This is a genomic window from Haloactinopolyspora alba, from assembly GCF_003014555.1.
GTDB classification, from domain to species: domain Bacteria; phylum Actinomycetota; class Actinomycetes; order Jiangellales; family Jiangellaceae; genus Haloactinopolyspora; species Haloactinopolyspora alba.
The window spans coordinates 1-56,570 of sequence record NZ_PYGE01000014.1; the positions used below are offsets into that span (position 1 = coordinate 1).

A 56,570-nucleotide genomic window follows, 5' to 3' on the forward strand; every position below is an offset into this window, starting at 1 on the left:
TGCTGGTCGTGAGGATGCTGGCCGCGGTGGTGGCCGCGACATGCGCACGTCCGCGCAACGACGCGCCGACGCGCTCGTCGAGCTCGCCCGGCGCCAGCTCGACAGCGGTGAGCTGCCCACCGCCGGTGGCGAGGCGCCACACCTGAACGTCACGTGTGACCTCGACACCCTGCAGGCACGGACCGGCGGACACGGCGAACTCCCTGATGGAACGATCCTCCGCGGCGAGGCCGTGCGCCGGCTGGCCTGCGACGCGGACATCACCCGCATCATCACCGGACCCGACTCACAGCCCCTCGACGTCGGCCGCACCCGCCGCACCGCCACCCCGGCACAACGCAAAGCGCTACGCATCCGCGACCGCGGCTGCCGCTTCCCCGGCTGCGACCGCCCCGCCGCATGGACCCAAGCACACCACGTGACCTTCTGGTCGAACGGTGGCTCGACCGACATCGACGAAATGGTGCTGCTGTGCAGGCACCACCACACCACCGTCCACGAAGGCGGCTGGCACATCCACACCATCGGACCCGGCAGATTCGTGTTCACCAACCCAGCCGGACAGCCCGTCTTCGCTGCCCGGGCCGAATCGACACGGCACCTCGTCACCCGACTCGTCCACCTCACCACCCAACCCCGCGCCGGCCCGAACCATCGCGCGGCATGATCACCACGACGGGTGCCGCCTGATCACCGCACCCATGAGCACCACGACAACGGATCAGCGGAATCGGCACGAGCTCTGACGTGAGCTCGGTGGAACGAGAGGTCGTGGACGTTGAGTCAGTCAGGTCGACTCGATGAAGCGCTCACCCAGCTGGCGTAGGTGGTCACGCAGCTCCGGCGGCTCGACGATGGAGAAGTCGGCGCCGACCGTCCCCAGCACGAAGGCCGGCCAGTCGAGGGCGTCCACGTTCATGGTCAGCCGACTCGAGCTCTCGTCCAGCGCTTCGACGGTTCCCCAGTCCCACACGGCGCGCTGCACGGTGGCCGCCGGCGCCTGGACGTCGACCACGACCCGGTACCGCGTCGGTATCGAGGTCAGCCGGTCGCGGACATAGGTCGCGGCGTCGTCGGCCGGCAGCTCGCGGGGACGGAACCGGGCGCCGGTAGTGGTCGCGCCCGCGAGCCGGTCCACCCGGAAGGTTCGCCAGTCGTGGCGTTCGACGTCCCAGGCCACGAGGTACCACCGGCGCCCGAGCGAGACGAGACGGTGCGGCTCGACCTGACGGGTCGCCTGTTCGCCGTCCCGCGTCCGGTAGTCGAAGCGCAACCGCTCGTCGTCACGGCACGCCTGCGCGATGACGGTGAGGTCCTGCGCCTCGACGGTCGGGCCGCCACCGAACACGGCCGGCACGGTGTAGGTCTGCAAGGCGTCCACGCGCCGGCGCAGCCGTGGCGGCAGCACCTGCGTCACCTTCGTGAGCGCCCGCACGGACGTCTCGCCGATACCCGCGACGGCGCCACCGGCGGCATTGCGCAACCCCACGGCGATGGCCACGGCCTCCTCGTCGTCCAGCAGCAGCGGCGGCAACGCGGCACCGGCCCGAAGCTGGTAACCGCCCGCGACCCCTCGGGTGGCGTCCACGGGGTAGCCCAGCTCGCGTAGCCGGTCGACGTCGCGGCGCAACGTCCGTGCGCTGACCGCCAGCTGCTCGGAGAGTTCCGTCCCCGGCCAGTACCGATGCGTCTGCAGTAACGACAACAGCCGCAGCATCCGTGCGCTCGTGTTCGCCATGAGACTCATCCTCGCGGTCATTGAGGTCAGAAAGTGGCCTGAATGAACTCTACCGTGGTCGACATGGACACAGCGATGATCCGAACCCACGGACTGACCAGGCATTTCACGGTGAAGAAAGAGACGGTCGAAGCCGTACGCGGACTCGACCTGCAGGTCGACGAAGGCGAACTCGTCGCCGTGCTCGGCCCGAACGGCGCCGGCAAGTCGACCACGTTGCGCATGCTCACGACGCTCATCCCGCCGACGTCGGGGACGGCGCGGGTCGCGGGGCACGACGTCGTCGGCGAGCAGCGCGAGGTACGGCGACGTATCGGCTACATCGGCCAGGGCAACGGCGCCGCGCACAGCCAGCGCGGCCGCGACGAGCTGATCAGCCAGGGCCGCGCCTACGGCATGTCACGCACGGCGGCGCGGCAGCGCGCGGACGAGCTCGTCGAGTCGCTGGACCTGTCGGGCGTCGCCGACCGGACCGTCTCCTCACTCTCCGGCGGACAGCGCCGGCGCCTGGACATCGCCATGGGTCTCATCCACGCACCCGAACTGCTGTTCCTCGACGAGCCGTCCACTGGCCTGGACCCGCAGAACCGGGCGCGGCTGCAGGAGCACATCGTCCACCTGCGCGCCGCGTACGGCACCACGATCGTGCTGACCACGCACTACCTCGACGAGGCGGACTCGATGGCCGAGCGGATCGTCGTCGTCGACCACGGCCGGGTGATCGCCGACGACACCCCCGCCCGGCTGAAGGCGAACCACTCCGGCGACCACGTCACGTTGGGCTTCGGCGCCGAGATCGACGCTCGCGCCGCATCCGACGTCGCCCGGCGGATCCCCGGCGCGAATGTCGAGACCCTCGGCGCCACGGTGCACGTCCGGGTCGTCGGCGGCCCGCAGGTCGTCCCCGGGCTGCTGCGGGGCATCGGGGAGCAGGGCGTGGCCGTCTCATCGGTGGAAGTCGCCCGGCCCACACTCGATGACGTCTTCCTCAACCTGACCGGCCGCAGCCTGCGCGAGGGCGGCGCCGAACCCGCGGGCACGCACGAGTCCGCCACCACAGAGCAGGAGATCGCAGCATGAGTACGACCATCGCGCCCGTGAGCGCCACCACCATCGTGTCCGACACGGCCACCGTTCTCAGCCGCGAGTTGCGACCGGTCCTGCGGGACCCGTTCTCGGTGATCTTCAGCATGATCCAGCCGCTGATCTTCCTCGGCCTGTTCGCGCCACTACTGCCGGACCTCGGCAGCCAGGGCTCCGCCCTGCAGTGGTTCGTGCCCGGCATCGTGGTCATGTCATGCCTGTTCAGCACCTCGTTCACCGGATCCAACCTGCTGTTCGAGATCCAGACCGGCTCGCACGAGCGGATGCTGGTGACACCGTTGCGGCGGCCGGCGCTGATCATCGGCCGCGCGCTGAAGGAGACCGTGCCGCTGATCGTTCAGACAGCGATCATCGTCGGCGCCTGCCTGCCGTTCGGCTTCGACCTGCATCTGGGTGGCGCGGTCCTGGGGTTGCTGATCCTGGCGATCACGGCGGTGGGGCTGGGCGCCCTGTCGTACACGCTGGCGCTCGCCTCGAAGAACCAGGAGTGGCTGTTCTGGACCGTCCAGCAGACCGTGCTGTTCCCGTTGCTGTTGCTGGCCGGGATCCTGCTGCCGGTGGACGGCGGCCCGGGCTGGCTGCGCACCATGGCGGAGTTCAACCCGTTGAGCTACGTGGTCGACGCGGAACGCGCGCTGTTCAACGGCGACTTCGCCCTGGACACCCTGGGTGCCGGCGCACTTGCCGCGGTGGGGGTCGCCGCACTCGGCCTCGCGGTCGGCACGCGGGCGATGCGCCGCTCGTCCTGAGCCGGCACCCGAAGACGACGCAACTCCTCGTGACCGTCGACCTTCCGCGCCGCGGTGCGGAAGGTCGACGGTCACGAGGACGGCACGGCGAGCAGGCGACCGCCGGCGTACATCGCCCCGGCCGCCGACGCCGCGGCGGCCGCAGCCAGCACCCAGGCCGCCGAGTACGAGACGGACTGGGCGAGCGCTCCGAACACGATCGGTCCGAGCGCGTTCCCGATCGCCAGCCCGGACAGCCCGATCCCGGCCACGGCTCCCGGCCGCAGCGGGTCGGCACGGACGAGCGTCAGGAAGAACAGCGCCGTCCACCCCCAGCCACCGGCGATCGCTCCGACCGCCCCGACCTCGAGAAGAACCGCCGTCCCGGTCGCGCCGAGCAGCATCGTCACCGAGCCGGCGACGAGCATCCACGGCATCAGCGCCGTGGCCGCTTCGGGGCGGCGATCGGCGAGCATCCCCGATGCGATCCGGACGACCACGCCGACCACGCTGGCGACCCCGAGCAGGAACCCCCCGTACGACTGGCTCAGCCCCGCCGAGACGGCGCTGTCGGTCAGGAACACGCTGATCCCGGTCGCCGCCATCGACGCGAGAGCGGCCCCCAGCGCCAGCGCGAGCGTGGCGGTGCGTCCGGGACTGTGCTGCGGCCCCGACCCCACAGCGGCAGCGGGAGCCGCGTCACGCGGCGACGGCCCGGCGGTGGCGAGCAGGAGCATGACGGCGGCGAACGGCACCAGCCCGACGGCGAAGACCCAGCGCCAGCCGACCGTCACCGCGATGGTCGGCACCGCGAACCCGGCGACCATCGTGGCGAGCGGGATCGACGCCTCCTTGATGCCGAAGACCATCCCTCGGCGGCCCGCGGGGACCGACCCGGCGACGAGACGGGTCAGGCCGGGGTCGACGAGAGCGATCCCGACACCGGCGCACGCCATCAGAATCATCAGTCCGCCCCACCGCTCGGCGAACAGCGCGATGCCGGTCATGGCTCCGGCACTCACCATCGACCCCAGTGCGATGCTCGTGCGGGCGCCGCGGCGGTCGGCCAGGATCCCGGTGAACGGCGCGGCCGCGGCTCCGGCGATGTACAGCACGGCGACGGCGGCCCCGAGCACCACCTCCGACACGCCCAGGTCGTCGCGGACCTGCGCGGCGGTCGCGCCGATCAGGAAGGCGGGCAGGGACGGCACGACCAGCCCGATGCCGACGGTGAGGACGACGCGTACGGACAGCGATCGCGCCTGGGCTGTGTCGGTCACGCTCGTCTCGTTCGCTCTCGGCGGCAGTGCCTGTTGATGATACGCAATATATTGCACTCTTCATATTGTTCGGAAGCTCTGCTATGTTCACCGCGTGTCCGGAGTGAAGCTGAACCGACTACGGCGGGTGTCCCTGCGCGAACGGGTGCTCACCGAGCTACAGGGCCACATCGTGTCGGGCACGTTCGCCCCCGGCCAGCGGCTGAACGACTCGGAGCTGGCCGAACAGCTCGGCGTCAGCCGCACGCCCGTGCGCGAGGCCCTGCAGCAACTTCAGGCCATGGGCCTGGTCGAGGCGATCCCGGGCGCGTCCACCAGAGTCACCGAGGTCGACGCGGCCGATGCGGCGGCCGTGTTCCCGGTCGTGGCCCAGCTGCACGCGCTGGCCACCAGGCTCGCCGTCGACGCGCTGACCGCCGCTGACGTCGAACGTCTGCACCGGCACAACGCCGACCTGCTCGAGGCGACCAAGTCCGGCGACCGCGACCGCATGATGGACGCCGACACCGCCTTCCACGACGTCTTCATCGAGCTGTCCGGCAACCCCGTCCTCGCCGAGCTGCTCGACCAGCTGACGCCGCGGGTGCGCAGATTCGAGTACGCGCTCTTCGACGATGCCGCCGGCCACGCCTCGGCGCACGACCACGAACAGATCATCGCCGCGTGCGAGGCATCCGACGTCGGCCGGATCGGCGAGCTCGTCGAACGCAACTGGCTCAGCCTCGGCGACGACGTGGTCCGCCAGCTCAAGATCCAGGAGACGCCGTCGTGACCCGGGAGACCACTCAGGGCACCTCGAGGGCTCCGGCGCACACCGGCGTCGTCGGCAGGTCCCTCCCGGCCGACGACGCGGCGGCGATCGTGGCGGGCGATCTCGAGTACGTCACCGACCGTCGGGTCGACGGCATGCTGCACGGAGCGGTCCATCGCTCGGCACACCCCCACGCCCGGATCGTCTCCGTCGACACCGCCCGGGCGGCCTCCGAGCCCGGCGTGGTGGCCGTGCTCACCGCCGGCGACGTGCCGTGCAATCAGCTCGGCACCGACTCGGAGAACGGCGCCGTGCTGGCCGGCGACGTCGTCCGCCAGGTCGGCGAGGCGATCGCCCTCGTCGCCGCGGCCGATCCCGAAACGGCGCGCCGGGCGGCCGACCTGATCGAGGTCGGCTACGAGCCGCTGCCGGTCGTCGACGGACCGGACTCGCCCGCGCCCGTCACCGTGCACCCGCGGGGCAACGTCGCCGGCACCCTCACGTTCGAGTCGGGAGACGTCGCCACCGCTCTGTCGTCGTCGGACCTCGTCGTGGACGTCGACACGACCACGTCGGCGCAGGAGCACGTCGCCATCGAGACGCCGGGCGGGATGGCCGAGTGGGATCTCGGCAAGATCACCGTCTGGTGCGGATCACAGAACCCGGGCCTGCACCGCAAGCTGGTGGCGCACGCGCTGCGCCTGAATCTCGACGACGTGCGGCTGGTCAGCAACCCCGTCGGCGGCGCGTTCGGGTCACGCAACGACGACCCCGCACCGGTGTACCTGGCGTTGCTCGCGTGGCACACCACCCGCCCCGTACACCTGCACCTGTCGCGGCGGGAGACGATCGTCGCCGGGCCGAAGCGGCACCCCTACCGCACGCGCGTCCGGCTCGGGTTCGACCGGGCGGGGACGCTGCGCGCGATCGACAGCCGGGCCGTCGCCGACACCGGGCCGTACGTGACCGCGGGCCGCAACGTCCTGAAGACCTCCGCCGAGCTGTCCAGCGGGCCGTACGCGGCGCCGAACGCGCGCTTCGACGGCACCGTCGCGTACTCGAACAACGCCAACGCCGGCGCGTTCCGTGGCTTCGGCGCGCCGCAGGTGGCGTTCGCGCTCGAGACCGCCGTCTCCGAAGCGGCGGTCGAGCTCGGCCTCGACCCGGTGCAGATCCGCCGCGCCAACCTGACCCGGCCGGGGGACGCACACAGCCTCTACGGGCACACCGTCAGCCGCAGCCTGCGCGCCAGCCAGACGCTCGACGCGGCGGCCGCGCATCCGTGGTGGCGCGACCGCGACGCATGGGCCGCCGGTTCGGCCGGTCCCTGGCGCCGTGGCACCGGCATCGCGATGGCGATCAAGGGTGTCGGCATGGGCAGCGGGAAGGGCGACACGGCACGGGCCCGGCTCATCGTCTCCGCCACCGGGACGGTCAACATCTGGGCCGGCCCCAACCACACCGGGCAGGCCATCGGCACGGCCTACCGGCAGATCGCGGCGGACACGCTCGGCATCGACCACGACCGGATCCGGGTGCACGTCGGCGACTCCGAGCTCGTGCCGGAGTCGGGCGCCACCGCGGCCTCGCGCAGCATGTACGCCGGAGGCTCGGCGGTGCACCAGGTCTGCGGCCGGCTGCGTGCCGTGCTCGACGAGCCCGGTGTCGACACCGGGGCCTCGTTCGACGACGTCGCCGCGCATCTGGTGGCGTCCGGCCGCGCCGAGTACGAGGCCGAGTTCGTTCTCCCCGACGTCGACGACATCGGCCGGATCCCTCCCGAGGCGCTGGCCGACTACGCGCCGCACGCGGTCTACGGGTGCAGTGCGCAGGTGGTCCGGCTGGAGGTGAACACGCTGACCGGTGAGATCAGGCTTCACGGCGTGGTGTGCGCGGTCGACGCCGGCGTCGCGGTGAACCCCGGCGCCACGGTCGGGCAGGCCGAGGGCGGCGTCGCCCAGGGCGTCGGCTTCGCGCTGTTCGAGGAGTACCGGCTGGACGCCGGCGTCCCGGTCACCACGAGCCTGGAGAACTATCTGATCCCCACGGCCATGGACGTTCCGCCCATCGAGACCGTTCTGGTCACCGGGCACGAGAACACCGGCCCGTTCGGCGCCAAGGGGATGTCCGAGGTGGTCGTCGTGCCGACCGCGCCGGCGATCGCGGCCGCCGTGGGATCCGCCACCGGCTTCTGGCCGCGGCACCTGCCGATGACGCCGGAGCGGGTGCGGGCCGGCCTGTCGGCGATGAGCGGCGAGGGGACGAGCGAGCGGAGTGGCCGGCGGAGCGCAGCGGAGCGAGCGAGGACCCGAGCGCGACCAGAGAACATGAGCGCCGAGCCCGCGGAGGGTGCGTCATGAGCGGCGACAGCATGAGGGTGAACGGGACCCCGGCGCGCGGGCACGACCCCGGCGCGCGGCTGCTCGACGTGCTCCGTGACGACCTCGGCCTGCGCGGTGTCAAGGAGGGCTGCGGTATCGGCGAGTGCGGTAGCTGCACCGTCCTGCTCGACGGCGAGCCGGTCTGTTCCTGCCTCGTGTTCGCCGGGCAGGCCGAGGGGCGCGACGTCGTCACCGCGGAGGGCCTCGCCCCGGCGGGCGAGCTCGGCCGCCTTCAGCAGGAGTTCGTCGACCACCAGGCGTTGCAGTGCGGCTACTGCATTCCCGGCGTCGTCGTGTCCGCGGCGGCCCACCTGGCCGGGGCGGACCACGTCGACGAGAGCAGCGTCCGCGAGGCCCTGTCCGGGAACCTGTGCCGTTGCACCGGGTACTCGAAGCTGGTGGCCGCCGTGCTCGCCACGGCCGACGACGGGGACCAAGCATGACCGGCCGCGCCCTGGCCCGTGCCGACACGCCCGCGGCGGCGGATGCGCTCTGCGCCCGCGGCCGTCCGCTCGCCGGGGCCACCGACCTGCTGGTACACGGCCTGGACGGCGTGCGCGGCGAGCTGGTGGATCTCACCGCGATCCACGACCCGCGGCCACCGGTCGAGCGATTGGCGGACGGCCGCGTCCGGGTGTCGGCGACCGCACCGATCAGCGCGATCGCCCGCTCGCCGGAGCCGGTCCCGGTAGCGCTGACCGACGCCATCGCCCAGTTCGCCTCTCCGCAGATCCGCAACCGCGCCACCCTCGGCGGCAACATCGCCAACGGCTCACCCGCCGCGGACCTGGTGCCGCCGCTGGTCGTGACCGACGCCGTCCTCGGCGTGCGCGGCGCGGACGGACGCCGGTCGGTGCCCGTCGGCGAGATGCTGGCCGGCCCCGGGCGCACGACGCTGCGGCCGGGTGAGTGGATCGAGTACGCCGACCTCGCGCCGGTGCCGCACTCGGGTTTCCGCAAGCTCGGCTACCGCCGGGCACTGGCCGTCGCCGTCGTGAGTCTGGCGTGGTCGTGGTCGCCGGGTTCTCCCCGCTCCGGCACGGAGCCGGGCGGCGCCGTCGCGCTGCACGACGTCCGCCTCGCCGCGGGCGCGGTCGCACCGACCGTCGTGCGCTGCCCGCGCGCCGAAGCCGCCCTGAACACGCTCGACGCGACGTGCGTCGACACCGCGGCCACCGCCGTCCACGACGACATCGCGCCCATCGACGACCTGCGCGCAAGCGCCTGGTACCGCGCCGACGCACTGGCCGGACTGGTGCGAGAGCTTGCACCGGCCGCGACGCGGCAGCTACGAGAAGGGGACACCGCCCAGCCATGAGATACGGCATCACCATCCCGCTCGATCGACCGATCGGCCACGTCGGTGCCCTGGCGGCGCACGCCGAGAAGCTCGGTTTCGACGAGCTGTGGCTCGCCGACCACTACTACAACCGCGACGTCGCGGTGGCCCTGACGCTGATGGCCGAGCACACCGAGACGCCGACCCTCGGCACCGCGGTGGCCAGCCCGTTCCTGCGTCACCCCACGCTGCTGGCGAGCCTCGCCGGGACCATCGGCGAGCTGGCCGGCGAGCGTTTCGTGCTCGGCCTCGGCAGCGGCGGCTACGAGTTCGGGCAGGAGATGGAGATCTCCATCAAGCGGCCGCTGGCCGCCATCGCGGAGTCCACCCGGATCGTCCGGGAGCTCCTGGCCGGCCGCGCCGACGTCGCCGGTGACGTCTTCAGCGCCCGTGGTTCCGCGCTGCGCTGGCCCGCCGCGCGCACCCCGGTCCACCTGGCCGCTCGCGGCCCGAAGATGCTGGCCCTGGCCGGTGAGATCGCCGACGGCGTCATCACCCACGGCATCTCGGACACGCACATCGACTACGTCCGCGACAAGACCGGCGGCGGCACCGACGTGTGCCTGATGCTCGACGTCGAGGTCGGCGACGACCAGCGCGGAGCCTACGAACGGCTGCGCCCCCGCTGCCTGATGATGGCCGGCGGCTCCTACGCGGACGAGCTGATCGACGTGTACGGGCTACCCCGCGACCAGGTCGCCGCACTGCGCGAGGCCGTGCGCACGGACGGGCGCGAACGCGCCGCCGAGCTGGTCACCGACGACATCGCCGCCGCGTTCGGCATCGCCGGGCCGGTCTCGCACGTCCGCGAACAGCTCGGCCGGCTCGACGCGCGCGGGGTCGACTCGGTCATCCTCTCCGTGGGTGGCGGCACGGCCGACGAGGTCGCCGACCACATGACCCGTCTCGCCGAGGCGGTGCACGGATGAGCGCGCTGCCCTCGACCGCCACCGTCCTCGGCTCCGGAGCCGGCGCGCTCGCCTGCACCGTCGAGCTGTCGCACCACGGCGTGGACGTGACGCTGGCCGACCTGCCGGCGTTCGCGTCCGGCCTCGACACGATCGCCGCCGCCGGGCAGGTCGTGCTGAAGACGCCGTGGCACGGCGCGGTGCCGGCACCCGTCGCAGCCACCAGCACCGACCCCGCCGCGGCCGTCGGCGGCGCCGAACTGATCGTCGTCTGCGTCCCGGCGTTCGGTCACACCACGTTCGCCGAGCTGCTCGCCGCGGCCGTCGTGGACGGTCAGCGGGTGCTGTGGGTCGGAGAAGGCGGCGGGAGTCTCGTGTTCGCCGACGCGCTGCGCCGCGCGGGCAGGCGCCCGGACGTCGAGATCGGCGAGACCAACAGCCTCCCGTACGGCGCGCGCGTCCGCGGGCCCGGCATCGTCAGCGCCTCCCGCAAGGCCGGCGGCACGCTGGTGTCGGTGCTCGGACCGGACCGCGGCCTGGTGGACACCGCCCGCGCGGTGTGGCCCTGGATGTCGGCCGCCGACAACGTGTGGGAGACGGTCCTGCTGAACTTCAACGCCATCGACCACGTCCCCCCGATCATCTGCAACCTCGGCGTGGTCGAGGGCCGCAACGGCAAGATGCTCCTCTGGGGCGAGGGTGCGTCACCGAGTGTCGCGCGGATCATCGAGACCCTCGACGGCGAGCTGTTCGAGCTGCGGAAAGCCCTGGGTGTGCGTAACACGAAGCGCTACGCCGACTACCTCGTCGAGCAGGGGTTCGCCCCGGCCGGCACCTCGTCGTTCTTCGAGCTGCTGCAGGCCAGCACGTTCTCGGACAGCACCTTCCGGTGCGGGCCCGACGCGCTGTCCAGCCGGTACGTCACCGAGGACGTCCCCTACGCGCTGGTGCTGTTCTCCTCCATCGGCCGCGCCGTCGGCGTGCCCACCCCGACCGTCGACAGCCTGACCCACCTCGCGTCGATCGCGCTGGGCCGCGATCTGTTCGCCGAGGGCCGCACACTCGCCCGCGTCGGCCTGGACGGGCACGACCGGGACGGTCTCGTCGCCGCCGCCGAGGAGGGCTGGTGGTGACCGGCGTCCGCCTCACCGGCGGCACGGTGCTGGCGGCGGACGGTGACACCGGAACCACGGACGTCACGGTGCGCACCGGCCCGTCCGCCGGTGCCGCGGAGGCGGCCGGCGACGTCGTCGACGTGACCGGGCAACTGGTCCTGCCCGGTCTCGCCAACGCCCACGATCACCTGCGCTCGCTCCTCCCGGCCACCCGCGAGGCGGAGACGATGCCGCTGCCGGCCATCATCGAGCGGGCCGGGGCGGCCGGCGCCGCCGCCACCGCCGAGCACTACCGCGACCTGACCGCCCAGGGCGCGGCCCGGATGGTCCTGTCCGGGGTGACCTCGGCGATCGACCACATCTACCCGGTTCACGTCCCGGGCATGATCGAAGCGGCCGCCGCCGGCCACGATCGTGTCGGGCTGCGCGCGTCGCTGGCCGTCGGGCTCATGGACTCCGGTCATCCGGCCGTGCTGCAGGACCCCTCGGTGACCATCGACGACGTCGCCCGCATCGCCGACGACGCCGTACCCGCCGACCGGTTGTTCCTGGCTCCCGTCTCGCTGCGGCAGTCGTCGCCGGACGTCTACCGGGCGGCGGTGTCCGCCGCCGACCGGCTCGGGATGCGGCTGTACACCCATGTCGCCGAGTCGGCCGCGGAGGTCGACGCCTGCCTCGCCGAGCACGGCATGCGCCCGGTCGAACTGCTGCACTCGCTCGGGTTCCTGCGTCCGGGCACGGTGCTGGTCCACTGCGTGCACCTGGACGAGCGGGAGCGGCAGCTGGTTGCCGACACCGGCACGGCCGTGGCCTACTGCCCCTCGAACCATCTGCGCTTCGCGAAGGGATTCGCGCCGATACGAGACCTGATCGATCGTGGCGTCACCGTCGGGCTCGGCATCGACGGCATGGTGGACGGCTTCACCGAGATCCGGCAGGCCGTCTACGCCCAGGCGCAGGCCGCAGGAGCCACGGGTGTGCTGACCTCCGCCGAGGCGTTCCGGATGGCGACCACGGCCGCGGCGTCCCTCGCCAGCGGCGACCGTGCCGACCCCGCGGCCGACCCCACACCCGGCGCCTGGCCCGACGCCGTCGTCGCGTCCCCGAACCGTCTCGAACTACAGCCGGTCGCCGACCCGCTGTGGACCCTGATCCACCGCATGACCGGCACCGACGTCACCGACGTCTACATCGGCGGCAAGGCCGTCGTCCGTGACGGACAGTTGACCCGAGTCAGCCATGACGAGGTAGCAGAGCGCGCCGCGGCGGCCACGGCCGCCATCGCCTCCGCAGCAGGCGTCGACCTCCGTCCCGGCGGTGAACACGCCGCCACCCCGCCCGGCCCGGCTGGGCAACGTGCGAGTTCTCGATGACACGAGGAGGCACCACATGACACGCAAGAGCAGCGTCGCCCTTGGACAGCACCGTGCCGGCAATCCGTTCGCCCTGGACAGGCGGCGGTTCCTCGGCCTCGGCGCCGGAGCGCTGGCCGGGGCCGCCCTGGCCGGCTGCGGCGGATCGTCGAGCACCGTGGGCTCCGGAAACGGAGGCAACGGCGGCAACGGTGGTGGTGGTGACAGTCTCACCGTGTGGGGCAGCAACGCCTGGTCCGAAGGCGACGCCCCGTTCGTGAAGGCTCTCGAGAACTACTCCGACGCCGACGTCACGTTCGAACCGTTCCCCGCGAACGACCTCGTCAACAAGATCACCACCGCGATCAACGGCGGTGGCGGCCCGGACGTCATGCTCCTCGACGTCAGCCAGGTGACCCAGTTCGGCGCCTCCGGCCTGTTCGCCGACATCACCGACCGGTTCGCCCCGATGGCCGGTGACTTCTTCGAGGCCAACGTGCTGTCCGCGCAGTACGAGGGACGCCAGTACGCCGTCCCGTACGACACGAACAACGTCGGGCTGTTCTGGAACAAGCGGATGTTCTCCGAGGCCGGGATCGACGCCCCGCCGACGAGCTGGGAAGGCCTCCTCGACGCCGCGCTCGAGCTCACCCACGACGAGCAGTACGGCTTCATGATGGGCGCGCTGGGCTACGGCGCGTACCTGTGGTGGCCCTGGCTGTGGCAGAACGGCGGGCGGATCCTCACCGACGACCTCACCAAGGCCGCGTTCAACGACGACGCGGGCCGTGAGGCGTGGCAGTTCTACGCCGACCTCAACCTGGTCCACGGCGTCGTGCCGCCGACCTTCCTCACCGTCACCCAGTCGTGGGACGCCTACACCGACCCGTTCGTGACCGAGAAGGTCGCGATGATGACCACAGGCGGCTGGGGGATCGCCTCGATCGACGCGATCAACCCCGAGCTCGAGTACGCCGTCGCTCCACTGCCCAGCAGGGACCGCAGCGCGACCGTCGTCGGTGGCAACGCGCTGGCCGTGTCCGCCGAGTCGGCCAACGCGGACGCGGCCTGGAAGCTGATCGAGTACCTGGTCAGCTCCGAGCAGCGCTCGGTCCTCGAGGGTGTGTCCCGGATGTCCGCCCGGCGCGACGTGCTCGAGACCGACTACGTGCAGGGCGACCCGACCCGGCAGACGTTCGCCGAGCAGGCCGAGGTCGCCGTCGCGCGTCCGTCCATCCCGAACTGGGGCGAGATCGAGTGGGGCGTCATGGCCGAGACGTGGGACAGCGTCATCCACGAGAAGGCCGCACCGCTCGATGCGCTCGCGCAGGCACAGACCCGGGTCGACAAGGTGCTGGCCGGCTAGAACCGGAGGTCCTCCGATACGGGGGTTCGACATATGACCGTGACCACGCCTGTCCGCGACTCCGCTTCGCGGCCGCCGCCGGCGCAGCAGCGCCCGATCCCGCTGCGCCGGCGGCTCACCCCGTTCGCGTTCGTCGCACCGGCCGTCGTGATGCTCGTGATCATGCTCGCGTACCCGGTCGGGAACGCGATCTGGACGAGCTTCAACCACGAGGTCGCCACCGAGCCCGGCCAGGGCGAGTTCGTCGGGCTCGACAACTTCCGGGCCGTGTTCGGCGACCCCGACTTCGCCGGCACCGCGGTCAGGAGCGTGCTGTGGGTGTTCGGCAACCTGGTCCTCCAGGTGCTCGTCGGACTCGTCATCGCCTCGGTGCTGAACCAGCGGATGCGCGCCCGCGCGGTGGTGCGCAGCGTCGTCATCATCCCGTGGGTCGTGCCGACCGTCGTCGTCGCGCTCATGTGGCGGTTCATGCTGGACCCTTCCAGCGGCCCGCTGAACGAACTGCTGCTGTCCACGGGCGTGGTCAGCGAGCCACCGCTGTGGCTGGCCGACACCGAGCTGGCGTTTCCCGTGCTGATCCTGATCAGTGTCTGGAAGTGGACCCCGTTCGTCGCGGTCATCCTGCTGGCGGGTCTGCAGTCGGTGCCGGACGAGGTGCGTGAGGCGGCCCTGATCGACGGCGCGACGATGTTCCAGCGGTTCCGTTACGTCATCATGCCGCACATCAGCACCAGCATCGCGATGGCCAGCGTCCTCACCATCGCGTACTCGATCAACAACTTCGCCGGCATCTGGCTGTTCACCCGCGGCGGCCCGGCGGGGAGCACCGAGACGCTGACCACCCTGGCCTACAGGTACGCGTTCCAGGCGTTCGACTTCGGCAGAGCCTCCGCCGTGGCGGTCGTCCTGTTCGTCTTCGTGTTCCTGGTCAGCTGCGTGTACTTCTACATCGTCGAGGGGAGGCGGAGATGAACGCACACGCATCCCACCCCCGCCTGCGCCGGACCGGGCTGTACGCGCTGGTCGCCGTGGTCCTCGCGACCGTGCTCGTCCCGTTCGGGTGGATGGTGCTCTCGAGCTTCAAGACGCCGGCCGAGATCCGCGGCCTCACGGACAGCTGGCTGCCCGGCGGGCTGTACCTGGGCAACTACCAGGGACTGCAGGACACGTCGTTCGTCACCTACTTCGTCAACAGCATGGTCATCGCCGTCGGCACCACGTCGATCGCGATCCTGATCGCCGTGCTGGCCGGCTACGGCCTGGCCCGGTTCAACTTCGTCGGCAACCGGATGCTGCTGATCGCCATCGTGACGATGCAGATGTTCCCCGCCGTGCTGCTGGCGGTGCCGCTGTACAAGATGCTCAGCACGGCCCAGCTGCTGGACACACGGGTCGGGCTGGTCGTCGTCTACACCACGTTCGCGATGCCGTTCTGCATCTGGATGCTGCGCAACTACTTCCTCACCGTGCCCGTCGAGGTGGAGGAGTCCGCGATGATCGACGGCTGCAACCGCCTCACCGCGCTGTGGCGGGTCGTGCTGCCACCGACGATGCCGGCGGTCGCGGCGGCCGCCGCGTTCTGCGTGATCCAGGTGTGGGAGGAGTTCCTGTACGCGAACACGTTCATCGACTCCGACGAACTGCGGCCGCTCTCGGTCGGGCTGAACTCACTGATCGGGCAGTACTCCACCGAGTGGGGACGGCTGATGGCTGCCGGAGTGCTGATGGTGATCCCGGTGGTGCTGATCTTCGCGTTCCTGCAACGGTTCCTCACCCAACTCGCCGGGGGCTCGGTCAAGGGATGAGAATCACCGACGTCCGATGCGTGCGCTACACCGGCGAGCTGCACCATCCCGAGCCGTTCTGGCCCGAGCGGCTGCGGCGCCCCACCGACGCGTACCCGGAGTTCGCCGCGACCGGCCCCGTCGACCTGCCGCGCACCGGGCCGGGCCGCTACCGGGTCGAGAGCATCTTCCTGCACATCGACACCGACGAGGGCGTCACCGGGTCGACGGCGCACATCTCCGCCGACCAGGCGCACATCATCAACGCCACGCTGCGCCGGCTTCTCCTCGGGGCCGACCCGCTGGCGACGGAACGGATCTGGGACATCGGGCGCCGCTCGTCCATCCATGCGCGGCGCGGCGCCGGAATGCTCGCCCTGTCCGCCGTGGACTGCGCGCTGTGGGACATCCGCGGCCGGCGTTTCGGGGTTCCGTGCCACGTCCTGCTCGGCGGGCCGACCAGGCAGCGTGTCCCGGTCTACGTGTCGACGCTCGGGACGCCGCTCGATCACGACACCGTCCGGCGCGTCACCCGCGAGGTCGTCGACTCCGGGGCGAAGGGCGTCAAGTGGTTCCCCCGATGGGGACCGCCGGACGGGCAGGCAGGGGTGCGTGCCGTCGCCGAGCTGGTCGAGACCGTGCGGGCCGAGGCCGGCGACGACCTCGAGATCATGCTGGACGCGTGGAGCTCGTGGGACGTCGAGTTCACCGTGAACGTGGCCCGGGCCTGCCGCGACCTGCGGCTGCGCTGGATCGAGGAGCCGCTCGACACCGACGACATCGGGGGCTACCGTCGGGTACGCGATCTGCTCGGCCGCACCGGCAGCACGGTCGCCGTCGCCGGCGGCGAGCACGAGTACGGCCGATGGGGGTTCGCCGGGCTGGTCGCTGACGGCGTCTTCGACGTCTGTCAGCCGGACCCGCACTGGGCCGGTGGGATCAGCGAAGTGACCAAGATCGGCGCGATCCTCGGCGCGGCGGGCGTGCCGATGGTTCCGCACGGGCAGTCCCTGCAGTGCAACGCCGCGCTGGCGTTCGCCACGTCGCCGCATCTCACCCCGGAGATGGAGTACCTCGCCAAGCTGGGCCCGCTCTACCAGCACTTCCTCGCGGAGCCGATCGCGCCCTCCGGCGGCATGATCGACGTGCCCTCGCAGCCCGGCCTGGGCATGGAGCTGGACCAGGACCGAATCGTCGACGCGGAGCCCTTGCCATGACCGGCGCGATACCCAGCACACCGGTGGTGGCGTCGCTGTGGCGCTACGACGCCGACACGGTCGGCGCGATGGCCGCACCACACGGCGTCAGCGTGCTCGAACCGTCGCCGGGGGTCGCCACCACGGATCTCGTGCGCAACGCCGACATCGTGCTGGCCGACCCGTCCGGCGAGCGGGCCCTCACCGGTGACGTCATCGCGGCGATGCGCAACTGCCGGCTGATCCAGCAGCCGTCGGTGGGCCTCGACACCATCGACCTCGCCGCCGCGGCGGCGCACGGCGTGCCGGTGGCGAACACGGCCGGCAGTAACAGCCGGTCGGTGGCCGAGTGGGTACTGATGGCCACGATGACGCTGTTGCGCGACGCCCACCGCTCCCACGCGGCGATGGCCGACGGCGACTGGCCGCGCCCGGACCCCGGTCGCGAGCTCGGCGCACTGACCGTCGGGCTGGTCGGCATGGGCGGCACCGCCCGCGCGGTGGCGCACCTGCTGGCCGGGGTCGGTTCTCCGGTGCTCTTCCACCACCGCAGGTCCTGCGCGGACCCTCCGGACGGTGCGCGCCAGGTGCCGCTCGACGAGCTGCTGCGCGACAGTGACGTCGTCAGCCTGCACGTGCCGCTCGGACCGGCCACCACCGGACTGCTCGGCGCCGACCGGCTCTCGCTCATGAAGACCGACGCGGTCCTGGTCAACACCAGCCGCGGACCGGTGGTCGACGAAGCGGCCCTGGTCGACTGGCTCGCCGCCGCCCCGGACCGGAGGGCGGCCCTCGACGTGTTCGACGTGGAGCCGCTGCCGCCGCGTTCTCCGTTGCGGTCCACCGCGCAGGTGCTGCTCAGCCCGCATGCGGCGGCGCGGACCGTCGACGCCCGCCGTCGCCTCGACGACGTGGTGGCGCAGAACCTGCGACGCGCGCTGTCCGGGCGCGAGATCCTGCACCTGGTCGACACTGCCGGAGGCCCGTCATGAGCAGTCTGCGTCTGCACTCCATCGACCTGCTGGCGACCATGACCGGCGCGGAGATCGGCGACGGCGCCCTGCTGGTCCGCGACGGCTGGATCGAGAAGATCGGCACGACCAGCGAGATCACGGACGCGGCCGACGAGTCCGTCGACCTGTCCGGGCACGTGGTGCTGCCCGGCCTGGTGAACACCCATCAGCACCTCTGGCAGAGCCTGGCCAGAGCCGTGCCGGCCGCGCAGGACGCGGCGCTCGTCGACTGGCTCATGGCGCTGTTCCCGCTGTGGGAGAAGCTGACACCCGACGGCGTCCGGACGGCCGGGCGGCTGGGCGCCGCCGGGCTGGCGCTGTCCGGGTGTACGACCGTCGCCGACCACCACTACGTGTGGCCGAACGGCATCCGGATGGACGACCTCGTCGACGGCGTCGCGCCGGTCGGTGTCCGCGCCCATCTCACCCGCGGCGGCATGAGCGTCGGCGCGTCGCAGGGCGGCCTGGCCGCCGACGTGCTGACCGAGCGCGAGGACGCCATCGTCGACGCGACCGAACGGGCCGTCAGCGCGTTCCACGACCCCGAGGCCGGCGCCATGATGCGCATCGCCGCCGGCCCGCCGTCCGTCCTGTCCACGTCGGCGGAGCTGATGCGCGAACTGGGCGCGCTGGCGCGCGAGCACGGCATCGGACTGCACACGCACCTCGCCGAGACCGCCGGCGAGTCCGAGCGGTGCGTGGCGGCCGTGGGCGCGCCCGCCCTGCCCTACCTCGAGTCGCTCGGCTGGAGCGGAGAGCACGTGTGGTTCGCGCACGCGGTGCACCTCGCCCCGGACGAGATCCGGTCGCTGGCGGGGTCCGGAACCGGGGTCGCGCACTGCCCGACCTCGAACATGCGCCTGGGGTCCGGGATCGCCCCGCTCGGCGAGTTCCTCCGAGAGGGCGTCCGGGTCGGCCTGGGCGTCGACGGCGCGGCGTCCAACGACTCGACCGACATGTTCGCCGAGGTGCGGCAGGCGATGCTGCTCGCCCGGGTCATGGCAGGAATGAAGGGAATGGGGGGAATACGGCATGGTTCCGCCGGGCACCGCCTGCTGACCGCCCGCCAGATGCTGCGCCTGGCCACCGCGGGCGGCGCCGAGGTGCTGAGCCGTGACGACATCGGCACGCTCGCGCCGGGCAAGGCCGCCGACATCGTCGCCGTCGACCTCGACCGGCTGCGCTTCGCCGGTCAACACGACCCGCTGGCCGCACTGGTCCTCTGCGGCACCGCACACGTCGACCAGTCGTGGGTGCACGGGCGCCGGGTGGTCGAGGACGGGCGACTGCGCACCGTCGACGTCGACGAGCTGACCGCCGAGCATCGGGCCCGGTCGGCGGAGCTGACGGCATGACCGCCGCCACGTCCGGCATCCGCGAGCTGCTGGCCTTCGTCTACGACGGACGGACCGCCGACGACCTCGCCGACCGGCTCGAGAAGCGCTACCCGGTCGCCGTGAACGACCGGCGGGTCCGGTTCGACAGCGCGGACGCCGTTCTCATCAGCTACGCCGACACCGTCCGGAACGGGCCGGTTCCGCCGCTGCGGACGCTGCGGCGGGTCGTCGGCGAGCACGCGCCGGAGTACACCCACCTGCACGTGCTGCCGTTCTTCCCGTCCTCCGGCGACGGCGGCTTCTCGGTCACCGACTTCACCGCCGTCGACCCGGCCCACGGCACGTGGGACGACGTGACCGCCCTGGCCGGCGACCGGCGGCTCATGGTCGACCTGGTGCTCAACCACGTGTCCGCGGAGTCGGCGTGGTTCCGCCGGTTCCTGGCCGGCGACGCCGAACACGCCGGCTGGTTCCACGTCGTCGACCCGGCCGCCGACCTGAGCGCGGTCTTCCGGCCACGCACGCACCCGCTGCTCACCCGTTTCGAGACCGCCGACGGCCCGGCGCACGTGTGGACCACGTTCTCCGCCGACCAGGTCGACCTCGACTTCTCCAACCCCGCGGTCCTGGAGGCGGTCCTGGACGTGCTGGCCGGATACGTCGCGAACGGCGCCCGGATGCTGCGCCTGGACGCGGTCGGGTTCGTCTGGAAGGAGCTCGGCACACCGTGCCTGCACCACCCGAAGACGCACGCCATCGTCAAGCTCGTCCGCGCCTTCCTGGACCGGATCGCCCCGGGTGTCCAGGTGGTCACCGAGACCAACGTGCCGCACGCGGACAACGTCGCCTACTTCGGCGACGGCCACGACGAAGCACAGATGGTGTACAACTTCTCGCTGCCGCCGCTGGTGCTCGACGCGTTCACCCGCGGCAGCGCCGCTGACCTGTCGAACTGGGCGGCGAACCTGCAGACACCGGGCGAGACGACGTTCTTCAACTTCCTCGCCTCCCACGACGGCATCGGCATGACACCCGCCTCGCCGATCATCGGGCCCGAGCGGGTGGCCGCCCTCGCCGAGCGCGCTCGCCGGCTCGGCGGTGACTGGTCCGGGCGGACGACCGACGACGGGACCGTCGTGCCGTACGAGCTGAACATCAACTACGCCGACGCACTCGCCGACCACCCCGGCCAGGACGGGCGCGAGATCGCCGGACGGATGCTGGCGGCGGCGTCCATCCAGTTCGCCCTGCAGGGCGTGCCGGGGGTCTACATCCACAGTCACCTCGGGTCGCGTTCGTGGCGGGACGGACCGTCGGTGACGGCGGAGAGGCGCTCGATCAACCGGGAACGGCTCGCCCTGGACCGGCTCGACGCGGAGCTGGCCGATCCCCGCGGCGCGCGGGCCGTGACGGTCGAGGGTCATCGCCGGCTGCTGCGAGCCCGCCGCGACCACCCGGCGTTCGACCCGTACACGCCGCATCACGTCGAGCCGGTCGATCCGCGCGTGTTCTCGCTGATCAGGCAGAACGAGCACGGCGAGATGTGGTGCGTCACGAACGTGTCGGCCGGCACGGTGGACGTCGACTCGTTACCCGGCTGGGCCCGGCGCCGGGACGTCCTCACCGGACGGACCGAAACGGGCCGGGTCGAGCTCGGGCCGTACGAGTACCGCTGGTACCGGCGGTCGTGACCGCGGCAAGTCCTCAGCCGGTGGGGCGCCGGAACACCAGGCAGTAGTCGCCGGTCAGCCACTCCGGCTGCTCGTCCCAGCACAGGAACGTCTCGCCGACCATCGTCAGATGCGCGGACACCTCGCGCGCGACGTCCCATGCCAACGGCGTGAACACACCGTCGTCGCGCATGTTGCCGACGTTGATCACCACGTGCCCTCCCGGCCGCATCAGCTGCGCCACCTGCGCGAACACGTCCGTCAGCTCGCGCAGGTACACGGCGTAGTCGCCGTCGAGCGTCTCGTACGCGTTCAGCGGGTTCTCCGGGTGGTTCACCATCGCCATGTACGGCGGCGAGGTCAGGCACAGGTCCATCGGCCCCTGCACCAGCGACGCCACCCGGCGCGCGTCGCCGCGGATGACCTGTCCGGTGCCGCCGAGACGACCGCGCACCAGCTCGGCCCGGTCGCCCAGCAGCTCGACCCCCACGGCGCGGCGTCCGAGCCGGCCCGCGACGACCAGCGTGGTTCCGTACCCGGCGAACGGGTCGAGGACGACGTCGCCGGGCCCGGTGAACTCCTCGATCACCGTCCGCGCCAGGTTCTCGGTGAAGTGCACGTCCTCGTCGGCGTGCCGGAAACGCTCGTTCGCCAGGTCCGAACTCCACTGGCGCAGCCACGGTTGCATGAGCACATCCTTGTCGATGCGGTCGGCAGCGCGCCCGCCGGGCAGCCGAGTGCGGTTATTCTTCCCGGCGTGACAACGGATCGGACGAACTGGGCCGGCAGCTTCAGCTACGACGCCCGGCGGGTGCACGCGCCGCGATCGGAGGACGAGCTGCGCGAGATCGTCGCCGCCTCCACCAGGGTCCGGGCGCTGGGCAGCCGGCACTCGTTCAGTCAGGTCGCGAACACCGACGGCGACCTCGTGTCGCTGGCGGACCTACCGCGGACCGTCTCCGTCGACGCCGCGGGTTCGACGGTGACCGTCGCCGCCGGCATGCGCTACGGGGAGGTCTGCCGCGAGCTGCACGAGCACGGCTTCGCCATGCACAACCTCGGGTCGTTGCCGCACATCTCGATGGCCGGCGCGGTGGCCACGGCGACCCACGGCTCGGGTGACGGCAACGCCAGCCTCGCCTCCGCCGTGTCCGCCCTCGAGATGGTCACCGCCGACGGCGAACTCGTCACCGTGGACCGGGACGCGGACGCCGAGCGCTTCGGCGGCATGGTCGTCGCGCTCGGCGCGCTGGGCATCGTCGTCCGGATGACCCTGGACGTCGTCCCCACGTTCGAGGTTCGCCAGGACGTGTACGAAGGGCTGGCACTCGACACTTTCGAGAAGAACGCCGACGAGATCTTCGCCGGCGCGTACAGCGTCAGCCTGTTCACCGACTTCGTCGCACCGACCATGACCGCCTGGTTGAAGAGCCGTGTCGACGACGTGGACCCCGCCGGCCCCGATCCGGACTGGATGGGCGCCCGGCGCGCCGCGAGCGCGCACCACCCCGTTCCGGGGATGTCCGCCGAAAGCTGCACCGGCCAGCTGGGAGTCCCGGGACCGTGGTACGACCGGCTCCCACACTTCCGGCTGGACTTCACGCCGAGCAACGGCGCCGAGCTGCAGTCGGAGTACCTGGTCCCGCGTGCCGCCGCGGCCGACGCGCTGCGGGCGCTGCACGGCATCGGCGAGCACATCGCTCCGGTGCTGCAGATCTGCGAGCTGCGGACGGTCGCGGCCGACGAGCAGTGGCTCAGCCCGGCATACCGGCAGGACGTCGTCGCGTTCCACTTCACGTGGGTCCGGGACGCCGCCGCGGTGATGCCGGTGCTGAAGCTGATGGAACAGCAGCTCGCGCCGTACTACGCCCGCCCGCACTGGGGCAAGCTGTTCACCCACGAACCGGGGCACCTGCGGTCGCTGTTCCCCCGGCTGAGCGACTTCCGCGCGCTGCGGCACGAGCTCGACCCGAGGGGGACGTTCGGCAACGCGTTCGTCGACCAGCACATCGGCTGAATCACCGACGGCGTCGGCGGCGGAACCGTCGGGCCGGGCATGCCGTCGAAGCACCATGAGACGACGGTGGTTCGCCGGTCTTGCCGCCTGTGGGCTGATTGCCGGCTGTTCGTTCGGTTCCGACGGTGACGACGCCGCCCCGGTCGCGACCATGGGCCTGGTGTCCTTCGATGCGTGCGACGAAGTGCTCGCGCATCTGACCAGCGAAGCGCGCCAGCGCGTCGGGCCGTACGGGCTCGGCCACGGGAACCGGATGGTGACCCTGGACTCGGGTGCCGTGGCCGAGGGCGCAGCCGCGTCCGCCGAGGTGCCGCACTCGACCACCAACGTCCAGGAGGCAGGTGTCGACGAGCCAGACGTCGTCAAGACGGACGGCCGGATGATCGTCACCGTCACCGGCTCGGACCTGCGCGTCGTCGACGTCGCCGACGGCAGCCCCGAAGCGGTGGGCCGGCTGTCGCTGGGCACCGAGTACGTGAACGCGAACCTGCTGCTGTCCGGCGACCACGCGCTCGTGCTGCTGCGCGAACACCGGATGGTCCCCCTGGATGAGCCCGCGACGTCTTCGTCGGGCGCGTCCCTGGAAGGATCCGTCGCTCCGCCGGCCCACGGGCCGTCCCGAGCGTCGACGAAGGTCCTGCTGGTCGATCTGGCCGACCCGTCCGATCCCGAGGTCGACTCGACGCTGCGGGTCGACGGCGACTATCTGGACGCGCGGATGGTCGACGGCACGGTCCGCCTGGTCGTGAGGTCGCACCCCGGGCTCTCGTTCCCTCTGCCCAGAGGGGCGGACAGGCCGGACGAGGACGAGCTGATCGCCCGGAACCGCGACATCATCGCGTCGGCCACGATCAACGACTGGCTGCCCTCGTACCAGCTGACGAACGGTGACCGGGAGACGTCCGGACAGCTCGTCGGGTGCGACCGCCTGGACCGGCCGCCGGAGTTCGCCGGCTTCTCCACGCTCAGCGTGCTGACCTTGGACATCACCGCCGAAGGGCTGTCCGACGGCGACGCAGTGGGTGTGCTCGCCCGCGGCGAGACCGTCTACGCGAGCGCGGAGCGGCTCTACGTCGCCACCACCCGCTGGGGCGACTCGGCCCCCTTGCCCGAGTGGTCGGCGATGATGGAACCGCGCGGCGACGTGGACACCGGGATCCACGCGTTCGACATCGCAGGCGACGACGCCGCCGACTACCTGGCCTCGGGTGAGGTCCGGGGCCGGATCATCGGACGGCACGCGATGTCCGAGCACGACGGCATCCTGCGGGTGGCGACGACGCACCGAAGCGAATCGTCGGCCGGCAAGAAGGTCAGCGCACTGGTGACGCTCGACGAACGCGGCAACGAACTGGTACGCGTCGGCTCGGTCGGCGGTCTCGGCAAGGGCGAGGACATCTACTCGGTCCGCTATGTCGGCGACACCGGCTACGTCGTCACGTTCCGCCAGATCGATCCGTTGTACGTGCTGGACCTCTCCGACCCGGCGAACCCGGCCGTGCGAGGCGAGCTGAAGATCACCGGCTACTCCGCGTACTTGCACGACGTCGGCAACGACCGCCTCATAGGCGTCGGGCAGGAGGCCACCGCCGAGGGACGAACCGTCGGCACCCAGGTGTCGCTGTTCGACGTCGGCGATCCGTCCGCGCCCACGAAGCTCGACGGGCACGTCGTCCCGGACGCCTGGTCACAGGTGGAACGAGACTCGCGCCGGTTCCTCTACTGGCCGGACACCCGGCAGCTGGTCGTCCCGCTCGACGCCGGCGGTTCCAGCCGTGCGCTGGTGCTACGGGTGGACGACGAATCTTTCGCCGCGCAGGGCATGGTCGCCCGCAGTGACGACGCCCCGTCCGGCGGCCACGGCGACCTGGAACGCTCACTGGTCATCGGCGACACGCTCTACACGCTGTGGACCGACGGGCTGCAGGCCAACGACCTGGACGACCTCGAACCGCAGGGGTGGACCGACCTGTGACGATGCCCGGCGCAGGTGACGAGTTCTCCGGTCGGTGAGAGGCACGACGCCGCGTAGCCGTCGTCCTTCATCCGCCGTGCACCCAGGCCCGGACGACGTCGTCGAGGACGTTCAGCGGCAGCAGACCGTTGCCCAGCACGACGTCGTGGAACGCGCGGATGTCGAAGCGCTCGCCCAGCGCACGCTCGGCCTCGGCGCGGATCCGCTGGATCTCCAGCCGGCCCGTCATGTACGACAGCGCCTGTCCCGGCGCGGCGATGTAACGGTCGACCTCGGTCTCGATCTCGATCCGGCTGGTGGCCGTGTGCGCCAGCATGAAGTCGACGGCCTGCTGCCGGCTCCACCCCATGGCGTGCAGGCCGGTGTCGACGACCAGCCGGGACGCGCGTAGCGAGTCCTCGCTGAGCATGCCCAGACGGGCGATGTCGTCGGAGTACAGGCCCATCTCGTCCGCGAGCCGCTCGGAGTACAGCCCCCAGCCCTCGATGTAGGCTGTCACGTCGACGATCTTGCGCAGCAGCGGGAGCTCCGACTGCTCCAACGCCAGCGTCAACTGGAAGTGATGCCCCGGCACCGCCTCGTGGAACGCGACCGCTTCGGAGCTGAACCGGTCACGCTTCTCGGCCTGGTAGGTGTTCGCGTAGTAGGTCCCCGGCCGGCTGCCGTCGATGGCCGGCTGCATGTAGTACGCGGCTCCGACACCACGTGCCTCCGCGGGCGGCACCGCTTCGACCACGCACTGCTGGTCCGGGAGGGTGCCGAACCACCGGGGCGCGACCTGCTCAGCCCGGCGAATCGCCGCCCGGGCCGCCTCGAGAAGCTCGTCGCCGTCCTTCCACCGCATGGAGGGGTCGTAGCGCAGCCGGTCGAGGATCTCGGTGAGCTCGCCGGTGCGGAACACCCGGCCGCCGACCTCGGCGTACTCGGCGTTCAGCCCGGCGATCACGTCCAGGCCGGTCTGGTGCAGCTCGGCGGGGCTGCGGTCGGTGGTGGTGTGCACCCGGGCCAGCCGGGTGTAGAAGTCGTCGCCGTCCGGCAGCCAGTGCAACCCGGCACGATCGTCCGGGCGCCCGTGCGGCAGTACCTCGGTAGCCAGCACGTCGCGGTAATGCGCCACCGCCGGACGGACCACTTCGTCCAGCAGCCGGCTGCGCTCGGTGTCGAACCCGTCGACGTCGACGGAGCCGTCCGCCGGCGGTTGCGGCATCAGCAACGGGTCCGTCTGCGGGTCCGCCAGATACCTGTCGAAATGGTCGACCGTGGCCTCGGTGAGCCGGCGGACCGGCACCCGGCCGGCGGCCATGCCCTCGCGGTGCCGCTCGGCCAGCGCCTCCAGCGCTGCCGGAACGCCGGCCAGGCGTGCCAGATACGCGTCGGCGTGCTCCTGGGTGACGAGCCCGACCATCGACAGCGACGAGAACATCCCCACGGCGGGGGCGAAGAACGTGTCGGTGATCGTGTACTCCGCCGCGCGCGTACGCAGCCGGTCCAGCTCGGCGCCGGCCTGCTGCACCACGACCGCGTGCGTGACCCGATCGGTGCTGCTCAGCGTCGCCGTGTCGATGGCCCGCGCGCGCTCGAGGACGACCTCGACGCGCCGCCGGTGCTCCTGCTCGGCGTCCTCGCCGAAGTCGGGCAGCAGCTCGTCACGGTCGCGGACGCCCAGCAGCGTGGCCTCGATCGGGTTGGCGTCGAGAAGGACATCGACGAACTCGTCGGCGAGCTGGACCACAGTCATCACACAACCCCCAAGCGGTCGTCTACGAACGGTCCAAGCGACCGTACACGCATCCCGCTGAGTCAACCCCAGATGTCGTCCACCCACGCCGGATGGTCGACGAACGGGTTCCGGTTGTGCTGCCAGTCCTCGAAGATCACGTCGTTGCGCCGCCGCTCGTCGGCATCCGGCGGGTCCTGACGATGCCATTCCCGCAACACGTCGAGACGTCCGGTGAACGGCTCCGAACCGTTGCCCACGCGGTCGTTCACCTCGAGATCGGCGAAGCCGTCGCCACCTTCGTAGCGCACCGCCATGTAGAAGACCGCCCGCGCCACGTCACCCTTGACCTCGTCGCGCGGCTCCCACGAGTCGTCGTCGGTGTAGCTGCCCGGGGCTTCGGGAACCGCGGACCCGCCGTCGTCGAAGTCCTTGTTCCCCCGTTCGGCGTTCACCGCCACGTCGGTGGGACGCAGATGGTGCAGGTCGGTGCCGGGACCCGGTGCCGTCCCCAGGTCGCCGTGCGACTTCGGCCAGACGTGCTCCCGGTTCCAGTCGCCGGCGGAACCGCCGTTGGCGTCGTCGTCGCGTGGACGGCCGGAGTAGAACAGGCGCACCGCGGACGGATCGTCCGGGTGCTCGTCGGTGGCGCGCAACGCCGCCCACACCTCGTCGTAGGTGACCGCGGTGCTGTCGGAGACGATCTCGTGCAGTGCGGCGGCGAGTTCGTCACCGCTCAGCCCCATCGCTCCGGAGTAGTAGTCGGCCGGCGGCTCGGTCGGCAGGACCGACTCGTCGGGCTCCCGCGGATCGGGGTCCAGCACCACCACGGACGCCACGGCCGCGCCGACCGTCAACACGATCGGGACGGACCGCTTGAGCAGTGCGGAGGGCATCGACGTGACCTGCCTCGAGAAGTGGTGCGCCAACCGGTGGTAACGCGTCCACTGTCGGCACCGATCGTCGCGAAGTCAACGAACCGGGGTGAGTCGCGGCGTGAACGGTGCGTGACACGCGAGCCGACGCCGAAAAAGCCCGCTCGCGAGAGTGAGGACACCACCCGCGGCGGCACCCGATACTGGTGGAGCAGCCACACCCACCGATCCGGGAGCAGATCACGTGTCCACACCGGCGGCCGGCGAACGCTGGTACTCCGAAGGAGCGCGCCGGCTCCAGAACAGGCTGCGTGCGCTGCCGCCGGTGGCCGTCGACACCGGGATCGCCGCCGTGTGCGCGGTGTACATCGTCATCCAGAAGGGCGTGGAGGGCGACCTGACCTGGTGGATTCCGCTGCTGGCCGTGGTCAACGCCGTCCCGTTGCTGTGGCGGCGCCGGTTCCCGTTCATGGTGACGCTGCTCACCGGGATCAGCACGACCTGGCTGGCGATCCTGGGCGCCCTCGGGCACTTCCCCGCCGCGCAGCTGGTCGCGACGTACACGTTCGCCACCCTGTCGCCGCCGTTCAAACGGCTGGTCGCGGCTCTGGGAACGATCGCCGGAATCCTGATGTCGATCCTCATCCCGGACGAGGACGCGCTCAACCTCGGCCTCGTCGGTATCGCGTTCGCCACGACGTACGCGCTCGGCACCAACGCGCGGGCTCGCCGCGACCGGATCGAGATGCTGGAGGAGCGGACCCGCAGGCTCGCCGAGCAACAGGACGCGGCCGCCACGCGCGAACGCGAGCGGATCGCCCGCGAGATGCACGACATCCTCGCGCACTCGATGGGGCTGGTCGTCGTGCAGGCGGAGGCCGGGCCCGTCGCCGTGCGACGTGACCCGGACAAGGCGTCCGAGATGTTCGACGCCATCTCGGAGACCGCCCGCGACTCGCTGACCCAGCTGCGCCGGGCGCTGGGGGTGCTGCGCGCGGAGGACGGAGCACGCGTGCCGGTACCCGATCTGGACGCGATCCCGGGCCTGCTGGCGCACGTCCGCGACAGCGGCATCGCCGCCACGCTCGCCGAACGCGGTGACCGCCGAACCGTCGCGCCGGAGACGGCGGCCGCCGTGTACCGCATCGTCCAGGAGTCGCTGACGAACACGCTCAAGCACGCCGCGGCCAGCCGCGTCGACGTCACGCTCGACTGGCACGACGACGCCCTCGACCTCGAGGTCCGCGACGACGGCAACGGCCCGGCCGGCAGCGCGAACGGCACCGGTTCCGGAGGGCACGGCCTGTCCGGCATGCGCGAACGGGCCGCCGCGCTGGGCGGTGAACTGTCGAACGGACCGGACGACGACGGCGCGGGCTTCCGTATCGCGGCCCGGCTGCCCCTACAGTAGGGCGTGCCCGCTCAGCAGACCACCAGCGTGCTCATCGCCGACGACCAAGCACTCGTCCGCGGCGGCTTCGCGATGATCCTGGACGACCAGCCGGACCTGACCGTCGCCGGCGAGGTCGCCGACGGCGCCGAGGCCATCCGTGCCGCGCGCGAGCTGTCTCCGGACGTGGTGCTCATGGACATCCGGATGCCCGAAATCGACGGCATCGAGGCCACGGCCGCCATCTGCCGCGACACCGCCGCGAAGGTGCTCGTCCTGACCACCTTCGACCTGGACGAGTACGTCTACGACGCGCTGCAGGCAGGGGCCAGCGGCTTCCTGCTCAAGGACATGCGCCGCGACGAGCTGGCCCAGGCGGTCCGGGTGGTGGCGTCGGGCGAGGCACTGCTCGCTCCGACGGTGACGCGGCGGCTCGTCGCCGACGTCGTCAGCCGCCGGCGCCCCGCCACCGGCTCGGGTCACGCGACGAAGGCCCTCGCCCACCTCACCAGCCGCGAGACCGAGACGCTGCGCCAAGTGGCCCGCGGCCGGTCCAACGCGGAGATCGCCGAGGAGCTCCACGTCACCGAGCACACGGTGAAAACCCACGTCAGCAGCTTGCTGAGCAAGCTCGGCCTCCGCGATCGCGTCCAGGCCGTGGTGCTCGCCTACGAGTCGGGGCTGGTTCTGCCCGGCGAGGCACCGCCGCCGGATCACTCCTGAGAGCGAGCCGAGCCACTCCCGGGAGCGGGACGAGATTCCGCTCTTCACGGCGATCCGCCGGACCCCGGCCGCGACGCACGATGACACGGCACGAGGAGTTTCCGGCATCGTCCACGGAGGCAGTCATGATCCGCACCATCTCCGGGTTCGCGGTACGCCGCCCGGTCGTCACCATCGTCGCGTGGCTCGCCGTGGTGGCCGCTGGTTTCGGCATCGGCACCGGCGTGTTCGAACGCCTCAACCCCGACGTGGGAACCGTGTTCGGCAGCGAGTCCGACCAGGCATCCGAGCGGCTCGAGGAGACCTCACCGACCCCCGAAACGGTGACGGCCGTGGTGGTCGACCCGTCGGCGCAGGACCCGGCGCTGCAGCGGGACGTGGCCGACGCCGTCGAGCAGACCCGCGACGTGCCCGGCGTGGCCGAGGTTTCCGAGCCGCGGCCGTCCGAGACCGGCGAGGCGCTGCTCATCCAGGTCGTGCTCGAGCCCGGCGACGACGAAGAGGACGCGGCCGAGGCCGCCGCCGACCGGCTCGGCGCGATCGACGCGGAGTCCGTCTCGGTCGCGGGCGGACCGCTGTCCGCGTCGGACTTCAACACCCAGGCGCAGGAGGACGTCGCCCAGGCGGAGATGCTGAGCATGCCGGTCGTGCTCGTCCTGCTGCTGATCGTCTTCGGCGGCGTGCTCGCGGCGGGACTGCCGCTGCTGGTGGCCGGGGTCGGTGTCGGCGCCACCTTCGGCGTGCTCTACACCTTCAGCCTGGTCAGCGACGTCTCGGTGTACGCGATCCAGATCACCACGATGCTCGCCGTCGGCCTGGCCGTGGACTACGCACTTCTCGTGGTCAACCGGTTCCGGGAGGAGCGCGCCGGGACACCCGACGTGCCGGCCGCGATCGCCCGGACGGTCGCCTCCGCCGGCCGCACGGTGATGTTCTCCGGGTTGACGGTCGCGGTGGCCCTGTGCGGACTGGTGGTGTTCCCGGACCCGTTCCTGCGCTCGATGGGGCTGGCCGGCGCGGCGGTCGTGCTGGTGGACATGGCCGCGGCGCTGACCCTGCTGCCCGCGTTGCTGGCGCTGTTCGGGCACCGCATCAAGCCGGCACGGCCACGATCGGGACGCGGCGTCTTCGCCCGGATCGCCGGGCAGGTGCAGCGACGGCCGATCATCACGCTGGTCGCGACCGCCGGCGCCATGGTGACCCTGGCCGCACCCGTGCTCGACCTGCACGTCTCGCAGGGCGACCCGCGGATGCTGCCGACGGAGACGTCGACGCGCCAGATGTTCGACGACCTCACCGCCCATTTCCCCGATCAGGCGCAGTGGACCGGCGACCTCCAGCTGGTCGCCGAGGCACCCGCCGACGACCCGGGTGTGCAGCAACTACGCAACGACGTCGCCGACGTTCCGGGGATCGCGGATGTCGGGATACGCCCCATCGGGCCCGACGCCAGCGCGCTGACCGCGGTCCCGCAGGGCCGGCTCGGCGACGACGCGGCCAGCGAGGCCGTCGAGGCCATCCGCGCCATGCCGGCGCCGTTCGAGGTCGCCGTGACCGGCGACGCGGCGCGACTGGCCGACTACCAGCAGATGCTGGTCGAGCGGACGCCGTGGGCGGCGGCGATCGTGGTGATCGGCACGATGCTGCTGCTGTTCGCGTTCACCGGGTCGGTGCTGCTTCCGATCAAGGCCGTGCTGTCCAACCTGCTCAGCATCGCCGCCGCACTCGGCATCGTGGTGTGGGTGTTCCAGTACGGGAACCTGGCTGGGCTGGTCGGCACCCAGGGCCTCGACTACGTCCACCTCACCGTGCCGGTGCTGATCGGGGCGATCGCGTTCGGGCTCTCGGTGGACTACGAGGTGTTCCTGCTGTCGCGGATCCGCGAGCGCTGGCTCGCCGGGGTCGGCCCGGAGCGCGCCGTGGCCGAGGGTCTGCAGCGTACCGGCGGGATCGTCACCGCCGCCGCGTTGGTGATCGCGGTGGTGTTCGCCGGGTTCGTGTTCGGCGGTTTCGCACCGATCAAGGCGATCGGGCTCGGCCTGGTCCTGGCGATCGCGCTGGACGCCACCATCGTGCGGATGCTGCTGGTCCCGGCGACCATGACGCTGCTGGGCAGGTGGAACTGGTGGCTGCCGCGGCCCCTGGCGCCCGTCCACGCCCGGCTGGCGATGTCCGAATCCGCGGACGAGGCGGCACCATCGGACGACACTGGGACGGACAGCGACCCGGTGGTCGCAGGACGTGAGTGACGGACGGACGAGGGTGACGCGACGAGGCACGGACCGGACGGGCCGCACCGCGCACGCGGTGCGGCCCGTCCGGCCGTCACTGTCGAGGGCGGCGATCGCGGGTGTCGCGGCCACCGTGCTGTCGGGCGCACCGTCGACGATGCACGCGCTCGCTACCGGCCGCGACCCGTTCGCGGCGACACGCGCCGCCGGAACACTCGTTCCGGGGCGGCGCGACCGTCCGGGCCTGGCTCCCGGCGCGGTCGTCCACGTCCTGGTCTCGGCGACATGGACCACGGTTCTGTCCACGGTCGAGCGGCGGCGGCACCTCGGCCCGGCCGGCGGGATGCTCGCGGGCGCCGCGGACGCCGTCGTCGATCTGGAGCTCGCCGGGCGCCGCTACCCGGCGATCCGGTCGTTGCCCCGCTGGCCGCAGTGGCTGGACCACCTGGCGTTCGGCGCCGTCGTCGGCGCGATGACCGGGTCAGCGTCGCCGACGCCGGGCGCGCCGGCCCGGCGTCAGAATCGCCAGCGGGTCGCGGTGAGACCGTCCGGACCATAGCCGAACGCCGTCGTCGGCGAGATCGCGAAGAACACGTACTCCGGCGCACCCGGCAGGGTCTCGTCGTACAGGCGACCGTCGCGCACCGCCATCCGCCAGCCGTACTTGGCGTCGAACGCGGCGATCACGGGGTCGAGTTCGCGACCTCCGAGTCTGCGGGCCTTCCCCTCCACCACCAGATCGATGACCTCGGTGCCGACGGTGACGACGCAACGCGGGTCGCGGACCAGGTTCTGACCCTTGATCGACCCGGGCCGGGTACTGACGTGGACAGCACCGTCGGACCACACGGCCAGCACCGGCATGACGTGCGGTCGCCCGTCCGCTCGACTGGTGCTCAGCCAGGCTTTCGGCGCCGCGGCCAGCTCGTCGCGGGCCTGGGCCCAGGGTTTGATCGTGGCCTCGTCGGTGCTCATCGGCGTCGCGTCCGCGGCGCTGAACAGCAACTCCGCCGTGGGTTCGGTCTCCGGCATCGCTCGCCCCTCGCGTCAGTTCGTGGCTTCGTACTCGTCGTGCAGCCGCCACCAGGTGTACGGCGGCGTCTGCGGCCACCCCTCCGGCGAGTCCTCCCAGTCCTCCTGGCGGCCGAACGGGGTGAGATCCAGGATGTTGAACTGGAACAGCAGCCGGTCGACACCGCGGGCAGTGGTGAAGTACGTCCGGTACACGTCGTCACCCTCGCGGAGGAACACGCTGAGCCCGAAGCCGTCGCCGGCGCCGCAGTCGGCGGCGAAGCCGTTGCCCCGCGACGAGTACACCGGCGCCGTCCAGCCCATGCGCCGCCAGTACTGCGCGAGCTGAGCCATCGGCATGTCCGAGGTGACGGCGAACGTCGTGTCGCGGGCGTTCAGATGGGCCAGGTGCCCGACGTTGTCGACGAAGGTCGCGCAGCCGCTGCAGTAGTCGTCCGGGCCCAGATCCATCATCTGGTAGACGACGAGCTGCCGGCGGCCGTCGAACAGGTCGCGCAGGCTCACCGTCCCGTCCGGGCCCTCGAAGACGCGTGCCGCGTCGAACGGCGTCATCGGCAACCGGCGGCGCTGTGCCGCCAGCTCGTCCAGGGCCCTGGTCGCGGCCTTCTCTTTGACCAGCAGTTCGTCTCGGGCCGCCTGCCACTGCTGCGGCGTCACGACGGGTGGAAGAGACACTTGGCACCTCCGACCTGTTTAGTCTCTTGAAGGAACTTAATACGTCGGACTCTAGCCGACTGGGTTCCTTCAAGCAACTGACTTAGGATGGGATCATGCAACGGACGAACTTCAGCGACATGACCTGCTCGATCGCTCGCACGCTCGACGTCGTCGGTGAACCGTGGTCGCCGTTGATCATCCGCGACGTCTGGGTGGGCATCACCCGGTTCGACGACATCCAGCGCGATCTCGGCATCTCGCGCAAGGTGCTGACCGAGCGGCTGCAGTGGCTCGTCGCACACGGAGTTCTGCGCCGTCGCCAGTACTCGGACCGGCCACCCCGCTACGAGTACGAACTGACCGACAAGGGCGACGAGTTCTGCGACGTCCTGATGGCCATCACCGCCTGGGGCGATCGCTGGACCGCGGGTGAAGCGGGCCCGCCGGTACTGGTCCGACATCGGGGCTGTGGCGAGTACGTCCACGCCGAGGTGCGCTGCTCGCACTGCGGCGAACGGCTGCGTGCCACCGACGTCGACCACGAGGCCGGCCCGGGAGCACTCGATCAGCCGGAACCGAAGTGATCGTCAGGGCTCCGCTACTGCCAGGGCGGTAGTAGATCCCTGACGATCACGCGGATTTTCGGTCGAAGAAGCGCAGCAACTCCCGCGCGGTGCCGTCCGGATCGTCCTCGGCGACGAAATGTCCCGCACCGGCCACCCGGCTCTGCTGCGCACCGGGGATCGCCGCCGCGAGGCGGTCCGCCGTGGACGTGTCCAGCCAGCCGTCCTCCTCGCCCCAGAGCACCAGCGTCTCCGCGGCGATCCGGTCGAGCCTCGCCACCACGTCGCGCGTGTCGTCGAAGCTGACGCTCGCGACCTGGTCGACCCAGCGTCGCTGCCCGGCCTCGCCTCTCCACGGCCACAAGTAGGCGGCGGCGACGTCGTCGGGCATCGGCCGATGGACGGCCGTGCGCAGACGCGGCGCGACGATGTCGCCGAAGACGTGCGGCGGCATGGTGCGGTAGGCCTCGGCGTGGCGCTGCATGTGCTCGGTGAACGTCGTGTTCCACGGCCCCAGCACGGCGGCGTCCAGCAGCGCGAGCTGCAGCGCCGGCACCCGCTCGATCAGGTGCGTCCGCAGCACGATCCCGCCGCCGATGTCGTGCCCGACGAGCCGGGGCTCGTCCAGACTCCAGTGCTCGATCAGCTCGGCGAGCGTGCGCGCCTGGGTGGCGATGGACGGTTCGGCACCGTCCGCGAGCCGCGAGTCACCGAAACCGAGCAGATCCCAGACGTGCACGGTGTACCGCCGCGCCAGCAGCGGGACGACGTCACGCCACAGGTACGACCACGCCGGAGTGCCGTGGACCAGCACCACCGGCGGCCCTTCCCCGAACACTCCGGTGGCCACCTCGCCGGCGGACACGCCGACCGTGCTCGGGAGCCGCCACGTCACCGTTGCCTGCTGTGTCACCAGAACCTCCCGACTAAGGGGTAACGTCTATCCAAGACAGTTACATTAGGAGAGGTAAGAATTGAAAGCAAGTTTAGACAGTTACACGGACGGTGCTCGGCTGGCGACCGACCTGGTGAACACCTCGGCCCGGGTGCGCACCGCGGGCGACGTCCTGGCCGATCCGGACGCCCTCGCCCGGTTCCTGGCCGAGCACGACCTCGAGCCGGCGGCCCTGGCCGGCGGGCGGTCGCCGGGCCACGACGACCTGGAACAGGTCCGTCAGCTCCGCGAGGACGTGCGCGCGGCCATCGAGCCCGGCACCGAGGAGCAGGGCATCGCCGACGCGACCGCCCTGGCGGCACGCGCGGCCGGCACCCCGGGTCTGCACCGCGATCGCGCCGGGCGGTGGCAGTGGCACCTCACCACGTCACCGCAGGCGTCCCTGGCCGACGAGCTCGCCGTCACGATCGGCATGGGCCTGCTCGGCACGCTGCAGGCGCTGAACCACGACCGGTTCCGTCGTTGCGCGTCACCGGTGTGCGACGGCCTGTTCGTCGACACCAGCAAGTCCGGCCGGCGCCGCTACTGCATGCCCGAGGTGTGCGGGAACCGGCTCAACGTCGCCAACCACCGGGCCCGGCAACGCGCGCACGCGTCGGGCGGGCGCGGGCGCGGCTGATGTCCCAGCCCTCCGGACGCGATCCTCGTCGATCAGTTCGTGGCACGAATAGGCCGGTACAATGGAGGCGTGGGCTACGAACAGCTCACCGTCCAACTGCTCGGGGGGTTCTCGGTCACCGTCGGCGACCACACCACCCCGGACGGACGATGGCGCCTCAAACGCGCTGCCGACCTGGTCAAGCTGCTGGCCCTGGCGCCGCGGCACCGACTCCCGCGAGAGAAGGTCGTCGAGGCCTTCTGGCCGGACAGCGACCCCCAGTCCGCCGCGGTCAACGTTCGCAAGGTCGCCTTCCACGCCCGCCGGGTATTGCAGTTGCCGGACGGCATCGTGCTGGAGGAAGGGATGGTCCGGTTGGCGCCGAACCGTCGCGTCAGCACGGACGTGCAGGACTTCCTGGCCGCGGCCGACAGGGCTCTGGCGGCGCACGACCCGGAGGCCTGTCGTGCCGCAGCTGCCCAGTACGGTGGCGAGCTACTCCCCGACGACCCGTACGCCGAGTGGTGCTCCGACGAACGGCGACGCCTACGCTCTGTCTACCTCGACGTGCTTGCCTGCGGCCAGCTGTGGGGCCGGCTGGTCGGTGAGGACCCGACGAACGAGCGCGCACACCGCGAGATCATGCGCGTCCAGCTCGAGGGCGGCGACCGCACCGCCGCGATCCGCCAGTTCGAGCAGCTCAGCGAGACGCTCCGGGATGAGCTGGGGGTCTCCCCGGATCCCGAGACCGTCTCCCTGTACGAGCGGATCCTCGACGCGGAGGGCCGCGCGGCCCCGACCCCCGCCGAGCGGGCACGGGCCCTGCTGGCCTGGAGCCTCGTGCATTGGCAACGTGCCGATCTCGAGGAGACCGAACGTAGCGCCACCGAAGTTCGCGCTCTCGCCATCGACGCTCGCCTGCCGCGCGAGCTGACCGAGGCGAGTGAGTTGCTCGGCCTCGTCGCCTATACCCGGGGCGCATGGCGTGAGGTCTTCGCCCGTAGCTTCCTCGAGAGCCTGACCACCACGCCTGACCTCGCTCCGTTCATCCTCGACGCGAACATGTGCATGAGCGAGTTCGCCCTCGGTGAGGTCACGGGCATCGGCGACGTCGCCCGGCTGGGCGAGGAGATGATCAACGCGACCGGCGATGCGGATGTCACGCAAGCGAGCGCGCTCGGCCACCTGCTCCGCGGGGAGGCCTCTCTGCTGTCCGGAAACGACGCCGATCAGGCCCGGACCGACCTCGTGCAAGCATCCGAGCTGCACGAGCGAACATCGTCCGTCACCGGTTGGGCACTGTCCGTCGCACGGCTCGGCCAACTCGATGCTGTCGAGCACGACCAGCGGGCCGCTCACGATCGGTACCGGTCCGCGCTGCGGATCGCGTACGAGACGTCGGTGCCCGAGCATCTGCTGCCCTGCATCTACGGCGCGATGTTCGAGGGTGCGGGTGACGTCGAGGCGCTGGCGATCATCACGACGGCCGAATCCGGGATGAGCGGGCTCGCCGTCTGTGACCCTTGCGCGATGGCGTTCCGGATCGGCGCCTCGATGGCCTGCTCGCGATCAGGCGAGCCGGACCGTGCCCGCGAATACCTGAGCGAGGCGTCACGAGTGGCCACGATGTGGTCTGGCGGCCCATGGCACGCCGCGGTCGACGAGGCCGAGGCCACCCTGCAACAGGCACAGGGAGCGGAAGCCTCGACGGTGGGCGGACTGCTCCGGCGCGCCGCGGACGCCTTCGATGCCGCCAGCCGTCCACGCGACTCGACGCGCTGCCGCGCGTCACTCGCCGCCCTCCGGTAGGAGGAACGCCCACGGAACGGCCGCTGCCTACGGTACTCGGTGCGGGATGAAGGCCATCGCGCATCGAAGCAAAGGAGCACGTCATGCCGTTGTTCATGGACGTCCACCACAGCATCCCCGAAGGCGCCGACGCCGCAGCCGTCGCGAGCGCGCACCTGGCGGACCTGAGGATTCAGGACAAGTACCACGCCCGCTACCTCAACTACTGGCTCGACCCCACAGCAGGCAAGATCTTCTGCCTGGTCGACGCACCCGATGCCGAGTCCGCGCATGCGGTCCACCGGGAGGCCCACGGCCTCGTCGCGGACGAGATCTTCCCCGTCGTTCAGGGCTGATCGCGCTGCCGTCCGGAGGGAAGGGTGACGGCGGTCAGGCCGAGGTCTCCGCGGCCGGCGCCGATCTCCAGGTCCAGAAGACGGGAGACGTCGGTCAGTCCGCCGTCGCCGAGGGCGGACCCGGCACGCTGCGCGACGAGCTCGTCGACGACCATACGGTGCTCCCGCAGGTCCGCCGGACCGCGCGGGTACTCGCCGTCGAGCACCTCGCCGGCCGTGTCCGCCGCAGCGGCGACGACGTGTCCCAGCTGGATCGCGGCGGTCTCGGCGAACCCCGCGACGTCGAGGCCGGCCTCGCGCGCCGCCGTCAGCGCCCGCAGGAGGCCGAGCTGCGCGTCGTACCACACACCGAACAGCGTGAGGTCCCACACCGCCGCCGCGGCCGGGTTCTCGCCGACGTGCCGGGCGGTCGAGAGCAGCTCCAGGACGCTGAGGTGCCGGTCGAACGCGTGCCGCGAGCCGCCGTACAGGATCGTCGCCGCCGGCGTGCCGATGTCCTCCGGAGCCGTCTGCACCCCGGCGTCCAGATAGAGCGCCCCGGAGGACTCGGCACGGGCGGCGGTGCGGTCGGCGTCGGCCGCCGACCCCGTGCACAGCGCGACGACCGTGCGCCCGCCGAGCCCGCCGGGCACCGCGTCGAGCTCGGCGAACACGTCGTCCAAGGCCGAGTAGTCGGTGACGGTCAGCAACGTCAGCTCCGACGCCAGGACCGCGTCGCCGACCGAGTCGACCGCCGTCGCGCCGTCGTCGACCAGCGCCGACGTGCGTGAGCTCGTCCTGTTCCACACCGTCACCGTGAGTCCGGCCTTGAGCAGTGTTCTGGCGACGGCGGTTCCGATGGCGCCGGTGCCGGCGACGGTGACGGTCCGGGTGGGCGCGTCCGAGGAGTTCGTCATGCCGCCACCGTGCAACCTCAAGTCTTATTGAGGTCAACCGCCGGCCGTCAGCCGTCGTCGCCGGACCACCCCGGGCGCAACTCGACCGTCTCGCCGGGGCCGGCGAACTGCGCCGCGACCTCCTCGGCACGCTCCCTGCTCTGGACGTCGATCAGGAAGAAGCCGGCAAGATGCTCTTTGGCCTCCGAGTACGGGCCGTCCGTGACGACGGAATCGCCGCCGGACCACCGGTAGAGCCTGGCGTCGGCGGGATCTCCAAGCGCCTCGCCGCCGGCGAGCTCCCCGTTGGCCTGGAGCTCGCTGAGCAGGGTGTCGAAGTCGCGGTTCAACGTGTCCCGCTGCTCCTGAGGCATCGCTTGGACCTCGGCGACGTAGTCACCGGTCGGGTGGCCCCAGGGCTGGGGGTTGGAGTGGATGAGGATGACATATTTCATCGGTGACTCCTGCGATCGTTCGGTGGCCGTGCGGCCCTTTCACGGGTGACGTCGGAGCCCGATCGCGGCGCTCGACACGGTGGCGCGAAATCGCCGCGGAAAATGCCGTGTGCTCCCATCAATCCAGCGACGCGCGCAACGCGGCCGCGAACGCGACCGGGTCGCCGTGCTGGCCGTACTCGCCACCGAGAAACCCGGCGTGGTCACTGGGATACTCGACGACGGTCCGGCCGAGCTCGCCAGCGACTGACCTGGCGCCTCGGGCGGCGATCTGCTCGCCGGACTCCGCACCGGCCACCAGGACGAGCCGGTCGCCTAAGTCGGTCAACGCCGCGAAATCGGGCTCGTAGATGTTGCATACCGGCATGTTCCGCATCAGCGGAGCGTCACGGGAACCGTCGTCCTCGGCCGGCAGACCGAACGCGGCCGGGTCGGGCGCCGGCTGGTCAAGGTAGTCCGCGGGCAGCGGCCCGTCGTACATCACCAGCGCGATGAACTTCGCCATCGCCGGGCCGAGCCCGGCGTCGCGGTACGTGGCACGGATGTCGTGCATCGCCGCCACCACCATCTCGCGGTCGGGCAGCAGGACCACGGTCGGCGGCTCGTGCGCGACGACCCGGCGCAGGTCGCCGGGGTGCGCTGCCGCCAGCGCGAGCGCGTTGATGGCGCCGCCGCTGCTTGCGAACATGTCCACCGCCCCGGCGTCGAGGTCCTGGATGACGCGGTGCAGGTCGTCGGCGTGCTGCGTGGGTTCGAGATCGGTGGTGTCGGTCGGGTTGCGTCCGGCACCACGAGGGTCGTAGGTGATCACTGGACGGTCGGTGAAGTGGCTCGCCAACGTACCGAAGCCGACCGCGTCCATCGGCGATCCGATGAGCAGCAGCGCCGGCCGATCCGGGGCCGCCGTACCGAGGTCCCCGCGGACGTCGTACGTCACCGCCGCCGCGCCGCTTCCGACCATGTGCGTCCGCACGGTGCTGTTCTCAGCCATCAGGCACGTCCTCTCCAGGCTGTCGGCTCACTGTCATGGTGCAGGTGTGCTCGGGAGATTACCGCCGTTCCGAGTGACCGCCGTCACTCACGCCATACCAGCGTGCCCGAGAACGATGGCGGTCACCTCGTGGACAGAGTGGACGGAGGTGTCGATCACCAGGCAGGCTCCCGCACTCAACTGCGGCCCGACGGTCTCGCGCAGGTTCAGCTCGCGGCGGAGCTCGTCCGGGCCCTTCCCGTACTCGTGAACCGTCCTACTGGCCAGCCGGGACATCGCGACATCCGTCGGAACCATCAACGTGACCACGTGTTCGAGAGCCGGATAGAAACTCGCCTGCCCGGTGGAGGTGCCGGCAACGAACAACGGCCCCGGTGCCGCGTCCAGCAGCGCGCGGACCTCGCCCTCACGCCATCGCCAGTCGAGCGGGGTGTCCGCCTCCGGGTCGGCGTACTCCGAGCCGTCCGGCACGAGGTGTGACCACTCGTCGGCATCGAGGTCCACGGCATGGTGCCCGAGCTCCGCAAGTCGCCGGATCGTACTGGTCTTCCCGGTGGCGGACATCCCGGTGATCAGCGTCCGGGTCGCTGGCACAGACACGGGTGCGCTTCAGGCGTCGTCGGGCATGGGCGCGTCCAGGAACGTCAGCACCGTGTCCCGGACCAGGTCAGTGCGGGCGAGCCCGGAAAAGTGGGTCGTGCCGGGGAACACCGCCAACTGCGAAGCAGGGACGCCGACGAAGTCGCCGTTGACGTCACCACCGCGCAGCTGCAGGAACCGCACGGCGTGCTCGAGCCGGACGGCGTCGCAGTCGCCGACGGTGATCAGCGTCGGCGCGGCGATGCCGCGGATGTCGTCGTCGGACCAGCCGGGGAAGCCTTGGTCGAAGCTGCCGAGCTTGTCGAGCAGATCCTGCAGCCGGTCCGGGTGCGGCGACTTCTCGCGATACTCCTGCTCCATGGGGGTGCCGGCGACCATGTCGACGGTCATCTCGCCCACCGCCTCCGCGTTCTCCGGGCGGTCCCCGTCCGGATGGAACGACACGGACGAGACGATCAGCTTGCGGACCAGTTCGGGCTGCCGGATCGCCAGCTGCAGGGCCACAGCGCCGCCGATGCTGAAGCCGAAGACGTCGGCCTGCGGTATGTCCAGATGCCGCAGCAGACCGGCAACGTCGGAGGCCAAGCCGGCGCTGGTCAGCGGCCGGTCGATGTCGTTCGTCCGCCCGTGCCCCTGGAAGTCGGCCGCGACGACCTGGCGGGTCTCGGCCAGGTGCGGGAGCAGTTCGCCGAACTGCAGATCGATGTTGAACAGCCCACCGTGCAACAGCAACAACGGCGTCCCGCCGGACCCGTGGATCTCGTAGTACATCTGCAGGCCGTTGACCGGAGCGTATCCGGACTTCAGCGCGGACGGTGCTTGCGTGGTCTGGTCGGCCACAACAGGCCTCCTCGTCTGTCAGTACGAGCGGAGCGATGTGTGTCGTAGCCAACATCCGCGGCACGGGCTCTGTCCAGTCCCCCGACGCCGCGCGGCACCGCCGCTCTAGCGCAGGCGTCGCGCTCGCAGAACGGTGTCGTGGGTGTGGTGCGTGCCCGCCGGGGCAGGAGCGCTGCGGGCACGGGTCTCGTCGACCAGGACGGTCCAGTCGTCGGCGAGCAGGGCGGCGATCTCGCTGGGCTGGTAGTAGTCGCTCGGCTCGAAGCCGTCCTCGGGGCGCGGCGGCACTTCCGCGAGGTCGTGACCGACGAACAGGAGAGTGCCGCCAGGCGCGACGGCGGCGAGCAGGCCGCGCAGCCCATCGTGGCCCGCCTGGCGCAGGAGCGGGAAGTACTGGACGGACACCAGGTCGAACGCGCCCGGCGGAGGTGGCGCGGTGGTCAGGTCGCCGTACTTCCACGCCACGCGCCCGTCGACGTCCGTCCCCGCGGCGGCAGCGCGCTGCAGAGCGACTCGGGAGATGTCGACGGCGGTGACCTGCCAGCCGCGCCGAGCCAGCCAGAGTGCGTCGGCGCCCTCACCGCACCCGACGTCGAGTGCCTGCCCTGGTGCCAGCTCGCTCACCTCGGCGACGAGCACCCCGTTGGGTTCACCGCTGAAGAGCTGGTCATGACTCTGATACCGCTCGTCCCAGAACTGTGCGTCCATGCGTGTCCTCACCTCGATGTCGGTTCCGGTACCAACATCGCTCTCGCCCTGCGCGATCGACAAAGTTCGTTGCCAGGACGGCAAAGCAGTAAGTGTGCCAGCGCTCCCGCACAAACTGAAGTGCAACTCATGGGTTGCGCATCCATCCCGTGTCGTGCAACGCTGGGGTTGCACATTCCGGGAGGAAGAGGAGTCCTGATGGATCTGGACCGGATCGAACGCGAGACCGTGATCGAGGCGCCCGTGGAACGGGTGTGGTCGCTGGTGACCGAACCCGGGTGGTGGGCGGCCGATGACGCGAACCGGCCCGGCACCACCGCCGTCGAGGGCGAGTCGATGGTGGCGAAGAACGCCGAGCACGGCGACTTCCCGGTGCGGGTGGAGCAGGTCGACCCGCCGACGTACGTGGCCTACCGCTGGGTCTCCGCGTTTCCGGGAGAGGAGCTGCGCGAGGACAACAGCACCCTGGTGGAGTTCACGCTGACCCCCGAAGGCGAGCGGACACGACTTCGGGTGGTCGAGAGCGGGTTCACCGGGCTGACCACGTCCGAGGAGAACCGCCGCAACATCATCGACGACCACACCGCCGGCTGGGCGGAGTGCCTCGACTGGCTGCACAAGCGCGCCGAACACCCGTCGGCGTGACGGACGGACCACTCGGTGGCGGCGAGGACACCGTGGACAGCGTCATCGCCGCGCTGGCCGACTCGACCCGACGCCAGTTGCTCGACCTACTCTCCGAGCAGGGCGAGGCCACCGCCACCACGCTCGCCGAACGGATGCCCGTCTCACGGCAGGCCGTGGTGAAGCACCTCGCCGTCCTCGACGCCGCCGGGCTGGTGACCGCCAACCGGGCCGGACGCGAGGTGCGCTACACCGTCCAGCCGGCCGCACTGGCGCGGACGGCGCAGTGGATGGCCGCGCGCGCGGCTGCCTGGGACCAACGGCTGGCGAGGATCAAACGGATCGCCGAGCTGGACTCGAACTAGCAACGTCTTCGACAGAAGGGGAATCCCGTGAACACCGACACGAGCACACCGGCGCCCCGAGTCGCCGATCGCGCCACCTACCAGGCCGAGATGGACGCACTGCGGATCCGGGAGAAAGCGCACACCCACGAAGGAGACGCGATCGCTGCGGCTCGCCGACGGCTTCCGATGGTGGAGGTGGACGCCGCCGCCGAGCTGACCGGCCCGAACGGCCGGACCACGTTGCTGGAGGCCTTCGAGGGCCGCCGGCAGTTGATCGCCTACTTCCAGATGTGGCACACCGGCCAATCAGCAGCCGAACAGTGCGAAGGGTGCACCTTCTTCAACAGTCAGGTCCGCGAGCTGTCCTACCTGCACGCACGCGACGTCACGTACGCGACGTTCTGCCAGGGGCCGTACGAGGAGAGCGTCCGCTACCGCGACTTCATGGGCTGGGACGTGCCCTGGTACTCCGTGACGGAGTCGATCGAGGCGCTGATGGCGGGCCGCGGCCCGTTCATGCTGGCGTGCTACGTGCGGCAAGACGACCGGGTCTTCGAGACGTACTGGACCACCGGCCGCGGTGTCGAGGTGATGGACCAGACGTTGGGTCTGCTCGACCGCACCGTGTACGGGCGACAGGAGCCGTGGGAGGACTCGCCCGCCGGCTGGCCGCAGGACCCCGACCACGCAACGTGGCGCACCGACGGTCGGCCCACCGCCCAGTGGTCCCGCCTCCGAGCCGGACGGTCCGACGACCTCGGCGTCGTCGAACGCACCAGCTGACGGAACCGACGCCGGCTCGGCTCACCGACCTGGCGTGTCCGGCAACCGGTAGACGGAGACATGGGACCCGGACTCGGCGGTGAACTCCGTACCGGACCAGTCGGCATGCCGGCTCTCCAGCTCCATCCCGGCAAGCTGCGCCATGAGATCGAGCTCGGCGGGCCAGATGTAGCGCTGCGGGGTGCGGAACAGTTCGGCCTCGCGGCCGTCGCCGAACGTGAAGTGGTGCGAGACGAGGTGCTGGTTCACGGTGTCGTAGGTGTCCACGCCGAGATAGCCGGGCTCGTCGTGAAACACCATGCCCCGCTGCCCGGGCGGCAACACACGCAGATCCGGAACCCCGAGTTCGATGACGAACCGGCCGCCGGGCACGAGATGACGTGCCGCGTTGCGGAAGCATTCGACCTGTTCGGACTGGGTGAGCAGGTTCGCGATCGTGTTGAACACGAGGTAGACCAGCTCGAACTCTCCGGGGACTCGAGCCGTCGCCATGTCACCCGGCACGACGGGGATGCTCGCCTCGTCCACCTTGGTACGAAGCTGTTCGATCATCGGTGCGGACAGTTCGATTCCGGTCACCGGCACGCCGCGATCGGACAGCGGCACAGCCACCCTGCCGGTGCCGATGGCGAACTCGAGGGCATGGCCACCGCCGGCCAGCTCAGCGAGCCGGTCGACCGCCGGGTCCAGCACGTCCGGTGCGAACATCCCGGTGCCCGGGGTGTCGTACGCACGTGCCGCCACGACGTCCCAGATCTCGTCCTGCCTCATGCTGCATGACCTTGTCAGCCGGGCTGCCGGCCGTCGAACCGTTTTCCGGCCATGGCGAGACCGAGTCGTGGGGAGGACGCCACTGCTGGAGCAACGGGTCTACGTTCAGCGCCCGCAGCGGTCGGCGCGCTCCCACGGCCACTCGGACACGAGCCAGGAGGCGACGGCGTCGGCGAGCGGCACGTCGAGATCAGCATGCTCGGCGCTTACCCACGACTGGACGACGACGTCAAACTCCTCGGACTTCGAGGGGTACAGATACACGCAGCCGATGACCCCGCCGCTGGTCGGGTCGAGCACGGTGAACGTGAATCCGTTACCGGCGGCGAAGTCGGCTTCGTGTCGGCGCAGGTCGTCGAGGTTGGCCTCGAGCGTCATCCCGTCGAGCGGCGGCCAGCTGCCGTCGGGGTAGCCCGACGTCGCCCGGATGTGCTCGATGCTCGACATCCACGCCGCATGGTCGGACTCGTTGTGCTGCGGGCCCAGCGGTTCGAGTCGGAACCGATCGGTGACCAGGGAGGTCGGCGGGTCGAAATCGACCGGAACGAACGGGTCGGAAGACATGGCTCGACGGTAACCGCAACCGGTCACTGCGCCATGTCGACGAAGCGGCTGTAGTGGCCCTGGAACGCCACGGTGATGGTGGCGGTGGGGCCGTTACGGTGCTTGGCGACGATGAAGTCCGCTTCACCGGCCCGCGGCGACTCCTTCTCGTAGGCGTCCTCACGATGCAGAAGTAGGACCATGTCCGCGTCCTGCTCAATCGATCCCGATTCCCTCAAATCGGACAACATGGGCTTCTTGTCCTGCCGTTGTTCAGGACCGCGGTTGAGCTGACTCATCGCGATGACCGGGACATCCAGCTCTTTGGCCAGGAGCTTCAGCGCCCGGGAGAACTCCGAGACCTCCTGCTGGCGGCTCTCCACGCGCTTGCCGCTGGACATCAGCTGCAGGTAGTCGATGATGATCAGCCGGAGATCGTTGCGCTGCTTGAGCCGGCGGCACTTGGCGCGGATCTCCATCATGGTCATGTTCGGTGAATCGTCGATGTACAGCGGCGCGCTGGACACCTCGCCGGTGCTGCGGGCGATGCGGTTCCAGTCGTCGTCGGTCATCTGGCCGGAACGCATGTGGTGCAGCGGGACCTTGGCCTCGGCGGACAACAGCCGCATGGTGATCTCGTTGCGGCTCATCTCCAGCGAGAAGATCACCGAGGCCAGACCGTGCTTGATCGACGCCGCCCGCGCCACGTCCAGACCCAGGGTCGAATTGTGTGTCGGCACGAAGGAGCGTCCGGCGAGGTAGAGGTGATCGTGCGCCGCAACTTGCACACATCGAACGGGGACCGACGGAACCGGTCGTACGTCCACGACGGTGCGCGACATCGGTCCTTCGCCGACCCGTACGCGGTCAGCCTTGCGGCGCAGCCGGAAGACCTGATCACGTGGCGTGAACGTGATGCAGTACGAGGTCGATGATGCCTCGTGGCGGCCACGCACCGGCTTGGTGGTCAACTGTGCGCGATAGCCGAGGGACTGAATCAGCTCGAGCGTGTCTCTTGCGAGTCGCTCGCTGGTGACCGCGAACTGAACGACTCCATTGGAGTTCACGTAGCCGTCGGTGTCGAGCAGACCGGCAAGCAGAGCTTTACGTTGAGCGATCGAAGCTCGCAGATACTCGGCCGGAATGTGCTTGTTCCCGAGGACACCCATCGTACGCAGCACGGCCTGGACGGTCCCGTGCCGGGAATGGTCCTGGCCGGGTATCTCCGGGTCGTCGGAAGTGAACCGCGCCGCATCGGCATGACCATCGCCCAGCCACACGCCAAGCGCGTACGGCGGCATCGGAAGGTCGAGATCCGGTAGGTCGACCGCACCGGCCAATCGGACAGTGTGGTTCAACCGGCTGTCGCCGGACTGACATCGCAGCGTTCGGGCCATCTCCGCTGTCGTGACGACGCCACTGTGGTCGGCAGCATGTCCGGCACCGACCGGCCGTGAAACTCGCGACGCGAGCTCACGCAGCAGTGCTCGGCGAGAGTAGACGGGCGCGTGCCACCCGTACGACCTTCGTGCGCCGGCGACCCGACGCGGAGCGCGGCGCCCGGATCCGACCGTCTGCACCGCGCCGTGAATCGCGTGTGCAAACTCGCTTCCTGCCTCTTCCACGGCCTCTGCAGCCGTGATCACCCGGTCCGACTCACGCTCTGATCGATCCGCGATCGCACACACACGCTGCACCGCCTCGCGCGCCCAGTAGTAACGGGGCTGGCGACGCTCGGACGCCGCCTTCCGGCTGGCCCGGGTGGATGTCGCCCACTGATGCTCGGCGTCGGCCACGATGACCGTCCCGTCCGAGAACTCGACCTCGTAACAGGGACGGCCATGCATGACGTCGGTCGCGGCCACCACCCGAGTCGGCCGCCCGTCGGCCCCGAAGAGGTTGTCGCCGACCTGAACGTCGCCCATGGTCGTCCACCCTGTGGGGGTCGGAAGAGGCGTGTCCAGCGCCAACGCCTTGCCAACGGCAGGTCGCGCCGCCAGGATGACCATCTGCCCGGGGTGCAGCCCGTTGGTCAGCGCGTCCATGTCGGCGAAACCGGTGGGAACGCCGACCATCTGCCCGCCGCGGGACCCGATGGCCTCGATCTCGTCGAGAGCGCCCTCCATGATCTCGGACAACGGGAGGTAGTCCTCGTTCGCCCGGCGCTCGGTAACGGCGTAGACCTCGGCCTGAGCACGGTCGACGATGTCGTCCGCGTCGCCGTCGTCGCCGTAGCCGAGCTGGACGATGCGGGTGCCGGCCTCGACCAGGCGGCGCAGGATGGCCCGTTCGCGGACGATCTCGGCGTAGAACGCGGCGTTGGCCGCCGACGGCACCGACGAGACCAGCGTGTGCAGGTAAGGCGCGCCGCCGACCCGGCCGATCTCACCGCTCTTCTGCAGCTGCGCGGCGACCGTGACCGCGTCGGCCGGCTCGCCGCGGCCGTACAGATCGATGACAGCTTCGTAGATGGCCTCGTGCGCGGGCCGGTAGAAGTCGTGGCCGCGCAGGATCTCGACCACATCGGCCACGGCGTCCTTCGACAGCAGCATGCCGCCCAGCACGGACTGTTCGGCGGCGACGTCCTGCGGCGGCGTGCGCCCGCGCTCCGCGGGTGGCTCATCGTGCCGATCGGGCAGCTCCGTGACGCTCACCAGACCCCCATTCGACGACGACCTCGCGGCCATACACGTGTTCTAACAGGCGCCACCGACAAGACCCCGTGCATCGACGACGGCACCGGCAGCCGGTACGGACTGACGTCGAACGTACGGCTGATCGGGAACCCGCACCAAGCCTGCCACGCACATCCCCTGTGGGCGGCCTGTGGACGATCATCCACAAGTCCAGGCCGTTCGTGGAAACGATCATCCCCAGCTGTGGACAACACTGGGGAAACTCGCCTGCCAATCAGCCGCACGATCACCATCGAGCGCCACTGACCTGCGATGACGTCAATCCACCGGGGTGTGGACACAGATCCCCACCCTTGGGGATCTCGCATACCGAGATGAGACCCTCCGACGTCAGGGGTAACCCCTAGCGTCGGTGCTGCCATGCGTCGACGTCTCCCCCAGTCCCTGCGCCGTCACCCCGCGGACCACGAGATCCTGCGGCTCGCGCTCCCCGCGCTCGGCGCCCTCGTGGCCGAACCGCTGTTCCTGCTCAGCGACTCGGCGATCATCGGGCACCTGGGCACGCCACAGCTGGCCGGGCTGGGCATCGCGTCGACCGTGCTGTCCACACTCGTCAACGTCTCGATCTTCCTGGCCTACGGCACCACGGCCGCCGTCGCCCGGATGCTCGGCGCCGACGACACCGCGGGCGCGCTGCGCGCGGGCCTGGACGGCTGCTGGCTGGCCGTCGTGGTCGGCGGCGGGACGCTGGCCGTGGGCTGGCCGCTCACGCCGTGGATCGTCGACCTGTTCGGGCCGTCCGCCGAGGTCGCCGACCACGCCGTGACCTACCTGCGGATCAGTCTGCTCGGCATCCCGTCGATGCTCCTGGTGCTCGCGGCCACGGGGGTGCTTCGCGGACTGCAGGACACCCGCACGCCCCTGTACGTCGCCGTCTCCGGCGCCGTCGGGAACGTCGCGCTGAACGTCGCCCTGGTCTACGGCCTCGGGCTCGGGATCGCCGGCTCGGCCATCGGCACGGTCGTGGCCCAGACCGCCATGGCCGCCGTCTTCGTCGTCATCGTCGGGCGTGCCGCGACCCGGCACGGTGTGGCGCTCACACCACACTGGCCCGGGGTACGGCGCGCGTTCGGGGCCGGCGTCCCGTTGCTCGTGCGCACCGTCGCCATCCGGGTCGCACTGATCGTCACCACCGTCGTGGCCACCGGCCTGGGGACGGCGGAGCTCGCCGCGCATCAGATCGCCTTCACCACGTGGACTCTGCTGGCACTGATGCTGGACGCGGTCGCGATCGCGGCGCAGGCACTGGTCGGCAGGGCGCTGGGCGCCGGCGACACCGCAGCGGCCCGGTCGACGACCCGCCGGATGGTCCAGTGGGGCGTGCTCGCGGGGTTCGGCCTGGCAGTCGTCCTGCTCGCGACCGGTTCGGTCTACGCCCAGCTGTTCACCACCGACCCGGAGGTCCGCGCCCTGCTGTTCGACGCGCTCGTCGTCGCCGCCGTGCTACAGCCGATCGCCGCCTGGGGGTTCGTCCTGGACGGCGTGCTCATCGGCGCCGGCGACGGCCGCTACCTGGCGTGGGCGTCGGTCGTCTCGGTGCTGTTCTTCCTGCCCACCGCGTGGCTGGTCGACGCCCTCGACCTGGCCGGCACGACGGGCATCACGGCGCTGTGGGCCGCCATCGGCGTCTGGATGCTCGCCCGAGTGGTGACGCTCGCACTCCGCGAACGCGGGGACACCTGGATGGTCACCGGCGCCTCGCTCCCATGATCATCGGCACTTTCCCGCCCATATGACGGTGAAGTGCCGATGATCATGGGAACGGTAGCCGGGCAGTCCTGCCACACTGTCGGCAGTTGAACCCGGCCGGCCGAGGAGCGCACCAACGACATGCACCTGCTGACCCTGCCGTTCGCGCTGGCCTTCGGCCTCGGCGTGGCGCTGCTCATCGGGCTCGCGGCGCAGCGCCTGCTCGGTGTGCGTCTCGGACTGTTCCGGCTGCTGCTCACCGGCGTGTTCGCGATGTCCGTCGGGCCGCTGATCGTCTACGCGATGCTCACGGAGTTCGTCGCGCCGGCCGACGAGCTGACCCGGCAGAACGGGTCGACCGCGTTCTGGTTCGTGCTGCTCGCGGCGGTGTGCACGATCCTGTCGTCGATGGCGTTCCTCGTGATCATCGAGGCGTTCGTGCCACTGGGGTCGATACCGCCGGCGCTGGTCTGGGGACGCGGCCTGCTCGGACGGCTGAAACGGTCGCGGCGGTACTGGCAGATCGTCGGCATCGCCATGCGGCACGGCCTCGGCTCGTACGTCCGCGGCACTCGCGACCGCGCCCTGGACGTGCCCAGCGGACGGGCTCAACTGGGCCGCTCGCTGGCGACGACGATGAACGCCGGCGGCGTCACGTTCGTGAAGATCGGCCAGATCCTCGCCACCCGGCGTGACCTGCTGCCCGCTGAAGTCGCGGCGGAGCTGGCGAAGCTGCAGGACCAGGCCACACCGGTGCCGTGGCCGGACGTCCGGGCCGTCGTCGAGGCGGAGCTGGGCGCGCCGGTCGACCAGGTGTTCGCGGAGTTCGACCCCCAGCCCCTCGGCGCCGCGTCGGTGGGGCAGGTGCACGCGGCCCGGCTGCGCACCGGAGCCGAGGTCGTCGTCAAGGTGCAGCGTCCCGGAATCCGGCCGGTGGTCGAGCGCGACCTCGACATCGCCGCACGGCTGGCCTCGCGGCTCGAGACCGGCACCCGCTGGGGGCGCCGGGTCGGGGTGCGCTCGCTGGCCGCGGGCCTGGCGACGGCGGTCCGCGAGGAGCTCGACTACCGCATCGAGGCCGACAACATCACCGCGATCGCCGGCTCGACCACCCGCGCCGAGGGCGTCGTGCTGCCGGAGCCGCACCTCGCCCTGTGCACGGAACGGGTGCTGGTCATGGACCGCGTCGACGGAGTCCCACTCACCAAGGCTGCGGCGGTCGTCACCGAGCACGACCTCGACCGCGAACAGCTGGCGACGACGCTGCTGGACTGCCTGATGCGGCAGATCATCCTGGACGGCGTCTTCCACGCCGACCCGCACGGCGGCAACATCGTGCTGCTCGACGACGGGCGGCTCGGTCTGCTCGACTTCGGCTCGGTGGGCCGCCTCGACGGCGCGCTGCGTGAGGCGTTACAACGGCTGCTGCTCGGCGTGGATCACAGTGACCCGCTGGCCGTGAGCGACGCGCTGCTCGAACTGGTGCCGCGACCGGACGAGATCGACCAGCAGGAGCTCGAGCGCGACCTGGGCCGATTCATGGCCCGGCACACGAGCGGAACGCTCACGTCCAGCGCGCGGATGTTCGGCGACCTGTTCCGGGTGGTAGCCGACCACGGGCTCGCCGTCCCTCCGGAGATCGCCGCGGTGTTCCGGACACTCGCGACCGCCGAGGGCACGATCTCCACCGTGGCGCCCGAGTTCGACCTGTTCACCAGCGCGAGGCGGCTGGCCTCCGGATACGTCGACGAACAGTACGGGCCGGAGAACCTCAGGAACGCGGCGTCCGAAGAGCTGGTGGCGCTGCTGCCGATCCTGCGCAGACTGCCGCGGCGGGTCGAACGCATCGCCAGCGCCGCCGAGCACGGCCGGCTGGGGATGAACGTCCGGCTGCTGGCCGACGACCGCGACCGCTCGTTCCTGCGGGACATGCTGCACGAGGTGCTGCTGACGTTCCTGGCCGCGACCACCGGCATCATGTCGGCGATGCTACTCGGCACCGCCGGCGGGCCGATGGTGACCGACAGCGTCTCGCTGTACGAGCTGATCGGCTACAACATGCTGGTCATCAGCGCGATCCTGGCGCTGCGCGTACTCGCCCAGATCTTCCGCCGCGGTCCCCGTCACGATTGACCACGTTCACCATCCCCGGGTCAGTCGCGCGGCGTCTCACTGTCGGCGCGTGCGTCCAGCGCGTCCTCGAGCCGCTCGACCTTCGCCGTGAGCTCGCCGCTGTAGCCGGGCCGGATGTCCGCCTTCAGCACCAGGCTGACGCGGGCGCCGTGCCGGCCGACCGCCTCGCACGCCCGCCGTACGACGTCCATGCACTCGTCCCACTCGCCCTCGATGGTGGTGAACATCGCGTCGGTGCTGTTCGGCAGACCGGACTCGCGCACGACGGCGACGGCGTCGGCCACCGCCGCGGACACCGACTCGCCGGAACCTGACGGGGCGACGGAAAAGGCTACGAGCATGGATCCTCCGATCTGCACGTCGAAATCGCGGCAGGATGACCGCTAACCGAGGCGGCCGCGTCCCCGCCGAAGTTTCAGGGCTGCCATGGTGACGGTAACCCGTGACGTCGGTTCACCTGATCGTCGTACTTGTAGTCGAACTCCCACGGGATCGATCGTCCGATACGTGCCGCGACGACTCCCCAGTCAGGACCGGGGCTGCTCTTGTCGACAACGAGTTGCACGGCGGCGACGAACTCGTCCGGATTCCAGCGCTCCATCAGCCAGAGACCAGAACCCGGCGTGATCGTGTCGCTCATGCCCCAGAGCGCGCCACCAGAGAGCAACTGCCAGTTCCCAGCAGATGCCTGCTCGCCAACCAACTCGGCGAGCACACGAGAACGTCGAAGCTGTCAACCTCGTCAGCACCGACCATTCCGATGAAGATCTGTGCCTGAACACCGAAATGGGCCGCCCCCGCCGGCGCTTCCTGAAGATGCGGCCAGAAGTAGAGGACCTGCTTGACCTCCGCGTGCACCGAGGCGGTCATCGCAACGACCCGTCGTCCGACCCTTGTCCGACCCTTCGGACCAGTAGAAACTCGATCTGGAACGTCTCGTCACGAGGCCACGCCTCCAGCAAGCGCATGCCGCCGTCCTGCCACTCTGGCTATCGACCGCCGGTGCACCACGACCGCGCCACGGCCGCACCTACGTCGCCGCGCCCCGCCCGCACACCCGGCACGTTCCACGTCGACGCAGATAGTAGCCGAGCGCCCCCGCGGCCAATGCCACGCCCCACAACGGCCACAGCAACTCCGGGCCGATCGCGGCCCACGTGTCCGTGCGCAGACTCAGCAGCGCCGATCCGTCGAAGGCGGACCGGTACAAGCCCAGTCCGGCCGACGTCACGATGGCCGCGACGAACATCGCCGGCCCGACCGCCAGGCCGATCGGCACGCGCCTGCCGCGCAGCACCGGGATCCAGCGCGGGAACACCTCACCTCAAGGCCGTAGCAGCCCCACCGTCAACACGCTGCCGACCAGGGCGAACGATCCCAGCCAAGCGCCGGCCCACAGTGACCCGTCGGCCAGGCCGTCGGCGTGCACACCCTCGGGGATGCCCATCGGGACGCCGGCGACCCAGATCCACCGCATGCTCACCACCATGCGTGCGTGCACACGTCGACGGGTTCCCGCATGCTGGTGACCGCGGTCCCCCGCCGGTGGGAACGGGCGTCACCCGGGGCTGATGAAACCGGACTCGTAGGCGGCGATGACGGCCTGGGTCCGGTCACGCACGCCGAGCTTGGTCAGCACGTTGCCGACGTGGGTCTTGACGGTCTCGAGACCGAGGAACAACTTCTCGGCGATCTCGCCGTTGGACAGCCCGGCCGCCATGAGCCGCAGCACCTCGGCCTCGCGCTCGCTGAGACCGGCCCCGGCGAGCGCGTCGCCGTCCGCGCCCCGGTGCGCGGCCGCCAACTGGCGGATCGCGGCCGGGAACACCAGCGAGTCGCCACGCGAGACCGTCCGGATCGCCTGCACGATCTGTTCGGGCCGGGTCCGTTTCAGCAGGAACCCGTGCGCGCCGGCACGCAGCGCCTCGTACACGTAGTCGTCGTTCTCGAACGTGGTCACGACGAGGATGCGCGGCGGCTCGTCGTGTCGTTCCATGAGCAGCCTGGTCGCGTGGATGCCGTCGATGGCCGGCATCCGCACGTCCATCAGGACCACGTCCGGACGCACCCGCGACACGATCGGGCCCACCTCCGCGCCGTCGGCGGCCTCGTCGACGACGGTGAGGTCCGGCTCCGCGTCGATGATCGCCCGGAGTCCGGCGCGCACCAGCGCCTCGTCGTCGACCAGGAGGACGTTCACCGGTTCGGCGGTCATGGCCGGTCTCCGGAGCCGCGCGCAGGGAGGTGGACGTGGATGTGCCAGCGCCCGTCGTCCACTCCGGCCGTCAGCGTTCCCCGCAGCAGGCGGGCGCGCTCACGCATCCCGCGCAGGCCGCGGCCACCGCCGGAGCGGGCCCGGGCCGAGCCCGCCGGCAGCGGGTTGGACAGGTCGATGTCGAGGCCGGACGTCGCCGCCTCCACGCGCAGAGCAACAGGCACCTGCCCAGCATGCCGTATCGCGTTGGTCAGCCCTTCCTGGACGACCCGATAGGCCTCTCGGGACAACGCCGGCGGCACCATCGCCAGGTCGCCCTCCACCGTCATCTGCACCTCCACACCGGTCGCACGGGTGTCGTCGACGAGCCGGCTGAGGTCGTCGAGCGTGCGTTGCGGCGCCGTGCGCTCATCGGTTCCGTCACCGCCCGCCCGCAGCACGCCGAGGACGTGGTCCAGATCGCTCATCGCGGCGCGGCCTGCCTCTTCGACGGCGCTCAGCGCGCGCCGCGCGAACTCCGGGTCGCTGTCGAGCACGCGCCGGGCCGCGGACGCCTGCAGGGTGGTCACGGTGAGGGCGTGGCCGACGGAGTCGTGCAGCTCCCGCGCCAGGCGGTTGCGCTCGGCGAACTCCTCGGCCTGGGTCTCCAGCGCGAGCATCAGCTCCGCCGGCGACGGCCCCAGCAGCAGCGGCGCCAGCATCGCCAGGACCCGCCCCAGCAGCGCGAACACGACCCCGACGGCCACCAGCATCAGCGGCGCGACGACCAGCGCCCACCCGCCGGTGACCTGATCGAACCACAGCACGGCGTCGTCATCGCCCCACGCGCTGTCCGCGTCGAGGCCCTCCGCCACCAGGAGCACCGACATCGGCACGCAGAACAACAGCGTGAACATGGCGATACCGCCGCACAGCAGATGCAACGCGTACCAGGCAGCGCCGAGCAGGCGGGTCTCCCACGGCGGGTCCGCCACCGGGTCGGGCAGGTCGACGTCCAGCAGGCTACGGGTCGCGGTGATCTCCAGCGCGCGCATGGCGGGCAGGAACGGGGGCACCGCCGCGATGACGAACGTCACCGCCACCAGCACCACCAGCGCCGGCCGCGGGACGTTCGGATCGGCGAACATCTGCGCGAACCCCGTCACCAGCAGCACGTACGGGATCAGCACGACGCCGCCGAGCAGCAGGTGCACACCACCGCGCACCGTCGTCCGCACGAGCGTGCGCACGGGCCCGCCCACCAGGTCCGGCAGCGTCGTCCGCCAGGCTCTCACGTGCCGATTCTCGCAGCACCGCCGTCACCGGAGGGTGACACCGTGCTCACGGCGCACGTCTGCCCACGGGCCCGTGGTCGGGCCCGTGGGCAGACGGGTGCACACGGCCGGACGCGGACGACGCCGCGACCGGTCAGGACGCGGCGACGACCTCGAGTTCGACGTTCGCGGCGACCTCGGGGTGCAGCCGTACGGTCACGCTGTGCGCGCCGACGGTCTTGATCGGGTTGCCGACCTCGACGCGTCGCTTGTCGATCGCGGGGCCACCGGCGTCGGTGACCGCGGTCGCGACGTCGGCGGCGGTCACGGCGCCGAACAAGCGGCCGCCGGGGCCGGCCTTGGCCGACACCCGCACCGGCTTGTCCTCGAGCCGCGCCTTCACCGCACGGGCGCTGTCCAGGTCCTCGAACTCACGAGCCTGCCGCGCACGACGGATCGAGTCGATCTGCTTCTGCGCGCCCTTGGTCCACGGGAAGGCGAAGCCCCGCGGGACGAGGTAGTTGCGGCCGTAGCCGTCCCTGACCTCGACCACGTCGCCCGCCGAGCCGAGCCCGGCCACTTCCTGGGTGAGAATCAGCTTCATGACGTCCTCGACCTCCCTCAGCGAGCCGTCGAGGTGTACGGCAGCAGTGCCATCTCTCGGGCATTCTTGATCGCCGTCGCGACGTCACGCTGGTGACGAGTGCAGTTGCCGGTCACGCGACGGGCGCGGATCTTGCCGCGGTCGGAGATGTACTTCCGCAGCAGTGCCGTGTCCTTGAAGTCGACGTAGTCGACCTTGTCCTTGCAGAAGGCGCAAACTTTCTTCTTCGGCTTGCGCACAGCGGTCTTGGCCATCGTGGTGCTCTCCTTCGAAGAGCCCGGTCGCCTCGCTGGCCGCGGCGGACCGGGATGGGTCGGTTACGGAATTTCAGAACGGGGGCTCGTCGGCAGCCGCTGCGCCGCCCTGAGCCGCCCATGGGTCGTTGCCGCCGCCCTGCGGCGCTCCACCGCCGCCGACCGGCGTGGCCCAGGGGTCGTTGCCGGCAGGCGCGCCGCTGGGCGAACCGCCGCCGCCGAAGCCACCGCCACCACCGCCGGAGCGCTG

At 70.9% G+C, this 56,570-nt stretch carries 58 protein-coding genes (1 of these 58 running past the window's edge); 32 read left to right on the forward strand and 26 right to left on the reverse strand.

The features are described 5' to 3' along the window. Window positions 1-667 (forward strand): HNH endonuclease signature motif containing protein (locus CLV30_RS17465; protein WP_146154799.1); only part of this gene is annotated, 667 nt, incomplete at its 5' end. Between the two features lie 120 nt (window positions 668-787). Here the strand turns inward: CLV30_RS17465 and CLV30_RS17470 are convergent. Further along, the gene (locus tag CLV30_RS17470; protein ID WP_205740550.1) at window positions 788-1,738 is read right to left on the reverse strand and encodes a helix-turn-helix transcriptional regulator; all 951 of its coding nucleotides are present in this window, start codon (window positions 1,736-1,738) and stop codon (window positions 788-790) included. A 75-nt stretch (window positions 1,739-1,813) separates the two neighbouring features. On the opposite strand from CLV30_RS17470, the gene CLV30_RS17475 reads away from it, so the two are divergent. Both CLV30_RS17475 and CLV30_RS17480 read left to right on the forward strand, forming a co-directional pair. After that, a complete protein-coding gene (locus tag CLV30_RS17475; RefSeq protein WP_106538635.1) occupies window positions 1,814-2,818 on the forward strand; it encodes an ATP-binding cassette domain-containing protein in 1,005 nt (334 codons plus the stop codon). Then, on the forward strand, window positions 2,815-3,591 hold the full coding sequence (locus CLV30_RS17480) for an ABC transporter permease (protein ID WP_106538522.1): 777 nt from the start codon (window positions 2,815-2,817) through the stop codon (window positions 3,589-3,591). Before CLV30_RS17475 ends, CLV30_RS17480 begins: the two co-directional genes overlap by 4 nt. Before the next feature lie 71 nt (window positions 3,592-3,662). Here the strand turns inward: CLV30_RS17480 and CLV30_RS17485 are convergent, their stop codons facing one another. Beyond that, entirely contained in the window at window positions 3,663-4,850 is a 1,188-nt protein-coding gene (locus CLV30_RS17485) for an MFS transporter (protein WP_165358484.1), read from the reverse strand. Window positions 4,851-4,944: 94 nt separating this feature from the next. Here CLV30_RS17485 and CLV30_RS17490 point away from each other — a divergent pair, with 94 nt between their 5' ends. From CLV30_RS17490 to CLV30_RS17555, 14 genes are read left to right on the forward strand one after another with little or no spacing between them, the layout of a single operon-like run. After that, complete coding sequence (locus CLV30_RS17490; RefSeq protein ID WP_106538524.1) at window positions 4,945-5,622, forward strand: GntR family transcriptional regulator; 678 nt, start codon at window positions 4,945-4,947, stop codon at window positions 5,620-5,622. Beyond that, on the forward strand, window positions 5,619-7,961 hold the full coding sequence (locus tag CLV30_RS17495; RefSeq protein WP_106538525.1) for a xanthine dehydrogenase family protein molybdopterin-binding subunit: 2,343 nt from the start codon (window positions 5,619-5,621) through the stop codon (window positions 7,959-7,961). Before CLV30_RS17490 ends, CLV30_RS17495 begins: the two co-directional genes overlap by 4 nt. Then, entirely contained in the window at window positions 7,958-8,425 is a 468-nt protein-coding gene (locus CLV30_RS17500; RefSeq protein WP_106538526.1) for a (2Fe-2S)-binding protein, read from the forward strand. The genes CLV30_RS17495 and CLV30_RS17500 overlap by 4 nt, the downstream gene beginning before the upstream one ends. Then, window positions 8,422-9,300 carry an FAD binding domain-containing protein gene (locus tag CLV30_RS17505; RefSeq protein WP_106538527.1) on the forward strand — a complete coding sequence of 293 codons (879 nt, stop codon included), beginning with the start codon at window positions 8,422-8,424 and terminating at the stop codon, window positions 9,298-9,300. The genes CLV30_RS17500 and CLV30_RS17505 overlap by 4 nt, the downstream gene beginning before the upstream one ends. Beyond that, window positions 9,297-10,250 (forward strand): LLM class flavin-dependent oxidoreductase, encoded by a 954-nt coding sequence (locus CLV30_RS17510; protein ID WP_106538528.1) that lies wholly within the window; start codon window positions 9,297-9,299, stop codon window positions 10,248-10,250. Before CLV30_RS17505 ends, CLV30_RS17510 begins: the two co-directional genes overlap by 4 nt. Continuing rightward, window positions 10,247-11,362 (forward strand): NAD/NADP-dependent octopine/nopaline dehydrogenase family protein, encoded by a 1,116-nt coding sequence (locus tag CLV30_RS17515; protein ID WP_106538529.1) that lies wholly within the window; start codon window positions 10,247-10,249, stop codon window positions 11,360-11,362. Before CLV30_RS17510 ends, CLV30_RS17515 begins: the two co-directional genes overlap by 4 nt. Then, window positions 11,359-12,717: an amidohydrolase family protein gene (locus CLV30_RS17520; RefSeq protein ID WP_165358483.1), complete on the forward strand. Its 1,359-nt coding sequence runs from the start codon at window positions 11,359-11,361 to the stop codon at window positions 12,715-12,717. Before CLV30_RS17515 ends, CLV30_RS17520 begins: the two co-directional genes overlap by 4 nt. A gap of 16 nt (window positions 12,718-12,733) precedes the next feature. After that, window positions 12,734-14,062, forward strand: a complete 1,329-nt coding sequence (locus CLV30_RS17525; protein ID WP_106538530.1) for an ABC transporter substrate-binding protein — start codon at window positions 12,734-12,736, stop codon at window positions 14,060-14,062. A 33-nt stretch (window positions 14,063-14,095) separates the two neighbouring features. Further along, entirely contained in the window at window positions 14,096-15,034 is a 939-nt protein-coding gene (locus CLV30_RS17530) for a carbohydrate ABC transporter permease (protein WP_106538531.1), read from the forward strand. Continuing rightward, window positions 15,031-15,867: a carbohydrate ABC transporter permease gene (locus tag CLV30_RS17535; protein WP_106538532.1), complete on the forward strand. Its 837-nt coding sequence runs from the start codon at window positions 15,031-15,033 to the stop codon at window positions 15,865-15,867. Before CLV30_RS17530 ends, CLV30_RS17535 begins: the two co-directional genes overlap by 4 nt. Beyond that, complete coding sequence (locus CLV30_RS17540) at window positions 15,864-17,063, forward strand: enolase C-terminal domain-like protein (protein ID WP_106538533.1); 1,200 nt, start codon at window positions 15,864-15,866, stop codon at window positions 17,061-17,063. Before CLV30_RS17535 ends, CLV30_RS17540 begins: the two co-directional genes overlap by 4 nt. Then, the gene (locus CLV30_RS17545) at window positions 17,060-18,034 is read left to right on the forward strand and encodes an NAD(P)-dependent oxidoreductase (RefSeq protein WP_106538534.1); all 975 of its coding nucleotides are present in this window, start codon (window positions 17,060-17,062) and stop codon (window positions 18,032-18,034) included. The genes CLV30_RS17540 and CLV30_RS17545 overlap by 4 nt, the downstream gene beginning before the upstream one ends. Then, the gene (locus tag CLV30_RS17550) at window positions 18,031-19,410 is read left to right on the forward strand and encodes an 8-oxoguanine deaminase (RefSeq protein ID WP_106538535.1); all 1,380 of its coding nucleotides are present in this window, start codon (window positions 18,031-18,033) and stop codon (window positions 19,408-19,410) included. The genes CLV30_RS17545 and CLV30_RS17550 overlap by 4 nt, the downstream gene beginning before the upstream one ends. After that, on the forward strand, window positions 19,407-21,083 hold the full coding sequence (locus tag CLV30_RS17555; RefSeq protein WP_106538536.1) for an alpha-amylase family glycosyl hydrolase: 1,677 nt from the start codon (window positions 19,407-19,409) through the stop codon (window positions 21,081-21,083). Before CLV30_RS17550 ends, CLV30_RS17555 begins: the two co-directional genes overlap by 4 nt. Window positions 21,084-21,096: 13 nt before the next feature. Here the strand turns inward: CLV30_RS17555 and CLV30_RS27680 are convergent, their stop codons facing one another. Beyond that, window positions 21,097-21,750 (reverse strand): TRM11 family SAM-dependent methyltransferase, encoded by a 654-nt coding sequence (locus CLV30_RS27680; protein ID WP_129710884.1) that lies wholly within the window; start codon window positions 21,748-21,750, stop codon window positions 21,097-21,099. Window positions 21,751-21,819: 69 nt separating this feature from the next. On the opposite strand from CLV30_RS27680, the gene CLV30_RS17565 reads away from it, so the two are divergent. Together CLV30_RS17565 and CLV30_RS17570 are read left to right on the forward strand one after the other, a co-directional pair. Then, a complete protein-coding gene (locus tag CLV30_RS17565; RefSeq protein WP_106538538.1) occupies window positions 21,820-23,079 on the forward strand; it encodes an FAD-binding protein in 1,260 nt (419 codons plus the stop codon). Between the two features lie 55 nt (window positions 23,080-23,134). Further along, on the forward strand, window positions 23,135-25,054 hold the full coding sequence (locus CLV30_RS17570) for a beta-propeller domain-containing protein (RefSeq protein ID WP_106538539.1): 1,920 nt from the start codon (window positions 23,135-23,137) through the stop codon (window positions 25,052-25,054). 67 nt (window positions 25,055-25,121) lie between these two features. On the opposite strand, the gene CLV30_RS17575 is transcribed toward CLV30_RS17570, so the two are convergent. Both CLV30_RS17575 and CLV30_RS17580 read right to left on the reverse strand, forming a co-directional pair. Further along, complete coding sequence (locus tag CLV30_RS17575) at window positions 25,122-26,792, reverse strand: DUF885 domain-containing protein (protein ID WP_106538540.1); 1,671 nt, start codon at window positions 26,790-26,792, stop codon at window positions 25,122-25,124. A 62-nt stretch (window positions 26,793-26,854) separates the two neighbouring features. Next, a complete protein-coding gene (locus tag CLV30_RS17580; protein WP_106538637.1) occupies window positions 26,855-27,667 on the reverse strand; it encodes an endonuclease I family protein in 813 nt (270 codons plus the stop codon). A gap of 223 nt (window positions 27,668-27,890) precedes the next feature. Here CLV30_RS17580 and CLV30_RS17585 point away from each other — a divergent pair, with 223 nt between their 5' ends. The 4 genes from CLV30_RS17585 (at window position 27,891) to CLV30_RS27025 (ending at window position 32,549) form a co-directional block, all read left to right on the forward strand. Further along, window positions 27,891-29,057, forward strand: coding sequence for a sensor histidine kinase (locus CLV30_RS17585; protein WP_106538541.1), 1,167 nt, complete (start codon window positions 27,891-27,893; stop codon window positions 29,055-29,057). Between the two features lie 3 nt (window positions 29,058-29,060). After that, window positions 29,061-29,759: a response regulator gene (locus CLV30_RS17590; protein WP_240723186.1), complete on the forward strand. Its 699-nt coding sequence runs from the start codon at window positions 29,061-29,063 to the stop codon at window positions 29,757-29,759. Window positions 29,760-29,884: 125 nt separating this feature from the next. After that, window positions 29,885-32,008 carry an MMPL family transporter gene (locus CLV30_RS17595; protein ID WP_106538542.1) on the forward strand — a complete coding sequence of 708 codons (2,124 nt, stop codon included), beginning with the start codon at window positions 29,885-29,887 and terminating at the stop codon, window positions 32,006-32,008. A 13-nt stretch (window positions 32,009-32,021) separates the two neighbouring features. Then, window positions 32,022-32,549, forward strand: a complete 528-nt coding sequence (locus tag CLV30_RS27025; RefSeq protein ID WP_205740549.1) for a hypothetical protein — start codon at window positions 32,022-32,024, stop codon at window positions 32,547-32,549. Here CLV30_RS27025 and CLV30_RS17605 read toward each other — a convergent pair. Then, window positions 32,507-33,022, reverse strand: coding sequence for a pyridoxamine 5'-phosphate oxidase family protein (locus tag CLV30_RS17605; RefSeq protein ID WP_106538543.1), 516 nt, complete (start codon window positions 33,020-33,022; stop codon window positions 32,507-32,509). The two genes, CLV30_RS27025 and CLV30_RS17605, sit on opposite strands and share 43 nt — an antisense overlap. 15 nt (window positions 33,023-33,037) lie before the next feature. Next, window positions 33,038-33,697, reverse strand: a complete 660-nt coding sequence (locus CLV30_RS17610) for a DUF899 domain-containing protein (RefSeq protein WP_106538544.1) — start codon at window positions 33,695-33,697, stop codon at window positions 33,038-33,040. A 95-nt stretch (window positions 33,698-33,792) separates the two neighbouring features. Here CLV30_RS17610 and CLV30_RS17615 point away from each other — a divergent pair, with 95 nt between their 5' ends. Next, the gene (locus tag CLV30_RS17615; RefSeq protein WP_106538545.1) at window positions 33,793-34,263 is read left to right on the forward strand and encodes a winged helix-turn-helix transcriptional regulator; all 471 of its coding nucleotides are present in this window, start codon (window positions 33,793-33,795) and stop codon (window positions 34,261-34,263) included. Window positions 34,264-34,309: 46 nt separating this feature from the next. Here CLV30_RS17615 and CLV30_RS17620 read toward each other — a convergent pair whose 3' ends face one another. After that, the gene (locus CLV30_RS17620; protein WP_205740548.1) at window positions 34,310-35,155 is read right to left on the reverse strand and encodes an alpha/beta fold hydrolase; all 846 of its coding nucleotides are present in this window, start codon (window positions 35,153-35,155) and stop codon (window positions 34,310-34,312) included. 61 nt (window positions 35,156-35,216) lie between these two features. Between CLV30_RS17620 and CLV30_RS17625 the strand changes: the two genes are divergently transcribed. From CLV30_RS17625 to CLV30_RS17635, 3 genes are all read left to right on the forward strand, one after another. Further along, a complete protein-coding gene (locus CLV30_RS17625; RefSeq protein WP_205740547.1) occupies window positions 35,217-35,816 on the forward strand; it encodes a CGNR zinc finger domain-containing protein in 600 nt (199 codons plus the stop codon). 69 nt (window positions 35,817-35,885) lie between these two features. After that, window positions 35,886-37,604 carry a BTAD domain-containing putative transcriptional regulator gene (locus CLV30_RS17630; RefSeq protein WP_106538546.1) on the forward strand — a complete coding sequence of 573 codons (1,719 nt, stop codon included), beginning with the start codon at window positions 35,886-35,888 and terminating at the stop codon, window positions 37,602-37,604. Window positions 37,605-37,687: 83 nt separating this feature from the next. Next, window positions 37,688-37,939 carry a nickel-binding protein gene (locus CLV30_RS17635; protein ID WP_106538547.1) on the forward strand — a complete coding sequence of 84 codons (252 nt, stop codon included), beginning with the start codon at window positions 37,688-37,690 and terminating at the stop codon, window positions 37,937-37,939. On the opposite strand, the gene CLV30_RS17640 is transcribed toward CLV30_RS17635, so the two are convergent. The 6 genes from CLV30_RS17640 to CLV30_RS17665 all read right to left on the reverse strand — a co-directional run bounded on the left by CLV30_RS17640 (window position 37,930) and on the right by CLV30_RS17665 (window position 42,408). After that, window positions 37,930-38,835: an NAD(P)-dependent oxidoreductase gene (locus CLV30_RS17640; protein WP_106538548.1), complete on the reverse strand. Its 906-nt coding sequence runs from the start codon at window positions 38,833-38,835 to the stop codon at window positions 37,930-37,932. The two genes, CLV30_RS17635 and CLV30_RS17640, sit on opposite strands and share 10 nt — an antisense overlap. 47 nt (window positions 38,836-38,882) lie before the next feature. Next, window positions 38,883-39,269, reverse strand: a complete 387-nt coding sequence (locus tag CLV30_RS17645; RefSeq protein ID WP_106538549.1) for a YciI family protein — start codon at window positions 39,267-39,269, stop codon at window positions 38,883-38,885. Window positions 39,270-39,387: 118 nt separating this feature from the next. Beyond that, window positions 39,388-40,260, reverse strand: a complete 873-nt coding sequence (locus CLV30_RS17650; protein WP_106538550.1) for an alpha/beta fold hydrolase — start codon at window positions 40,258-40,260, stop codon at window positions 39,388-39,390. Window positions 40,261-40,347: 87 nt separating this feature from the next. Then, entirely contained in the window at window positions 40,348-40,860 is a 513-nt protein-coding gene (locus CLV30_RS17655; RefSeq protein WP_129710883.1) for an AAA family ATPase, read from the reverse strand. Window positions 40,861-40,869: 9 nt separating this feature from the next. Then, window positions 40,870-41,700, reverse strand: a complete 831-nt coding sequence (locus tag CLV30_RS17660) for an alpha/beta fold hydrolase (RefSeq protein WP_205740546.1) — start codon at window positions 41,698-41,700, stop codon at window positions 40,870-40,872. Window positions 41,701-41,805: 105 nt separating this feature from the next. After that, window positions 41,806-42,408 carry a class I SAM-dependent methyltransferase gene (locus CLV30_RS17665; RefSeq protein ID WP_106538552.1) on the reverse strand — a complete coding sequence of 201 codons (603 nt, stop codon included), beginning with the start codon at window positions 42,406-42,408 and terminating at the stop codon, window positions 41,806-41,808. A 198-nt stretch (window positions 42,409-42,606) separates the two neighbouring features. Here CLV30_RS17665 and CLV30_RS17670 point away from each other — a divergent pair, with 198 nt between their 5' ends. Genes CLV30_RS17670 through CLV30_RS17680 form a run of 3 tightly spaced genes read left to right on the forward strand, consistent with a single transcriptional unit; the run spans window position 42,607 to window position 44,162 of the window. Further along, complete coding sequence (locus CLV30_RS17670; protein WP_106538553.1) at window positions 42,607-43,053, forward strand: SRPBCC domain-containing protein; 447 nt, start codon at window positions 42,607-42,609, stop codon at window positions 43,051-43,053. Then, the gene (locus CLV30_RS17675; RefSeq protein ID WP_106538554.1) at window positions 43,050-43,397 is read left to right on the forward strand and encodes an ArsR/SmtB family transcription factor; all 348 of its coding nucleotides are present in this window, start codon (window positions 43,050-43,052) and stop codon (window positions 43,395-43,397) included. The genes CLV30_RS17670 and CLV30_RS17675 overlap by 4 nt, the downstream gene beginning before the upstream one ends. 27 nt (window positions 43,398-43,424) lie before the next feature. Then, the gene (locus CLV30_RS17680; RefSeq protein WP_106538555.1) at window positions 43,425-44,162 is read left to right on the forward strand and encodes a DUF899 family protein; all 738 of its coding nucleotides are present in this window, start codon (window positions 43,425-43,427) and stop codon (window positions 44,160-44,162) included. Between the two features lie 21 nt (window positions 44,163-44,183). Here CLV30_RS17680 and CLV30_RS17685 read toward each other — a convergent pair whose 3' ends face one another. From CLV30_RS17685 to dnaB, 3 genes are all read right to left on the reverse strand, one after another. Beyond that, on the reverse strand, window positions 44,184-44,933 hold the full coding sequence (locus CLV30_RS17685) for a class I SAM-dependent DNA methyltransferase (RefSeq protein ID WP_106538556.1): 750 nt from the start codon (window positions 44,931-44,933) through the stop codon (window positions 44,184-44,186). Between the two features lie 105 nt (window positions 44,934-45,038). Further along, a complete protein-coding gene (locus CLV30_RS17690) occupies window positions 45,039-45,497 on the reverse strand; it encodes a GNAT family N-acetyltransferase (RefSeq protein ID WP_106538557.1) in 459 nt (152 codons plus the stop codon). A gap of 23 nt (window positions 45,498-45,520) precedes the next feature. Then, a complete protein-coding gene (gene dnaB, locus CLV30_RS17695) occupies window positions 45,521-48,163 on the reverse strand; it encodes a replicative DNA helicase (RefSeq protein ID WP_106538558.1) in 2,643 nt (880 codons plus the stop codon). A 369-nt stretch (window positions 48,164-48,532) separates the two neighbouring features. On the opposite strand from dnaB, the gene CLV30_RS17700 reads away from it, so the two are divergent. After that, window positions 48,533-49,882, forward strand: coding sequence for an MATE family efflux transporter (locus CLV30_RS17700; RefSeq protein ID WP_106538559.1), 1,350 nt, complete (start codon window positions 48,533-48,535; stop codon window positions 49,880-49,882). A gap of 120 nt (window positions 49,883-50,002) precedes the next feature. After that, complete coding sequence (locus CLV30_RS17705; RefSeq protein WP_106538560.1) at window positions 50,003-51,994, forward strand: ABC1 kinase family protein; 1,992 nt, start codon at window positions 50,003-50,005, stop codon at window positions 51,992-51,994. 20 nt (window positions 51,995-52,014) lie between these two features. Here CLV30_RS17705 and CLV30_RS17710 read toward each other — a convergent pair whose 3' ends face one another. From CLV30_RS17710 to CLV30_RS17750, 9 genes are all read right to left on the reverse strand, one after another. After that, the gene (locus tag CLV30_RS17710) at window positions 52,015-52,335 is read right to left on the reverse strand and encodes a thiamine-binding protein (protein WP_106538561.1); all 321 of its coding nucleotides are present in this window, start codon (window positions 52,333-52,335) and stop codon (window positions 52,015-52,017) included. A gap of 74 nt (window positions 52,336-52,409) precedes the next feature. Further along, window positions 52,410-52,709, reverse strand: coding sequence for a hypothetical protein (locus CLV30_RS26085; protein WP_129710882.1), 300 nt, complete (start codon window positions 52,707-52,709; stop codon window positions 52,410-52,412). Window positions 52,710-53,024: 315 nt separating this feature from the next. Further along, window positions 53,025-53,312: a hypothetical protein gene (locus CLV30_RS17725; RefSeq protein ID WP_106538564.1), complete on the reverse strand. Its 288-nt coding sequence runs from the start codon at window positions 53,310-53,312 to the stop codon at window positions 53,025-53,027. 6 nt (window positions 53,313-53,318) lie between these two features. Then, the gene (locus CLV30_RS26610; protein WP_165358482.1) at window positions 53,319-53,471 is read right to left on the reverse strand and encodes a hypothetical protein; all 153 of its coding nucleotides are present in this window, start codon (window positions 53,469-53,471) and stop codon (window positions 53,319-53,321) included. 81 nt (window positions 53,472-53,552) lie between these two features. Next, window positions 53,553-54,209, reverse strand: coding sequence for a response regulator (locus CLV30_RS17730; protein WP_106538565.1), 657 nt, complete (start codon window positions 54,207-54,209; stop codon window positions 53,553-53,555). Continuing rightward, complete coding sequence (locus tag CLV30_RS17735) at window positions 54,206-55,483, reverse strand: sensor histidine kinase (protein WP_205740544.1); 1,278 nt, start codon at window positions 55,481-55,483, stop codon at window positions 54,206-54,208. The genes CLV30_RS17730 and CLV30_RS17735 overlap by 4 nt, the downstream gene beginning before the upstream one ends. Window positions 55,484-55,616: 133 nt before the next feature. Next, window positions 55,617-56,066 carry a 50S ribosomal protein L9 gene (gene rplI, locus CLV30_RS17740; RefSeq protein ID WP_106538566.1) on the reverse strand — a complete coding sequence of 150 codons (450 nt, stop codon included), beginning with the start codon at window positions 56,064-56,066 and terminating at the stop codon, window positions 55,617-55,619. 17 nt (window positions 56,067-56,083) lie between these two features. Continuing rightward, a complete protein-coding gene (gene rpsR, locus CLV30_RS17745) occupies window positions 56,084-56,320 on the reverse strand; it encodes a 30S ribosomal protein S18 (RefSeq protein WP_106538567.1) in 237 nt (78 codons plus the stop codon). A gap of 73 nt (window positions 56,321-56,393) precedes the next feature. Further along, window positions 56,394-56,570, reverse strand: partial view of a single-stranded DNA-binding protein gene (locus tag CLV30_RS17750; protein ID WP_106538568.1) — the end only. 360 nt of this gene lie beyond the right edge of the window; only the last 177 of its 537 coding nucleotides appear in the window; the start codon falls outside the window, past its right edge; it ends in the stop codon at window positions 56,394-56,396.

Coding starts and splice junctions, on each gene's coding strand:
- CLV30_RS17470 (WP_205740550.1), bottom strand. CDS start 1,738: ATGGCGAACACGAGCGCACGGATGCTGCGGCTGTTGTCGTTACTGCAG.
- CLV30_RS17475 (WP_106538635.1), top strand. CDS start 1,814: ATGATCCGAACCCACGGACTGACCAGGCATTTCACGGTGAAGAAAGAG.
- CLV30_RS17480 (WP_106538522.1), top strand. CDS start 2,815: ATGAGTACGACCATCGCGCCCGTGAGCGCCACCACCATCGTGTCCGAC.
- CLV30_RS17500 (WP_106538526.1), top strand. CDS start 7,958: ATGAGCGGCGACAGCATGAGGGTGAACGGGACCCCGGCGCGCGGGCAC.
- CLV30_RS17505 (WP_106538527.1), top strand. CDS start 8,422: ATGACCGGCCGCGCCCTGGCCCGTGCCGACACGCCCGCGGCGGCGGAT.
- CLV30_RS17510 (WP_106538528.1), top strand. CDS start 9,297: ATGAGATACGGCATCACCATCCCGCTCGATCGACCGATCGGCCACGTC.
- CLV30_RS17515 (WP_106538529.1), top strand. CDS start 10,247: ATGAGCGCGCTGCCCTCGACCGCCACCGTCCTCGGCTCCGGAGCCGGC.
- CLV30_RS17525 (WP_106538530.1), top strand. CDS start 12,734: ATGACACGCAAGAGCAGCGTCGCCCTTGGACAGCACCGTGCCGGCAAT.
- CLV30_RS17530 (WP_106538531.1), top strand. CDS start 14,096: ATGACCGTGACCACGCCTGTCCGCGACTCCGCTTCGCGGCCGCCGCCG.
- CLV30_RS17535 (WP_106538532.1), top strand. CDS start 15,031: ATGAACGCACACGCATCCCACCCCCGCCTGCGCCGGACCGGGCTGTAC.
- CLV30_RS17540 (WP_106538533.1), top strand. CDS start 15,864: ATGAGAATCACCGACGTCCGATGCGTGCGCTACACCGGCGAGCTGCAC.
- CLV30_RS17545 (WP_106538534.1), top strand. CDS start 17,060: ATGACCGGCGCGATACCCAGCACACCGGTGGTGGCGTCGCTGTGGCGC.
- CLV30_RS17550 (WP_106538535.1), top strand. CDS start 18,031: ATGAGCAGTCTGCGTCTGCACTCCATCGACCTGCTGGCGACCATGACC.
- CLV30_RS17555 (WP_106538536.1), top strand. CDS start 19,407: ATGACCGCCGCCACGTCCGGCATCCGCGAGCTGCTGGCCTTCGTCTAC.
- CLV30_RS27680 (WP_129710884.1), bottom strand. CDS start 21,750: ATGCAACCGTGGCTGCGCCAGTGGAGTTCGGACCTGGCGAACGAGCGT.
- CLV30_RS17570 (WP_106538539.1), top strand. CDS start 23,135: ATGAGACGACGGTGGTTCGCCGGTCTTGCCGCCTGTGGGCTGATTGCC.
- CLV30_RS17575 (WP_106538540.1), bottom strand. CDS start 26,792: ATGACTGTGGTCCAGCTCGCCGACGAGTTCGTCGATGTCCTTCTCGAC.
- CLV30_RS17580 (WP_106538637.1), bottom strand. CDS start 27,667: ATGCCCTCCGCACTGCTCAAGCGGTCCGTCCCGATCGTGTTGACGGTC.
- CLV30_RS17595 (WP_106538542.1), top strand. CDS start 29,885: ATGATCCGCACCATCTCCGGGTTCGCGGTACGCCGCCCGGTCGTCACC.
- CLV30_RS17605 (WP_106538543.1), bottom strand. CDS start 33,022: ATGCCGGAGACCGAACCCACGGCGGAGTTGCTGTTCAGCGCCGCGGAC.
- CLV30_RS17615 (WP_106538545.1), top strand. CDS start 33,793: ATGCAACGGACGAACTTCAGCGACATGACCTGCTCGATCGCTCGCACG.
- CLV30_RS17635 (WP_106538547.1), top strand. CDS start 37,688: ATGCCGTTGTTCATGGACGTCCACCACAGCATCCCCGAAGGCGCCGAC.
- CLV30_RS17640 (WP_106538548.1), bottom strand. CDS start 38,835: ATGACGAACTCCTCGGACGCGCCCACCCGGACCGTCACCGTCGCCGGC.
- CLV30_RS17645 (WP_106538549.1), bottom strand. CDS start 39,269: ATGAAATATGTCATCCTCATCCACTCCAACCCCCAGCCCTGGGGCCAC.
- CLV30_RS17650 (WP_106538550.1), bottom strand. CDS start 40,260: ATGGCTGAGAACAGCACCGTGCGGACGCACATGGTCGGAAGCGGCGCG.
- CLV30_RS17665 (WP_106538552.1), bottom strand. CDS start 42,408: ATGGACGCACAGTTCTGGGACGAGCGGTATCAGAGTCATGACCAGCTC.
- CLV30_RS17670 (WP_106538553.1), top strand. CDS start 42,607: ATGGATCTGGACCGGATCGAACGCGAGACCGTGATCGAGGCGCCCGTG.
- CLV30_RS17685 (WP_106538556.1), bottom strand. CDS start 44,933: ATGAGGCAGGACGAGATCTGGGACGTCGTGGCGGCACGTGCGTACGAC.
- CLV30_RS17690 (WP_106538557.1), bottom strand. CDS start 45,497: ATGTCTTCCGACCCGTTCGTTCCGGTCGATTTCGACCCGCCGACCTCC.
- dnaB (WP_106538558.1), bottom strand. CDS start 48,163: ATGGCCGCGAGGTCGTCGTCGAATGGGGGTCTGGTGAGCGTCACGGAG.
- CLV30_RS17700 (WP_106538559.1), top strand. CDS start 48,533: ATGCGTCGACGTCTCCCCCAGTCCCTGCGCCGTCACCCCGCGGACCAC.
- CLV30_RS17705 (WP_106538560.1), top strand. CDS start 50,003: ATGCACCTGCTGACCCTGCCGTTCGCGCTGGCCTTCGGCCTCGGCGTG.
- CLV30_RS17710 (WP_106538561.1), bottom strand. CDS start 52,335: ATGCTCGTAGCCTTTTCCGTCGCCCCGTCAGGTTCCGGCGAGTCGGTG.
- CLV30_RS26610 (WP_165358482.1), bottom strand. CDS start 53,471: ATGCGGTGGATCTGGGTCGCCGGCGTCCCGATGGGCATCCCCGAGGGT.
- CLV30_RS17730 (WP_106538565.1), bottom strand. CDS start 54,209: ATGACCGCCGAACCGGTGAACGTCCTCCTGGTCGACGACGAGGCGCTG.
- rplI (WP_106538566.1), bottom strand. CDS start 56,066: ATGAAGCTGATTCTCACCCAGGAAGTGGCCGGGCTCGGCTCGGCGGGC.
- rpsR (WP_106538567.1), bottom strand. CDS start 56,320: ATGGCCAAGACCGCTGTGCGCAAGCCGAAGAAGAAAGTTTGCGCCTTC.